Annotated in this window: 49 protein-coding genes, 1 tRNA gene and 1 pseudogene (2 of these 51 cut by a window edge); 38 read left to right on the forward strand and 13 right to left on the reverse strand. The window is 41.7% G+C overall.

What is annotated here, in order from left to right; translation table 11 throughout:
* Positions 1–884, reverse strand: partial view of a DMT family transporter gene (locus NRI_RS00285; RefSeq protein WP_041351343.1) — the 5' portion only. It extends 10 nt beyond the left edge of the window; the window shows 884 of its 894 coding nt (coding positions 1–884); the start codon lies at positions 882–884; its stop codon lies off the left edge, out of view.
* Positions 885–1194: 310 nt separating this feature from the next.
* On the opposite strand from NRI_RS00285, the gene NRI_RS00290 reads away from it, so the two are divergent.
* Complete coding sequence (locus tag NRI_RS00290; RefSeq protein ID WP_012779466.1) at positions 1195–1863, forward strand: SURF1 family cytochrome oxidase biogenesis protein; 669 nt, start codon at positions 1195–1197, stop codon at positions 1861–1863.
* A gap of 102 nt (positions 1864–1965) precedes the next feature.
* Here NRI_RS00290 and rho read toward each other — a convergent pair whose 3' ends face one another.
* The gene (rho, locus tag NRI_RS00295) at positions 1966–3477 is read right to left on the reverse strand and encodes a transcription termination factor Rho (protein ID WP_407635190.1); all 1512 of its coding nucleotides are present in this window, start codon (positions 3475–3477) and stop codon (positions 1966–1968) included.
* 361 nt (positions 3478–3838) lie between these two features.
* On the opposite strand from rho, the gene NRI_RS00300 reads away from it, so the two are divergent.
* From NRI_RS00300 to NRI_RS00330, 7 genes are all read left to right on the forward strand, one after another.
* Positions 3839–5344 carry a YifB family Mg chelatase-like AAA ATPase gene (locus NRI_RS00300; protein ID WP_012779467.1) on the forward strand — a complete coding sequence of 502 codons (1506 nt, stop codon included), beginning with the start codon at positions 3839–3841 and terminating at the stop codon, positions 5342–5344.
* A gap of 194 nt (positions 5345–5538) precedes the next feature.
* Positions 5539–6150 (forward strand): hypothetical protein, encoded by a 612-nt coding sequence (locus NRI_RS00305; RefSeq protein WP_012779468.1) that lies wholly within the window; start codon positions 5539–5541, stop codon positions 6148–6150.
* A 670-nt stretch (positions 6151–6820) separates the two neighbouring features.
* Positions 6821–7480 carry a hypothetical protein gene (locus NRI_RS00310; protein ID WP_012779454.1) on the forward strand — a complete coding sequence of 220 codons (660 nt, stop codon included), beginning with the start codon at positions 6821–6823 and terminating at the stop codon, positions 7478–7480.
* 146 nt (positions 7481–7626) lie between these two features.
* Positions 7627–7716 (forward strand): hypothetical protein, encoded by a 90-nt coding sequence (locus NRI_RS04275; RefSeq protein WP_407635193.1) that lies wholly within the window; start codon positions 7627–7629, stop codon positions 7714–7716.
* 170 nt (positions 7717–7886) lie between these two features.
* Positions 7887–8546: a hypothetical protein gene (locus tag NRI_RS00315; RefSeq protein WP_041351345.1), complete on the forward strand. Its 660-nt coding sequence runs from the start codon at positions 7887–7889 to the stop codon at positions 8544–8546.
* A 324-nt stretch (positions 8547–8870) separates the two neighbouring features.
* Complete coding sequence (locus NRI_RS00320; protein WP_012779455.1) at positions 8871–9929, forward strand: hypothetical protein; 1059 nt, start codon at positions 8871–8873, stop codon at positions 9927–9929.
* Between the two features lie 705 nt (positions 9930–10634).
* The gene (locus tag NRI_RS00330) at positions 10635–11453 is read left to right on the forward strand and encodes a hypothetical protein (RefSeq protein WP_012779489.1); all 819 of its coding nucleotides are present in this window, start codon (positions 10635–10637) and stop codon (positions 11451–11453) included.
* A gap of 760 nt (positions 11454–12213) precedes the next feature.
* Here NRI_RS00330 and NRI_RS00335 read toward each other — a convergent pair.
* The 4 genes from NRI_RS00335 to NRI_RS00350 form a co-directional block, all read right to left on the reverse strand.
* Entirely contained in the window at positions 12214–12954 is a 741-nt protein-coding gene (locus NRI_RS00335) for a hypothetical protein (RefSeq protein ID WP_041351350.1), read from the reverse strand.
* Between the two features lie 217 nt (positions 12955–13171).
* Positions 13172–13843, reverse strand: a complete 672-nt coding sequence (locus NRI_RS00340) for a hypothetical protein (RefSeq protein WP_012779490.1) — start codon at positions 13841–13843, stop codon at positions 13172–13174.
* A gap of 683 nt (positions 13844–14526) precedes the next feature.
* On the reverse strand, positions 14527–15186 hold the full coding sequence (locus NRI_RS00345) for a hypothetical protein (protein ID WP_041351352.1): 660 nt from the start codon (positions 15184–15186) through the stop codon (positions 14527–14529).
* A 1238-nt stretch (positions 15187–16424) separates the two neighbouring features.
* A complete protein-coding gene (locus NRI_RS00350) occupies positions 16425–16967 on the reverse strand; it encodes a hypothetical protein (protein ID WP_238523009.1) in 543 nt (180 codons plus the stop codon).
* 124 nt (positions 16968–17091) lie between these two features.
* On the opposite strand from NRI_RS00350, the gene NRI_RS04250 reads away from it, so the two are divergent.
* The 7 genes from NRI_RS04250 (at position 17092) to NRI_RS00380 (ending at position 23958) form a co-directional block, all read left to right on the forward strand.
* Positions 17092–17217 (forward strand): hypothetical protein, encoded by a 126-nt coding sequence (locus tag NRI_RS04250; protein ID WP_274377735.1) that lies wholly within the window; start codon positions 17092–17094, stop codon positions 17215–17217.
* 932 nt (positions 17218–18149) lie between these two features.
* Positions 18150–19616, forward strand: a complete 1467-nt coding sequence (gene gatB, locus NRI_RS00355) for an Asp-tRNA(Asn)/Glu-tRNA(Gln) amidotransferase subunit GatB (RefSeq protein ID WP_012779492.1) — start codon at positions 18150–18152, stop codon at positions 19614–19616.
* Positions 19609–20043 carry a nucleoside deaminase gene (locus tag NRI_RS00360; RefSeq protein ID WP_041351354.1) on the forward strand — a complete coding sequence of 145 codons (435 nt, stop codon included), beginning with the start codon at positions 19609–19611 and terminating at the stop codon, positions 20041–20043. Before gatB ends, NRI_RS00360 begins: the two co-directional genes overlap by 8 nt.
* A 551-nt stretch (positions 20044–20594) precedes the next feature.
* Positions 20595–21182 (forward strand): hypothetical protein, encoded by a 588-nt coding sequence (locus NRI_RS00365; RefSeq protein WP_148205697.1) that lies wholly within the window; start codon positions 20595–20597, stop codon positions 21180–21182.
* Between the two features lie 334 nt (positions 21183–21516).
* Complete coding sequence (locus NRI_RS00370) at positions 21517–22143, forward strand: hypothetical protein (RefSeq protein WP_012779494.1); 627 nt, start codon at positions 21517–21519, stop codon at positions 22141–22143.
* Positions 22144–22750: 607 nt separating this feature from the next.
* Entirely contained in the window at positions 22751–23293 is a 543-nt protein-coding gene (locus NRI_RS00375; RefSeq protein ID WP_148205698.1) for a hypothetical protein, read from the forward strand.
* Between the two features lie 125 nt (positions 23294–23418).
* Complete coding sequence (locus tag NRI_RS00380) at positions 23419–23958, forward strand: hypothetical protein (RefSeq protein WP_041351356.1); 540 nt, start codon at positions 23419–23421, stop codon at positions 23956–23958.
* A gap of 403 nt (positions 23959–24361) precedes the next feature.
* On the opposite strand, the gene fmt is transcribed toward NRI_RS00380, so the two are convergent.
* From fmt to nadE, 3 genes are all read right to left on the reverse strand, one after another.
* A complete protein-coding gene (fmt, locus tag NRI_RS00385) occupies positions 24362–25270 on the reverse strand; it encodes a methionyl-tRNA formyltransferase (protein ID WP_012779496.1) in 909 nt (302 codons plus the stop codon).
* 44 nt (positions 25271–25314) lie between these two features.
* Positions 25315–25388: transfer RNA gene (locus NRI_RS00390), tRNA-Ile, on the reverse strand.
* A gap of 243 nt (positions 25389–25631) precedes the next feature.
* Positions 25632–26516, reverse strand: coding sequence for an NAD(+) synthase (gene nadE, locus NRI_RS00400; protein ID WP_238523010.1), 885 nt, complete (start codon positions 26514–26516; stop codon positions 25632–25634).
* Between the two features lie 459 nt (positions 26517–26975).
* Between nadE and lipB the strand changes: the two genes are divergently transcribed.
* Genes lipB through truB form a run of 3 tightly spaced genes read left to right on the forward strand, consistent with a single transcriptional unit; the run spans position 26976 to position 28325 of the window.
* On the forward strand, positions 26976–27419 hold the full coding sequence (lipB, locus tag NRI_RS00405) for a lipoyl(octanoyl) transferase LipB (protein ID WP_012779498.1): 444 nt from the start codon (positions 26976–26978) through the stop codon (positions 27417–27419).
* Complete coding sequence (locus NRI_RS04225) at positions 27361–27606, forward strand: lipoyl protein ligase domain-containing protein (protein WP_407635191.1); 246 nt, start codon at positions 27361–27363, stop codon at positions 27604–27606. The genes lipB and NRI_RS04225 overlap by 59 nt, the downstream gene beginning before the upstream one ends.
* Before the next feature lie 23 nt (positions 27607–27629).
* The gene (gene truB / locus NRI_RS00410) at positions 27630–28325 is read left to right on the forward strand and encodes a tRNA pseudouridine(55) synthase TruB (RefSeq protein ID WP_238523012.1); all 696 of its coding nucleotides are present in this window, start codon (positions 27630–27632) and stop codon (positions 28323–28325) included.
* Here truB and NRI_RS04195 read toward each other — a convergent pair.
* A complete protein-coding gene (locus NRI_RS04195) occupies positions 28322–28483 on the reverse strand; it encodes a hypothetical protein (protein WP_012779499.1) in 162 nt (53 codons plus the stop codon). The two genes, truB and NRI_RS04195, sit on opposite strands and share 4 nt — an antisense overlap.
* A 476-nt stretch (positions 28484–28959) precedes the next feature.
* Here NRI_RS04195 and NRI_RS00420 point away from each other — a divergent pair, with 476 nt between their 5' ends.
* The 15 genes from NRI_RS00420 (at position 28960) to NRI_RS00495 (ending at position 47793) form a co-directional block, all read left to right on the forward strand.
* On the forward strand, positions 28960–30036 hold the full coding sequence (locus NRI_RS00420) for a hypothetical protein (RefSeq protein WP_012779483.1): 1077 nt from the start codon (positions 28960–28962) through the stop codon (positions 30034–30036).
* An 856-nt stretch (positions 30037–30892) separates the two neighbouring features.
* On the forward strand, positions 30893–31852 hold the full coding sequence (locus tag NRI_RS00425) for a hypothetical protein (protein ID WP_012779502.1): 960 nt from the start codon (positions 30893–30895) through the stop codon (positions 31850–31852).
* A gap of 428 nt (positions 31853–32280) precedes the next feature.
* On the forward strand, positions 32281–33189 hold the full coding sequence (locus NRI_RS00430; RefSeq protein WP_012779485.1) for a hypothetical protein: 909 nt from the start codon (positions 32281–32283) through the stop codon (positions 33187–33189).
* A 149-nt stretch (positions 33190–33338) separates the two neighbouring features.
* Positions 33339–34271: a hypothetical protein gene (locus NRI_RS00435; protein WP_012779503.1), complete on the forward strand. Its 933-nt coding sequence runs from the start codon at positions 33339–33341 to the stop codon at positions 34269–34271.
* A gap of 455 nt (positions 34272–34726) precedes the next feature.
* On the forward strand, positions 34727–35062 hold the full coding sequence (locus NRI_RS00440) for a hypothetical protein (protein ID WP_012779486.1): 336 nt from the start codon (positions 34727–34729) through the stop codon (positions 35060–35062).
* 360 nt (positions 35063–35422) lie between these two features.
* A complete protein-coding gene (locus NRI_RS04055; protein ID WP_049751164.1) occupies positions 35423–36466 on the forward strand; it encodes a hypothetical protein in 1044 nt (347 codons plus the stop codon).
* 430 nt (positions 36467–36896) lie between these two features.
* Positions 36897–38345, forward strand: coding sequence for a hypothetical protein (locus NRI_RS00455; protein WP_012779505.1), 1449 nt, complete (start codon positions 36897–36899; stop codon positions 38343–38345).
* A gap of 427 nt (positions 38346–38772) precedes the next feature.
* Positions 38773–39018 (forward strand): hypothetical protein, encoded by a 246-nt coding sequence (locus NRI_RS00460; RefSeq protein WP_041351371.1) that lies wholly within the window; start codon positions 38773–38775, stop codon positions 39016–39018.
* Positions 39019–39421: 403 nt separating this feature from the next.
* Positions 39422–40222 (forward strand): hypothetical protein, encoded by an 801-nt coding sequence (locus tag NRI_RS00465; protein WP_015816000.1) that lies wholly within the window; start codon positions 39422–39424, stop codon positions 40220–40222.
* A 375-nt stretch (positions 40223–40597) separates the two neighbouring features.
* Positions 40598–41425 carry a hypothetical protein gene (locus tag NRI_RS00470; RefSeq protein ID WP_015816001.1) on the forward strand — a complete coding sequence of 276 codons (828 nt, stop codon included), beginning with the start codon at positions 40598–40600 and terminating at the stop codon, positions 41423–41425.
* A 352-nt stretch (positions 41426–41777) separates the two neighbouring features.
* Complete coding sequence (locus NRI_RS00475; RefSeq protein WP_015816002.1) at positions 41778–42605, forward strand: hypothetical protein; 828 nt, start codon at positions 41778–41780, stop codon at positions 42603–42605.
* A gap of 277 nt (positions 42606–42882) precedes the next feature.
* On the forward strand, positions 42883–43788 hold the full coding sequence (locus NRI_RS00480; RefSeq protein WP_015816003.1) for a hypothetical protein: 906 nt from the start codon (positions 42883–42885) through the stop codon (positions 43786–43788).
* Between the two features lie 1450 nt (positions 43789–45238).
* Entirely contained in the window at positions 45239–45487 is a 249-nt protein-coding gene (locus tag NRI_RS00485; RefSeq protein WP_041351375.1) for a hypothetical protein, read from the forward strand.
* Between the two features lie 317 nt (positions 45488–45804).
* Complete coding sequence (locus NRI_RS00490) at positions 45805–46545, forward strand: hypothetical protein (RefSeq protein WP_015816007.1); 741 nt, start codon at positions 45805–45807, stop codon at positions 46543–46545.
* A 339-nt stretch (positions 46546–46884) separates the two neighbouring features.
* Positions 46885–47793 carry a hypothetical protein gene (locus NRI_RS00495; RefSeq protein WP_015816008.1) on the forward strand — a complete coding sequence of 303 codons (909 nt, stop codon included), beginning with the start codon at positions 46885–46887 and terminating at the stop codon, positions 47791–47793.
* A gap of 441 nt (positions 47794–48234) precedes the next feature.
* On the opposite strand, the gene clpB is transcribed toward NRI_RS00495, so the two are convergent.
* Positions 48235–50799 (reverse strand): ATP-dependent chaperone ClpB, encoded by a 2565-nt coding sequence (gene clpB, locus NRI_RS00500; protein ID WP_041351563.1) that lies wholly within the window; start codon positions 50797–50799, stop codon positions 48235–48237.
* Between the two features lie 325 nt (positions 50800–51124).
* On the opposite strand from clpB, the gene NRI_RS00505 reads away from it, so the two are divergent.
* Complete coding sequence (locus NRI_RS00505; RefSeq protein WP_015816011.1) at positions 51125–52774, forward strand: Rne/Rng family ribonuclease; 1650 nt, start codon at positions 51125–51127, stop codon at positions 52772–52774.
* Here NRI_RS00505 and NRI_RS00510 read toward each other — a convergent pair.
* A complete protein-coding gene (locus NRI_RS00510; RefSeq protein WP_041351377.1) occupies positions 52769–53998 on the reverse strand; it encodes a heme-copper oxidase family protein in 1230 nt (409 codons plus the stop codon). The genes NRI_RS00505 and NRI_RS00510 overlap by 6 nt on opposite strands.
* A 247-nt stretch (positions 53999–54245) precedes the next feature.
* On the opposite strand from NRI_RS00510, the gene nadC reads away from it, so the two are divergent.
* The 4 genes and pseudogenes from nadC (at position 54246) to NRI_RS00530 (ending at position 57203) form a co-directional block, all read left to right on the forward strand.
* Entirely contained in the window at positions 54246–55088 is an 843-nt protein-coding gene (gene nadC / locus NRI_RS00515; protein WP_015816012.1) for a carboxylating nicotinate-nucleotide diphosphorylase, read from the forward strand.
* 155 nt (positions 55089–55243) lie between these two features.
* Positions 55244–55471 (forward strand): annotated as a pseudogene (rpsP, locus tag NRI_RS00520) (30S ribosomal protein S16); the annotation flags it as partial.
* A 17-nt stretch (positions 55472–55488) separates the two neighbouring features.
* The gene (gene rimM, locus NRI_RS00525; RefSeq protein ID WP_015816014.1) at positions 55489–55971 is read left to right on the forward strand and encodes a ribosome maturation factor RimM; all 483 of its coding nucleotides are present in this window, start codon (positions 55489–55491) and stop codon (positions 55969–55971) included.
* A 5-nt stretch (positions 55972–55976) separates the two neighbouring features.
* Positions 55977–57203 (forward strand): DNA recombination protein RmuC, encoded by a 1227-nt coding sequence (locus NRI_RS00530; RefSeq protein WP_015816016.1) that lies wholly within the window; start codon positions 55977–55979, stop codon positions 57201–57203.
* A 21-nt stretch (positions 57204–57224) separates the two neighbouring features.
* Here the strand turns inward: NRI_RS00530 and NRI_RS00535 are convergent, their stop codons facing one another.
* Positions 57225–57671 carry the 3' portion of a PAS domain-containing protein gene (locus NRI_RS00535; protein ID WP_015816017.1) on the reverse strand. It continues 381 nt past the right edge of the window, so 447 of the gene's 828 nt are visible here — the last part of the coding sequence; its start codon lies off the right edge, out of view — the gene reads right to left on this strand; its stop codon occupies positions 57225–57227.

The following is a 57671-nucleotide window of genomic DNA, read 5'->3' on the forward strand; positions in this document are numbered from 1 at the left end:
TTTCTCTGCTTTCTTTTATGTTTCTTGTTTTTGTACTCGCAGTATGCAATGTAACTGGTGCCACACAAGATTATTGTTGCTCCAAAAGATGTTCTAAATGATATGCTTTCTGAGAAGCCGTAGTATCCTATTGCTGTGGAAACAATTAGTACAAGAAAATAAAAAGGCATGACTAGACTAAGTTCGTCTGTATACATAATTGCTCCAATCCCGCTGACAAAGTAAACGAAAGCAATCAATCCAAAGTAGTGAATATTTTCCCAGAATGGCTCTGGGATGTCTGTAAAATTTCCATAAGCTGCTAAGAGTCCGGAAAATAATGTAATAAAAAACATAATGAAAAACGATTGAGTCACTATGGACTCCCTTTTTCCGTACCTTGCGGTAGCCAAATCATAAAGCACCCATAAAAAAGTCGCGAGAATTACATAAAGAGAGTAGTAGTTAAAGGTGTAATAGTTGGGATTTATTATGATGATTGCCCCTATGAAGCCTGTAATTAGGGCAGTAGCTTTACTCGCTCCGATTTTCTCACGTAGGATAACACATGACGCAAAACTGCAAAGAAGAGGATACAAAAGCGTTATTGCTGAAACCTGTGCGAATTCCATATTGTTGTACGCATAGACGAGCAACAGCTGTGCGGAGACAGTAAGAGATGCTCGCAGCATATATGATCTCCATAAAGTGCTTTGCCTGATTTCCCTGTTTTTATAGACTGCAAAGGGAAGGATAAAAATAAAGCCGCTTGCGTTGAGGAAAAAAGCAAGTACAAGTCTATCCATTTGTGTTCCCAAAATTCTGTACGAGGCGCACATTAATGCAGCAGTAAACATGTGCACAAGCATCCATAATATTGCCTTCAAGTTGTTATTAGGGATCATAGGCAGTTAGATTTGATGTATACGACTCAATGTAGAAAAATTTTCATCCGGGCTTTTGCAGAATACAGTCATTAGTTTTTCGCACTTATTGAAACACTTCCGTTTTCATATCAAACAAAAGATCTGTGATCGTGGCACTTTGCGTAAAAAGTAAGAAATTCATATTGCGAGTTTTTGTAAAGTATCATTCAGACTATGTAAAGAGGGCATTTAACATTAGAGTATTAACTATCTACGGCATTATCATCTGTGTTGTAGCTCATAATTATTACTTAAGAATTTTTGTTTACAGCTTCTCAATCGTTAATATATGGAAAAAGTCTTTATTCTCTGCATTTTAATCTCTTTCTTTTTGGGTTGTTGGCAAGTAAAGAGGTTTCTTTTTAAACGTGAGGCATATGAAAACATCACAAAATGCCATGTTACCACTCTAAGTGATCCACGCAAATACTGTAATTTCGTTGGTAGGCTTAGTTTTTACGAATGTGATGATATCTATCTCCTCTACAAGGATTCCAGGCATTTCAATATACTCGTTCCATTTGCTGCTGAAGGGAAAGTTGTTCTAGTGAATGTCGGTTATGTTAGGAAAGAAGAAAAAGATAGGGCAAGAGAGATGATCCTCCAGATCTTAAAATCTCAAAAAGAGTTTGCCTTCAAAGGTTACTTACTTCCAGTAAGAGGATCTAAAATTCCTCTTGTCAGAAACGACGTTGCTAATTTAGAGCTTTATTCTCTCAATATGAAAGAAATTGGGTCGAATTTTAGGTTGCCAGTTCTGGAATATATTCTGTATTCAACTTCAAATGATTTTATCACGATCTATCCTGAGATGATTTTATCACTGCAGAGGCCACAGCTGAAAATAATGATGCACTTCTGGTATGGGTTCATGTGGTATGCAGTCGCGTTTATCGGACTGATTTACTATTTCTTTAGCTCGAGAAAGATAGTACAGACCTCGCCTTCCAGTGAATAAGGACATCTATTCCCCATTTCTCTGGTAGATATCAGTAAAAACGCACGAAGTTCCCCTTAGAGGTTTCTTTGTTGAAGATGTTGCCTAACAGCGCGAGCCTCCTTAATTGTTAACTTTTTTATCCATAAAGAGGAAAAACTCTTCGTTATTTTTCGTTCTTTGCAGCTTGTCTATTATGAACTCGATCGCATCGGCGTCCGTCATCTGGTTAAGAATCCGTCTCAAAACCCAAACTTTGTTCAGGATGGAGCGCTCTAGAAGGAGTTCTTCCTTTCTTGTTCCTGACTTAGTTATATCAATCGCTGGAAACAGACGCTTCTCTGCAAGCTTTCTGTCAAGAATTATCTCGGAGTTACCAGTACCTTTAAACTCTTCGTAAATAAGTTCGTCCATTCTTGAACCAGTATCTACAAGTGCAGTTCCAATAATAGTCAAAGAACCACCTCCTTCAATATTCCGTGCTGCCCCAAAGAGACGCTTTGCTTTCTGAAGGGCATTGGAATCCACACCGCCACTCAAAAGTTTACCAGAAGACGGGACAACCGAATTGTATGCCCTCGCCAAACGAGTAATCGAATCAAGTAAAATAACAACGTGTTTCCCCTGTTCGACCAGTCTTTTTGCTTTTTCAATTGCAAATTCAGCAACGTACACGTGTTTATCAGCCGGTTCGTCGAATGTCGAGCTCACTACCTCTGCATTCACTGACCTACGCATATCAGTTACCTCTTCCGGTCGCTCGTCAATGAGGAGGATTATCAAGTGTATATCTGGATAGTTTGCGGAAATAGAATGTGCAATGTTTTGCAGGAGGATGGTCTTACCAGTTTTTGGTTGTGCAACTATCAACGCCCTTTGTCCTCTTCCGAGCGGAGCAACGATATCGATAATCCTACCGCTTAAGTCACAGTTTTTTGACTCTAAAGGCCGTGCGGACTTTTCACACTCAAGCTTTATTGGAGTGTCTGGATAAAGAGGAACCAAGCTCTCGAAGGCAACATACCTTCTGGCAGCAGACGCAGGACTGTTATTGATTTCCAATGCCTTAGAAAGTGCAAAATACCTTTCACCTTTTTTTGGAGCTCTTACTTCACCATAGATTAGGTCGCCCGTCCTAATACCGAGTCTTCGTACCTGTCCCGGTGAGATATAAATGTCATCTTGGTTCGCAAGATAGTTGTATACCGAAGATCTCATGAACGCAAAACCCTCGTTCAGGACCTCAGCTACGCCCGAACTCATTATGACCTTTTCAGTTTGACTGTCTGCGACTTCGTTCTGTGCTATGAGGATTATCAGATCCTGCTTTGACATCCCAGCTAGGTTCTGCAAATTTAATGACTCTGCCATTGTTAAAAGCTCTCTTGCACTTTTTGAACGCAAGTCAGACAAATTAATAACCTTTTCAGGATCACTGGCTGTGACATGCTCACGTCGTGTTTCTGCTATTACAGGACTCTTTGTTTCTTCAACTTTGCAAGGCTCAGCTCTTTTTCCAAGCTTCAAAGTACTTCTTTTCGTTGGTGTATTACTTTTGTGTTTTTCTACCGGCGATGCTTCTCCTGCTAATGGTTCGCTTACGGCAGAGTGGTGTAAATCTTTCAATAGTGTCATGGGTCGACCTAATAGTGTAAGTGCTGCAAAAAAAACAAGTCGAATTGCAATTCAAAGAAAAAATAGAGAAAGGAAAGAACACGGCCAAACCTACGCAGTTACGAAGCGACACAAGGCCGGCCTAACTAAAGGCACTGACTAACATGTTTTTCACCTGCAGTCAATAAGAACGCTGGGCGGTACTGATTTCAAACATGCAACCGGATACAGATGCTGTTCAATAAAGGCCAATTCAGATGCTAAGTCTACGCTTTTCTACTTTCTATTTCAAGAACCTATAAGCCTAAACAAGAGAATCGGATTATGATAAAGGGAACTCTAACACAAATAAGTTAATATTCCTTTCTAGTAGGTACGATTTTTGTTTACAGAGATTCATACAGTTTCAATTCAAGGAATTAATCTAGTCAAGATAGGAGTTCAAGTTGCTATATCACCTGGACTGCCATGTTTTAACATTGTTGGTTTGCCCGATAAAGCAATCAGCGAGTCTAAGGAAAGAATAAGGGCAGCACTCCTCCATATAGGTTTGTCCTTACCTAAAAAGAGAATAACAGTTAATCTTTCCCCAGCAGGTTTGACAAAGATAGGTACGCATTATGATCTTCCAATAGCGCTTGGTGTAATTCAGTTGTTGGATAGTAATTTTGTTAATAGAAATTTTTCAGAGTTTGTCGTACTTGGTGAATTGTCCCTAGACGCTTCGATAAAGGGTGTTGCAGGAGTCCTTCCAGCGGCCGTTTACGCTAAAGAACGCAATCTATGGCTAGTTTGTCCATGGGAGAATAGGATAGAAGCACGTATTTCCAAGAATAAGAAGCTTTTGCCGATTGCATCACTAAATGAGTTGACATCGTTTTTAATGGGAAAATCTACACCCAGAAAGATTTGCGATCCTTTTGTGCTGGAGGAAGATTCCTATCCGGATATGAAGGATGTTAAAGGACAAAAAATTGCAAAGCGTGCAATCGAAATAGCTGCCGCAGGTGGACATCACCTGCTTATGCGTGGACCTCCTGGTACCGGTAAATCGATGCTTGCTAAGAGAATCATCGGCATCATGCCACCCCTTTTGCCCCAGGAGATCATGGAAGTGAATACGATTATCAGTGTCTCTGGAGAGTTTACAAATAAGATTTATAGAAAACGTCCCTTCCGAGAGCCACATCAATCAGCTTCAGTTGCGGCGATGATCGGTGGTGGTGCAATACCAAAACCAGGTGAGGTGACACTTGCACACAATGGAGTACTTTTTCTGGATGAAATGGCTGAGTTTTCTAGTCATTTGTTAGATACGCTCAGACAGGTACTAGAAACAGGTGAGGTAACAATATCCCGTGCAAATACGAAATTGACTTACCCTGCATCTTTTCAGTTGATAGGCGCTATGAATCCCTGTAGATGTGGCTATTTGGGTTATCTTCCGGAAAAGGAGTGTAAGAATTCCAAGAGATGCGGACTGGACTACATGAAAACGATTTCAGGTCCTGTTCTTGATAGGATAGACATCTTTGTGAATATGGAACCGATAAATAAGAATCAGTTTTTTGAGTCACAGGATGGAGAATCGTCTGCTTTAATTAGAAAAAGAGTTATTGCTGCACGAAACAAGCAATATGAAAGGTACACTAAAGAGAAGTTCAGTTTGAACTGTCACATGGATAATCGTGCGCTTAACGAACATGTTTCACTTGATAATGAAACAAAGGAGTTCCTAAAGGCTACTTTTGAGAAAGGTTATGTTTCTCTACGTGGTCATGACCGTACGCTGAAAGTGGCACGCACTATTGCAGATCTTGATGGTTCAGATGAGGTGAAAAAAGTTCATCTGACTGAGGCGCTTTACTACAGGGTGAGCCGGAATTAGGCGAATAGTTGCATTTATATGTAGACTTATATTAGTATGTATGCATAACCCCATAGCGCAATGTTTAAAGCATATCCTGTCTTTTTGCTCGCGGAGTCTCTAGTGCTGCGTGTGGCGAGATTCCGTAGGGTTGTGGAATATATGGTGTGCTGTGCAATGTTTAAGTTTAGTTATTAAGGAGAATATAAAAATGTTTGGTAGGTTTGGTATGCAAGAAAATAGGTTGTCCAGGAGCGAAAAATCCCGTAGGTTGGTTTTACATACTGCCTTTGTTTTTCTTTTTTTTGAGCTGTGCAGCTATTCTTGCTGTTCAGATAGCAAAAAGGATACCTTGGAAGGATGATGGGGTCATGACAAAGAGCTGGTGGTGCTTTCTGTATCTCATTATCCCAGCTGTGGTATGTTTTGGTTCCGCGAAAATTGCCCTTAGAGCCACCTTTTCCCGGTCGGCGCTTAGTGATGTTCAAACTCCTGAGTCAGATCGGGCTCATCTTCAAACTCTGAGATCTTCCGCTGGCAAGTCCTTCGTATCTCTTGCTTCGTTGCCTATACTTTCTATAGTGCTTATTGTTATTGGGACGATCCTAGACCACAAAGAAAGCTTGACTTTAACGGAAAAGCGAATTTTGGGTGCTACCGAGTGTCTGCTTGTGGCCTCCTTCCTGTCAATCTTCTTCGCATTTGTTGTTTGCATGGTGCGGTTACGGGAAGCTGAAAATGTGGCTACTGTGGGGTTGACTTCCTCTGTGCCATCTTCTCCAGAGCCTGTAAATCAGCCCAACAGTCCAGGACCTAGTTTAGTATAGTGACGTGTTTAAGTTGGTGGAGCTCTGGATCTAGCTCAATGTGGTCTGACGCTCCGTCGTCTTAGATATCAAGAGCCTCTGTGATTACAGGGGCTCGGACGTGGGAGCAAATTAAGAGGTGGCTTTCTCCAGGCCGTTGTGCCTCTGCATGTTGGAACCGGTAACGCGAATAGTTGGGGATCCTGGTGATCGAAGTGAGGTGAAAAGCCTTGCTTTGTTGAGTAATTTCTCGCACGTTCATACCGAAAGTGGCACGTGCTATAGCTGGCAGACCTTGATGCTTCAGATGAAACGAGAAGAGTTTATCCGACAGAAGCGATTTTTTATAGAAAACTGTCACTAGTGTGCTAGACAGCTCCGGTATGTAGAGGTGCTTTTATATAGCAGTCGTGCCATAAGGGTTGAAACTAGGCTTATAATAAGTAAAATTATTTACTAACACGTGTTCTAAGTGTGTAGTGGAATGACGTAGATCTTGAGTTCTGCTGCATTATAAACCATGGTTTGGGTATTGTGGATGTCTGAGCCAGCATCTTGTAGGGTAGTTTGAGGAATTAAAAGAGATGGGTCCTAGGGGAATGTAGCGTTGTCATGAAATTAGTCGAGTAATTGAAGAGGATGAAGTGTCTAGGGATGTCGAGATTAGAAGATTACGCAAGGCTAGAAGATTGTGGGTCCTGTCACTTTGTTTCGCCTTTTTCTCTCCGCAATTGTTCTTGCTGTTCAGATAGTAAAAAGGATACCTTGGAAGAATGATGGGATCATAACAAAGAGCTGGTGGTGTTTTGTATATCTTCAGTGGGTTGGCTTCCTTCTGGCTATTACTTTAATGCTCGGACTATCTAAGTCTAATCGTGTTGGTGTTCGTGCAAACGAAGCAGATCGTAATGGGCAAGGTATCGCTAAAAGGACACTTTTCGAAGTTTGCTCTTTCTGTGTGTGCTTTGTGCTTTCTTTAGCACTTATTTGCATTACCGCAGTCTTGGACCACAAATCGGACTTGCCCTTAAGAACAAAGCGGGTACTTGCTATTGTGGAATGTACGCTTTTATTCCTTCTTTTAGTGGTCTTAATAGTACAATCTTTGTGTGGTCCTGGTGCAATTCCTCCCACTTATATTCCTGCAATGGAATTCCCTGAACGTACTTTTGATGGTACGAGTCATGTTGGTGGCATTAGGGAGAGTGGCAATGTTGGCGTGTATGATATGGCTCCTTCAGGTGCTCATTATGGGGGTACTGGATTTATGGTATCTAGGCTATCTGCCGTGTTTGGTGAAAGAGGGGAGATCCTATACAGAGTTGCCCATAATGTCGTGAGTGTTACGTAACAATTCACTCAATCAGCCGCAGCAGGTTTCTCCGCTAATCCACAATATGGTATCGAACTTGAACCCGCGGAGGTCGGCACAATCAATGATCCGGAATATTCTAGAGAAAGTGGGAGAGAATCCTAGTAAATGCCGGTACTCGTATACTGAAAGCGGTACGAACAATTGCGGATCTTGATCATTCAAATCAAGTTGGGACACATCACTTAATAGAAACATTTCTTTCAACAGAGTAGGTCGAAACTGGTAAAAGAAGTGTTTTATGCCGTGTTGTGTGGTAATTGTATCATAAGTATTGTAAATTAATTTAATCTTTGTTAGTCTATAGGTGAAGTTATTTATTAGTGCGGTCTCCTACGAATAGGAGAGATGAGTCTACCAAATAGCATAGGTATTTTGGGGCATAGTGCGGGAATTGCTAGTCCTTGGTTTAACAAAAGATAATGTTGGAGGGTATTTGATTAATATGGGTTCTGCTAGTTTAAAAAAACGGGACAGGCTGGCTCTTGTTGTGTACTGTTTTTGCTCTTTCTTGTCCTTGTTACTATGTGCAGCTATACTCTTATCCGATTTGCTGGGGGGTGAGGACTTTAAGGCTTCTGTTATTAGAGCTGCTATGCTGGCAGCTTTGATTGCTCTAACTTTTATTATCTTGGTGTCTCAGTTATGTTACGCTTCTGGTGTACTAAGATCCTCAGGAGCTGAGCCTGGTCTTTCTACTTCCACAGCAGAGCAACTGCTCGTAGATGCTGGAGATCTTCTATCACAAATGAAGTCTCTCCGAGAGCAAGTAGAACAAAATTTGGCAGGAAGTCGGTCACAACCTTATGCTGATGTTGCCGAAAGTACGCCTAGAAGATTCTCTCTGCCTGCTGTTTTGCCTCCTGTGACTCCTGAAGGAGTGCGTGCGCTGCACGCAGGTCTTTTGGAGTTTGCTATTGCTCAGGAAGACAGAAAATCTTCTTCCCGAGGTGGCGGTGAAACACCTGTAGCAGGGCCATCTTCACAACTGCTGTCTTCTGCTGTAGAAGCAGGGGATGTGGGATCTCATGTCACCCGATTCTGATGATCTAAAAATAGCACGGATAGCAATAGATTTTGATGGTTCAGGTGCGGTGGGAAGCCTCACTTGACAGGGGCAATTCTCTTAAGCGCGTGGTGTTTCAATACGGGCGGTTTTTGTCCAACTGTAGTCCAATAGATTGGATGGGACCTAGGATAGATTGATGCCTGCCAGGCTTTTTAGTTATGATATAACTAAGCTATCCGCTAGTGTTGTGTCCTGTTTGATATTCATTAATAAGTTGTAACAATTCTTGCGTTTCATTAGTTCAAAAGGATGCTGTGATTTTGCTTGTATGTAAATGTTGTTAAATATACCAGGGGGCTTATGTTAGTTGAAAAGAAAGAGGAGAAGGGTACGGTATCTAGAGCTCTGAGACGTACCATACTTTTTTTTGTTTCTCTCCTATCTACGATCATTTTTGCCGTTTGTATGTCATATCGGATACCTTGGAGGGATGATTGGGACGTAAAAGAGAGCTGGTGGTGTTTTGTATATCTTCAAGGTGTTCTCTTGCTTTTGGGTATGGTTCTTTTGTTACGTTCTATACTCAACGCGTTGACTATAGACACCCCCACTTCTAAAGAAAAAGCGCCCTCTAATGAGAGCAGTAATAAAGAACCTTTTGATGGGTGTGGTACTGATAAAAAAGGTAAAAAAGCAGTTGTTAAGATTGTGAAAAGTCTTTGCCTAACGCTGCTCTTTGTGGCGTTTGTTGCTCTCGTTGCACTCTCGGACTATGCGAAATTGAGTGGGAGATTTAGCCTGACTATAAGGCGAGTGCTTGGCGGTCTAGAGTGTGCTTTTTTGGCTATACTTCTAGCGTTATTAATAGCATCGTGTTTTCCCACTCGCCAGCAGACAAAGGATTTAGAGACTCCTACTACTCTTGTTCCCGGTGATGATGGAGTTGGGCGTTACCGTGTCACTACCACTACTGATGAGGGCGGAACACTTGATATGATGGCCGCAACTATGACTGCTCCTACGGGAGAGGAGATAGCTATGTTTGCTATGAATGCTATGACGCCGGGTATGAGAGATACAGAGGCATCAGCCGTGGCAGCAAGATTATCTTGTGTAATGAACCCCGAAGTAGTTGCTGTAGATTTTAGAGCAAGAATTGCTGTAGGTACTCAGAATTTGGTTGTACAGTGCATGCAAAGAGGCTTGCGTGCGATAGCGTCTGAATCTTCTGTGCGAGCGTCTGGAGCTTTACCAGCACCAACTTGTGAAGATAGTGCTGCTTTGTCTCTATCTGCGGAAGGTTTAGGTGAAGCACCACCACCTTCCGAGGGAGTTAGCCAACGCCTTTGCGAACTTCATGCAGTTGATATAGAGGATATAGGATCAGAAGAGGAAGTGGATTTTCCAAGTAGGGGTTAGTAAATTTCGTGCTCGTACGTTTGTTTATAGGATGTATCCCCCAGCTGTAGGTAGGGCGGTAGATTTTCTCAGTAGTGGGTGCATTCTCATGCTCGGGTGGTGTATTTGGACAAATTGTGTTCTTGTTCGGGAGGTTTTTTTCGTGTCTTATCTCATGCGCTTTTCATAACTTGATTCAGAAGTGCGTAATGGTGTATAGCTCTGTTGCTTTTCCTGAAGCGTAGGAGCGGATTGTTGAAAATCCACATGTTGTTGAGATTAACGATCTTCAAGTTCTTTTTAGTTTTTCTGACTTGTTTTTCCTTCCCTGTGGTCTTTGAGTATTGAATTTTTATGCACATTCTCAATAGTGTGTAGGGCAAAGCGCTTTGGAATGGATTTTTACATCTGTATTTGCGGTTTTTTGGACATATTTGTTTGTATTTTCACTTAAATTGTGTTTGCAACGGAACCCATGCATTTTAAAGTGAATTTCAAAATTGCTGTCGAGTGGTTTGATTCGTTTTGTTCACTTTACATTTGAAAGAAAGGGTAGCCACGTTTCCTCGGAAATAATGTTAACTCGCTCTCTGAGAAGTGAATTTTCCGGCAATATAATCGAAATAAAGTTCAATACTTTTTAAGAAATATCATTTTTTTAGCATTTAGTATTCTTTTAATTTTGAAATATATACACAGGCACATGCACTGTATGACTGCTAAAATATGAGAAGAAACTCAAGAAATGGTATCCAAGTAAGTTTACCAGATGGGCTTCAAAACTGTGGATATACTAAAGCTAAAAAAATTGGTCCAGAAAGGGCCGCTACCTTTTATATCCTGGATAGTTACAACCAAACGGGAGGTGGATACCATCCAAGCAAGAAACTTATTTGGCAAGAGCTGCCTACTGAGATACGTAAATGTGTATTTAATTGGCAGACTAATCTTCAGTTTTTATTTCTTGGCTTTGTTTGGCTGGGAATAATAGTAGCGCACATTGCCATCGAACGAATCGCTGCCTCAAAAAAGATTTCCTCTCTGAATTTGCGTATATCTTACCTACTGGGTCCCTGCCTTTTTCTTTTCATTCTTTCACTAATGAGGGTGGCCGCCTTTGATCTCAGTCTTTCTTGTAACTCGGTCTGCAGAAAAAAAGTATATGAACTAAAGAGACGTATCAAAGAATTTTTTTATTATAACAGGTTGGAAAGATGTGATTCGGTTGAGGAGATATCGGCAGTTGTACGACCTCATTTCTCTTTTTGTAATGTGATTCTTATTGTTGGGGCAGTTCTTTTTATTGTCTCTATGACTGCATTTATTGTTCTGGAGTGTTTTTCTGTGGGTGGTCTATTTCATAATATGCATGCAGCCTGCTTAATTGCCTTACAAAGTACATTGCTAGCTATTTCATTCAGTTCGATTCTCACGATCACAGCACTGCTTCTATACAAGGATCAAGTAACACATGCCTTTGAGTTAGAGAAAGTTGAGGAGATTGATTCCCGAAGAAGCTCGGTTCCTCAATATGTTGTGAGTTAAAATGACAATCCAAACTAGATTTTAGGTGTCAAGATTCATTTCATGACTCTAAGGAATGGTAAGCTTTCATTGGTAATTTTGAGTAATTACGGTTTTGTCTTGGAAATCGCAGTGTAAGCGAGTTTTACCCTGTTTTGACGGTGATTAAAACGTGTTAAACCATGTTAGATACTTCATATGGAGGAAGCATATGACCTGTCAATTGAACTCCGCCGATTTGGGTATATTATTCGATTTTTCATTGGAACTATGCCATTGGATTGAAATTGTTGTTGTAATGAAAGGTTCAAGATATGCATTTTTGTGTGCTATTTTGCCAGGATTATCAGTTTTGTGGATGTCACGTTATCTAACAGTAGAAAACCCACGTTGGTATTACACAAAGATATGAAATCTGAAACTAAAGGATTCTTCTTTTAGACTTATAGATTATGCTGGAGCGTTACACGCTTTAGACGCCTTAAGGTTCAATAGGAGAGAGTTCTAATCTTTGTGGTCAAAATAGGGCCTGCAGAGTATAGCAACCTTTACCGTTATCTACGAGAAGTTCGTAAAGTTCTATTCTTCAAGAGACGATATTATTTTTAATGAACCGCCCACCTATGAGTGGGCATAAAATGTGCAAAGCTAAACGGACAGTTCATCCTATTTCTATTAAATCTGAGCGTTTCTCTTTCTTTTGAGATCATTCGTATACCATGAAGAAGGGTCCTTCTTACTTGCTATCAGAAGTATTTATCTTGGTATAGCATACTGTGCTTCAGTGAGAATACTTCCTCTGTGTTAGAGGGATACTAGTGGACGCAAACGCGTTTACCTCATCGAGAAGTGGTGGGGCACCAAAGGGTGAAGTATCATTTGTGAGGTAGAGTCCCTCTATCAACTCATAGATTCTTTTCCTTCCTTGAGGATGATCGGATTGTAACGACCTCCCAGCTCCAGCAAAATACAAAGTAACCCATAGAAGAAGTAAGCTAGCAAGAGTGCTAGCAAACAAGACAGATTCGATAATTGCCATGGTTTTCATTTTTGCAGGGTGCGTTGTCTTATCCAAACAGCCTGCGACAGTGATACAGGCAACCGAGAGTACAGCGGAGATAACAAATACCTCTTCTGCTCTTGGTCTAAATGATTTCTCTAAAGAATATGCTGCCTCATTTACTTTTTTTACTATCGTTGCCTTTTGACAACTTATAGGGTCTATTCTCCCGTTCTGTTTTTCGTTATCGAGGATTTCTTGCATTGCTGCGCGAAGCGTCGAGGTTGCTTCCACCGATTTGGAGAGCTTAAACGCACCTATGAAAGCTACTGCAAGTATTGGAGGAAAGAGGTAAAGCCAAATACATTGGCCATGCATTATAGTGTTATTTTTCCAAGGGAATCTTAAAAATATGTGCTCTCCAACCGCGAATGCGGAAAGGCACACCATCACGGAAAACAGAGCAACGGTCCTTTTATCCAGTAATCCCTTTTTGAGCAAATCGACATCGCTTTTTTGCATAAGTCGTAAAACCTTTATTATGGTTTCACTATACCCAAAAAAACATAACAAAAAGATAACAAGGAAAATGATCAACCAACAACTTTTTAGAAGCTAAGCTCCACACAATGAAACCACTACGGAGAGGTAAACATCCGTAGTGGTTAAGAAAGAATGTATAGCTCAGTAAATATTGCCTTTGAGCTAAAAGACATCTTGCCTTACTTCCGTACTGATCTCAAGGGATAAGCAAGCTTTTTTCTGATGTGTGCTGTACGTCACTATGCTGAAGAGCGGGACTCGGACAGTGTCCAAGCTGCTCCATTGCATCTGCTGCAGATGCAGCTCTTTCACTTTTTGCCACAATAAACACCAGAGAAAGCATTGTAACGGCACAAAGAAGAAAAAGTAATGTTTCGCCCAGCTGAGCATAAGGAGTGCCACCCTCCATCGTAATTCCAGCGAATTTAAACAGCACTGGGTACATTGCTAGTGCAGCGGCTGAAAGTAGCATTGCAACACCAAGTGCAAGCTTAACTCCACTGCTTGCTCCAGCCCTGTCTATCTCTTCCTGTACAGTCTCCACATCCACACTGTCTTCACACAGCCTACCTAGTTTCTCCCGGCAAGCACTTGGGCGTATTCTAGTTTCAGATGCGAACAAAAATGTGGCTAAGCACGCAAGCAGAGTAAGCGCAGCAAACGCAGCACGTGCCATATCTGCCTTACCTCCGCATATGGTGCCTAATTGCTCACTGAGAAATTGTAAAGCAGCATATGCTACCACGACTATTGTCCAAAGCACTACAACCCCTGCATATGCAAGATGAAATCGAGCCCCGGTGATGACAGCCTGCGCTTCCTTCCTTACTTTGTTGCTTGCGGAATGAGAATCTGAACTTTTACTCATAAATAGCTGATAAAAATGTGAATAATTATTTAAATACTAACTATTTTTTTCATCTCATGTCAATAAATTAGCATATTTTCAGCATAAATCTCATTTTGATAAGGACAGGTTTTTAAAATAATATATAGATGTAATTTTGAGTGAGATAAAGGCAATTTCCGTATCTAAATTGAGATATAGGACACATTCCTGAGCATTAACGGCGTGCATTGTATCTATGTGATTGTGGGTGTGTTCTGGGGTTTCTCGCTTTTAGATAGTGGTCGTTTATGGTCTGCGTATCAACCGCTGTATGACCGTACTTTGCGATCTTGGTTGAATTGTGTGTTTTGAGGATTTCTTCTTATCGGACGGTTAAAATGAGATAGTGGATCTAAAAAGCTCATGTGTAAGATCCAAGGTGTTTGCTCCTTGTTCTAATTAGAGTTATATGAGTTTGTGGTACAGAGTCTACACAAGAACACTTGTGCGGGTTACAGGAAAGGGACAGCCCATCTATTCTACTGTACTCGCAGTTTGAAATCCCAAAAACCCGGGCGCCTATCCACTGGACGTTGGGGCCTGATAAGACCTACCAACACAGTGCTAGGCAGAGTGTCCTACCAGTAAATACAGGCCAACCGAGACTTCGAAACAGAGAGCAAGCAAATGCGATGCACTACAGCTTATTGGAGCTTATGAAACTACGTCCTATTCTGTGTTCTAGCTTTAGCTATTTGCTCAAGACGAACAGCATCAACGATCCCATCGACTTGCTCTTCTGAAAGGTTAGACAATGCTGTAGCAACCCTGGACTGGTGATGCAGTGCCAAAAATCCAACGAGGCCAGCACAAGCTGCGATCACGAGCGATGCTTCTAGGAAGACAAAAAAACCATATGCATTTGTCCCGGCCGCAGCTCCAAGAGAAACGTCTACTAGTGCGAGCGCAACACTAAAAGAAACTACGCAAGTACCAATGAGGCGCATAGAAGGCTTTTTGATCTCCTTCAGTTCGCTAGCGGCAGAGTGCAATTCTTGGTAGCCACCTTGGATGTGAAGCTCCGATACAGCCTTTGCAATAGCGGTATCCTTTTCACTAATTGAAGGAATGCCTCTTAGTGTAAGAAAGGAAAACACAGTTACCCCGATTACTGGGAGTAAAAGAGCAGAGATGGATTCACTGAACGACCTGATCCGCCCATATCGCGGTATTTGTAGAACACAGTATGCTATAAGGATACAAGCCCACAGAGCAGCTATAGCGATAACAGCCTTTGACGAACTTGGATGAAAAATAGCCCGTCTCAACTTTTGTGCAGAAGGAGAAACCGGCTTGAAGAAAGTAGATAAAAAACGTGCCATAACAACAAACAAAACACCACACGTGGTAGAGAAATTATAGAAGAGGAAGACACATAATAAGTATACGATACTATTATTAAATTTGTCAACTTTTATTTATTACAAGATTGCTCTATCTCAGCTGTTTTGGGTAGTTTTTAGGTTTACGGTGCTTGCTGTAGAGTGGCTTTCATGTTGAAGTGCCTTGAGAATTGATGTTCTAAGATCAAATACCACTTACACTTGGAAACTTTTTAGTTAACTTCATAGAGCAGACAGACGCGAATGCCCCGCAGTAGAATTTAGCTCTCCAGCTTTAGAAGTATGCAGGTCATTAGTGTACGCAGATTTTCTCTGGAGGAACTATCACGTTCGAATGGCTGACCATTCAGCTAATAATGGAGTGGAACACACATTCATTCTGTTGTGGTACTGTTGAGGAACGCTAGAAAACCTAATACTTGTGAGTCTTGGTATACTTTAGTTAATTTCGGTCTTGATAGTTTTTGCTAATTTGTTTTCAGCAGCATTGGTTTACTCCTTTTCAATTCGCAATCACGGAGAAGATACTAGGAACTTTACTAGATGGGGTCGATTCTTTGGTGCTATTCCAGCTGTTGTTGTGCGCTGTGAAAACAAGAAGTGCTGCCCATGTGAAGAATCAAATGTGATGTGGTTAGTTTGGATAGGATAACAGATCACTCATGTCTGTGTAGCCTGAAACTTACACCGCTTATTGACGTCAACAGTACGAACGATCCTTATTACTCGAACTTGCGGATAAGGAGGTGTTTCTAAAAAGTGCTCTACCCATAAATTCAGTTCCTCCTAAAAGGCGAACCATGGCAAAGTGTTACAGTAGTGTTTTTATCTCTTTGAGTACTTTTTGCGATGCGGTTCGCAGAGTATTTCGATTTGTCTGTTCACACGAGAAAACAATAAAACAAAAAACTACGGGATGTGATATGTGCGTGCTGTGTTTGCTTTGTACATACCAAGCCTTAATTCTAGTCCTTGTTTGCAAGGAGGTACACAATCCACTACGCAGACCAGGTAGTCGGTGTGCATTCACAGCTTATTGAAGCCCAGAAACGTAATAAAATGGGTTTAACCGTGTGTCAGGGGTCGCAGCGTCCTAACCCTGACTTGGTTAAACCATTTGTTTATATGTTGGTGCACAGATCAGATGTATCAGACAATACAATCAATTTCGTGCACACGGTCTAGGTAAGTGCGAATCAAGCAATATAGTAAGGCAGCTATAAACCTGGTCCCCGCTCAATGTTTGGCACAGAAGTGGGGTTTTTGGTTGTTCCGCATTGTTCTACGAGAACACTGCTCCACAGTGAATGCTCATCCACTTGTTGAGGCAAATACTCAACCATCGAGGTGTACTTTTTCAGAGCAGGGTTCTCACAGACTGGTTGCTCGTACGTTTCTTGGATCTGAGAGCTAGATTCCGTTGGAGTACATTCTTCCTCAGTAGTGTCACTAAAAAGTGGGGTTTTGCTCAGGATCGATAGTTCTTTCACATCGCAGAGGAAACGCTCCATCATGTAAGTTTTGTAATTGCTTTGAGCAGTTTGGTTTGAGGTCGGAGAGTCATATATTTTTGTGTTTGTAAAGTTACCTCCTCGTATATACGATTCTAAGCTCACATCGTTGATCGGTTGTACATCTGAGTAGTCCCAACTTAACTCACTGACTGATGATTGATCAATGTTGCTGGCTGATGGTATGTCTACTTTTGTGCCTGTTTTATCTGTCAACTGAATGTTTCCTGCTGGATGTTTTTCGACCATCTTGGTAAGGTAATTTCGTTGTATGGTGTATTGTAGGCTGGAAAGCAGTGGGGAAACTATGCAGAGCAATAAAATGAATGAATCCTCAATTACATGAGGATCTTTGTCGCGTAGTAAATTACTTGTGATACATCCAATTGAGATTGCAGAGCACACGCACTGTAAGGCAAGTAAGGAGATAGATACAGGACTTGGATTGGTATTTGGTGAGAAATGTGTAGGCATGTCAATAAAGTTGTTGCTGTTCTAAGAATAAGAGAAAATTACTCAGTTTTGTTGTATTGGCATGATATCGTCATGCTAATACTATAATAAATATACCATAAATCGTGCATGAGTTGAGCAACTTTGCATTTCAAATAAATAGAGTAGAAAAATCAATAAGAAGGTAAAGTAAGGTATGGTTGTGGGCTGCGTGCTAGATAGCCTTGTTAAGGCTAACGACCCTAAATTGAGACTTTAACTTATATATGCTGGTTTTTGGGAGAGCCATACTAAAGACGAAGCCTTTTATTTATTCCTATAAGCCTTTGTTTGACGTACCAGTTCTTATATTTGGCCTAGAGGTGCCCTGAGGAGGAAGTGTGGATCACTTCAATTGTCATTCATTTTATCGCCTTTTGACTTCAGTTATTTGAAATAGGGCGACAGAATATAAGTGGAGCTATTGGCTGTATGAGAGTAATAGTTGAGATAATTGATTAGAATCCTGCATATTAATATTTGTGTGGCCGTTCAAATTGTTGACGGTTTAGAAGCATAAAAGTTGAATGCTTTGTTGATGATTATGTGCAAACTGTGGGTTCTCATCTGATAATACTCAGACAATACGAACAGGTGTCCGTTTGATCATTTTAACCACGTTTCAAAATCGAGTGCATTTTTTGGATTTTTGCATTGTAGCAATGAAAACAATTTTCCCTGTGTTAGTAGATGGACCGTGTTCCTATAAGTGACATATTTGTTTTGTAATCTTCACGTAGAAGTGAAAGCGGTACTCCGTACATCTGTCATTAGAGAGTTCTCCTTTTCCTTTTGTAATGTTCGTAATGTTGAGTTATTCATGAATCGGAGATTTATTACTGGACGTAATATCCGCATTTTGCACATCATAAAGTGAAAGGGGGTGTACCTTTGGTCGTGGTTTGCATAGAATGATCCACTGGGAGGTTATTTGAGGTCATGTATTGTATAGATGGAAAGACGGCTCAATGGGAGGTTGTTATCGGACTGGAGGTACATGCACAGATTCTCTCCAAAAATAAATTGTTCTCCGATGCTCCATGTGATTCCACGAAGGGGCCTAATACGGCAGTGACTCTTTTTGATGCTGCAATGCCAGGAGTCCTGCCAGTTTTGAATTTTAACTGTGTTGAGAAAGCTATTAGAGCTGGTTTAGGTCTTGGTGGGACGATTAATTTATATTCGGTATTCGAGAGAAAACACTACTTTTATCCCGATCTCCCACATGGCTACCAAATTACCCAAAATAGCTATCCGATCATAACTGGCGGATGTGTGCGAATAAGAAATCCCGATAAAGTCATTAGGATAAATCGCATACACATTGAACAGGATGCAGGCAAAAGCATACATAATCTCTCACCTGGTAAAACATATATAGACCTCAATAGGGCTGGAATCCCATTGATGGAGATAGTCTCAGAGCCCGATATATCATCTCCGGCTGAGGCAGTTGCTTATGTGGACAAGTTGAAGCTCATTCTGCAGTATGTTTGTGCTTCGAACGCTAACATGGAAAAAGGTGAGCTCCGCTGTGACGCAAATGTTTCAGTTCGAAGGGTGGGTGAATCGGAACTGGGTGCAAGATGTGAGATAAAAAATCTCAACTCGACTAAAAACCTGGCTCAGGCAATAGAACATGAAGCTAAAAGACAAGTGGAAGTTCTGGAAAGTGGTGGTACGATTGCAGTCGAAACAAAACTTTTTGATGTGGATACTCTAAGTACTATTGCTACAAGGTCCAAGGAATCTGCAACTGAGTACCGTTACTTTGCAGATCCCGACTTACTTCCCCTGGTTTTGGAAGAGGAATATGTAGAAAGCATTAGAGCTTCTATGCCTGAGTTACCTGATGAGAGAGAAAATAGGTATGTGAGAGGGCTTAACTTATCTCCATACGATGCGAACGTGCTTGTCTCAAATGTCGATGCCTCGCGATATTTTGATGCTCTTTTGGAGAGGGGTTATCAACCAAAACTTGCTGCGAGATGGATCACAGTTGAGCTTTTTGGTTTGCTCAATAAGCGTGGCATCAAAATCGCAGCAAGTCCTGTAACTCCGGTTTTGATGGATGAACTTCTGAGACTTGTGGACAGCGGAGAAATATCAGAGCGAACAGCAAAAGAGGTTCTGAGGAAAAGCTTTGAAGGTATGGGCTCGCCAAGGGAAATTGTGGAACGCGAAAACTTGCGACAAGTCACGGACGGTAAGGTTATTCTCGGGTATGTAAGAGAGATATTAGATGAAAATCCCGCAAAGCTTGGAGAGTATTTCATGGGTAAAGAGAAAATACTTGCCTTTTTGGTCGGACAAGTGATTAAGAAAAGCAATGGGAATGCAAGTCCCCATTTGGTCAACAAAGTCTTACTTGAGGAACTCGAAAGGCGTCGCGTGCAGAATGGATAAGAAGTTCATGGAGCTAGCAATTAGTGTTGCTCGTGAGTCTGATTGTGAAGTGCCTGTTGGAGCTGTCCTAGTTAGGCAAGGTGCTGTTATTGCCTCATCTGGTAATCGTGTTTTTCGAGATTCTGATCCTACAGCGCATGCCGAAATGCTCGTCATAAGAGAAGCAATCCAAAGGCTGGGTGTGAAGTTTCTTGTGGATTTCGAACTGTATGTAACGTTGGAGCCATGTCCGATGTGTATGTATGCGATGTCTTTAAGCAGGGTTGGCACACTTTGTTTTGCCGCGTACGACGAAAAACGTGGTGCCATTTCAAATGGCTGTCTTGGCACGGGAACTTATTTTCATGTGCCAATGGTATACGAAGGCCTCATGGAGGATGAAGCTAAGGAGCTTTTATCTAGCTTTTTCCGTATTTTAAGAAATTAAAGATTAAGTAGAAACATTTAGCTTTTTCTGTAATCTCCGGTTAGCGCACAATAGCAGTGGTGAATAAGTTGGAGCAAAGCGTCCAGCTATTCTATGTCGAGCCCAATAATAGTCCGTTTTTGAGGTAAAGTTCTACTCGCCCTTAATCAAGTTCTTGTAAGACGTTTTATGAATTTTACCAAGAAGTGCATAATTTACTTGGATATTTATTATTTTTTCTTATCCTTGTGGAGACGGACGAAAGAAATGAATTGCACGATAGAAGGTGTCCGAGCAATATGCTAATCCAGGGTTAGCTCGGACAAGGCAACTTTGTCGCAGTTGATTAAATAATCTAGCCTTGAATAGTAAGGTCGGCCCTATTTATTTCGCTGTTAGCATATACCCTCAAAAATAAGTATAATTTTTAACAAAATATCAGTTCAAACAATTTATGAAATTACTATATTGAGCTCTTATTAGGCTAAAAATAGAATAAACTGTACGTCTATTTTGTATAACTAACCGTGGTTACTTTAGAGGATTTTCCTATTAAAAGTGTTATTTTTTCTGTGTTTTTGATTGTTGGGTGGTTGGCGGTTTTGACAGCTCATCTTCTCGTTAGAGGGGCTTGGTTAAAGGTGAATATGAAAGGTATGTCAGCTTTGACCTATTTGTTAGCTCCTATAGCTCTTCTAATCTCTGGTACGTATTTATTTACTGTGAATAAATTTTCAGGTTTCTTTTCTAGTCAAAAATCAGAAGCTCTACTACGTTGTCAAGATCAATATGCTGGAAATGTATCAGGTGTGGCTGAGTTTGGTGAAGATCAACTTTATGCAGGTAGGAGAAAATTTTTGTTTGGCGCAGCTTTGTTTTACGCTTCAGGTGCGTTTTTCGTAGCAACCACCGTATTATGCTCTTACTTTGCTAACACTCTTGATAACTCTACAGATCCAGCTCTGCGGATGAAGTACCTGATTGCCGAGACCATCTGTGTAGCGTTCCTGGTGTTATTCACTTTTAGTTCAGGTGTCGGTTCTGCTCTGCGAAATGCTTACCTTCCGGAAGCTTTGGCCCTCCAATTGCGGGAAGCTTGGGACTTAAAAGTTGAGAGTTTACTAAGTATGCGGGCCTCTCAAGCAGAGACGTTACGTTAATGTGCATGCGGGTAGGGGCTGGGCTAGGTTTGCTTGATTACTCACGTTTAGAGGACGGGGGAAGTCATGTTAATCTGAATGTGCGTGCGGGGAGAGGTGTTTTCGTGTCGTGCTGTTTTTAGACAGCAAAACTTATCTGGCGAAAGGGTTTTGTCAGATAACGACTGCTTTGTTTGGCGTGACTGGGATCTACTTACTTCTCGACCGCTGTGTGTTGTCTAGGAGGGGCTCTTTGGCCGCAGCGTATTTCGGCACCTGGTCATCGGTGTGAATTGTTGTTATATTCATGTTATAATGTGCGGCGTATGTACATTTTATCATATTAGTTTTGCCAATGTTAGTGAAAAACATATCCGATAAAACTGTAGTTAAAGCCGCTGTGTGTCTTTTCCTATATGTTATTTTTTGGGCTATTGTTGCCTCTGTTTACGCTGCTATGAGAGGAGGGTTTTTGCCTGGTGGGCGTCCTATGGTACCTGCTCTTGTCGTTGCGCTTGTTCCTGGTGCTTTGCTTTGGGGTACGTTTTTGCTGTTCTCTGTAGCACAAACAGCAGACGCTGTTGTTCGAAGAGAGCGTCAACTTGGGGTAAATGTACAAACAGTGGGTACAAGAGATAGTAATATGGTCTGGAAGGTGACCTGCTTTTCCGGTTTAGCCAGTGCTTGTTGCATCATAGTTTGGTCAGCTATTGCGAGTGAACTTGAGTTGAGGTGTGCACAAGATAATCCTTCGATCCTAGGTCTTTCAATTGCTGAAGGGATATGTGCGTTTTTATTTGTTTTATCGATTTCGTCTATATTTGCTTGTCGATTTTTTTGTAGGGTCTACTCTGAGTTGGAGTCACTTTATGAAGATAAAGACAAACGTAAACGTGTTTCAGAGCATCAAGATCATGAAGTAGGATCCAAAAATGATGAAGTAAGCATTGTCGAAGCTGTACTTAATGCAGTTTTCCTCTAATCGCAGCAGCCTACCATGGTGAACTCATGTGCGGCCTGGGGCATCATGGTGGCTTTTTCGTGCTACTGCACTGCATAGACATCCACCTATACATTCGCTATTGACCTTTTTATAGCATCTTTATCGGTGTGTAGGTGGAGATTATTATTTCCTGTAAAATTTGAGAGGTCAGCCTTTTCCATTCACCAGCCTCTCGTGAGTTATTTACCTGATTGAGGGCGTTCACCGCTGTATTTAACAAGAAAGACGTATTTGTTGATTACTCTACCGGATTGTTCCGACTGTTCCGTTCAGCATAGTTTAACCTTTTAATATCTAATCCGCTGGGTATGTCTTGACCAGCCCTGATATAGTTGTTCTAACTATCCCACTTATAGTGATTGAAATCAGTTTTATCAGTTTTATGTTACCGGATTAGAGAAACTCTCTAATAAAATAGCTTTTACGTAAAGCAAACTACATTCAATATTAGTATAGTATTGCATCTAATTATTTATTTATTTACAATTTAATATTAGTGGGAGTAGCTAAAGGCACAATAGATGTTTATGCTGATGGCTCATACTTCACTCTGTGTTTTCGTTATAAATGTTGGTTTTCTATGGCTATGACTGGTAAAGTTAAGTGCAAAGCTTTATGCGCTTTGGGTGTACTTTTTCTACTATGGGGTGCTGTTTTTGCAGCTTACCTTGCTTTGAGGGTAAAGTTGAAGTGGGAGAGTTCAAAGATTCTTACGTGCCTTTCTATTCCTCTTCTTTTGGTTTTGGTTCCTTTTTCGATGTATCTTGCGGAAAATGCTGTGTCAGGTATAACGAATGGCTGCCTGGAGAAAAAGCCTTTAAGTAAGGAGGAAATATATGCAGGAGAAGAGTTCTTTAACTTTGTACACGGGGTTTGCGTTGTATGTGCACTGTGTTTATGTATTGCGTGCATATTTCTTGCGCATTATACGAATGAGGATCTGAAGGTAGGTGGTATTAAATGTCTAGTTGCCGAAGCAGTGTGCGCGTTTTGTTGCCTTCTTCTATGTTTCGGTGCGCTTGCTTCTATGACGGCATCTAAGGCTTGTGCATCCGCTAAACCTAAAACTCAAGTTGATTACTCCGATACTCTAATGCTCAATACAGAAGGTGGTAGGTCTTGCGCCTAGATCGCAGATATTACACTTAATAGTGTGTTTATTTACCATATTATAATGTTTTGGTTACGGCCAAAGGTGTTGTTTATGCTGGCAGAACACCATACATACTATGTTTGATATAAATATTGGTGCAAATGAAAAAATTTAAACCTGATAAGATTAAAGCTATCTGCTGTTTTACTGCAGTTGCTCTACTATGGACTGCTGTCCTTGCAATTTACCTTGTTTTGAGGCTAAAGCTCAACTTGAGTGGTGAGGAGGTCATTATGTACTTTTCTCTGCCCTTTATTCTGTTAATACCTCTCTCACTTCTTATTATGAAAAAAGGAGCAGGACATGCAGTGGAGGATGGTATTGGGAAAAATGGTCTAGATCGTAAGCGAATGCAGGAAATAGTACAGTGGGGTCCCATTTTGTTCCTTATTCTACCTGGCGCGGCTTTTGTGATTACGTGTGCAATTCTTGTGGGTCACGCTACTGGTTTTATAGTGGACGGCCATGGTTTTGAACCGCAAACTGCTGAAGCGGTGTGCGTGTTTTTTGGCATTCTCACACTTCTTTGTGTACTCTCTGCTCTTGGTTCTAAGCTTGCCTGTGCTGCTACACCTGTAGGTGGCGTGTCTGAAGCCGAAGTTGAAAGTACTACTTGCAAAGGGGAAAAAATTATTTTGTAAATTGCAGAATTGTACTTGCTACGAAAGAAGTTTTGTAAATTTTGAAACTATGCAAACCCTATAGTAGAGGCTGATATCAGTATAGATGCGTGCGCTCCAACTGACCGAGGAATGTAGCAGAAGCTGGTTAGTACTACTGTAAGCTACTGCGTTTTAAGTTTCTGTTTGAATCTAATGTGTGCAATTCTTGAGTTGCTCTGATTATGTGTCGGTAGGATTTAGTAGTATGGGCGCGTGTTTTTCTTTTATCATTTTCTACGACGTTCATCACGACGTGTTGCGATCATTGTTGTAAAAAAGCTGCTTAAGATCGCCGTGCATCATTGCAGTAGGGGAGAAGCTTCTATTTAGTGTGAGGGTTTATCAGAGAAAAAGAGAGTTTTCTGCTAGGTAGTGGACTAAGTTAAAGGTTTTCTCCATGGTCCGTAGAAACGTGCGGGTTAGAATGAGCCTCACATTTGTTCCGTATTCCATTGAGGAAATCTTCCGTGGACATTTCCTTTTTATTCTCTGGTTTCACAGTTGTTACGATTGCACACCCATCTTTAAATTGAAGAAAGATCTTTTTGGAGTTTGTTTTAACACCTACCTTAGTAATCGGTGAATCTGTAGTCCTACAAGCCTCTACTATTTTTACGTGCTTGCCGAATAGCTCAATTGAAACAGCACCAAAAACCCTCAGCTTCCTTAAAAATAGTTCTATCCCTTCAGAGAAATCAATGCTCACTGAATTAGGAAGTTTCTTTGAATAGGTAGCTTTTTCTTCCACCTGTGGTGCAGGTTTGATGATGTCCAAAGTTTTCAATACGCTATGCAGCATTGAGGCACCAAGATTAGCAAGCTGATCATGTAAAGTTGAGTACGTCTCGGTTCCATCAAGAGGGATGGCTTTTTGGGTATATATTGCTCCAGCATCTAGTTCAGGTGTAACGCGTATTATAGACACGCCTGCTTCTTTATCTCCCTCCAAGATTGTATATTGAATTGGTGAGGGACCGCGCCATCTGGGTAAAAGAGACGGATGAATGTTGAGAGGTGCCAACTTTGGATGCGATAGTAATTTATCTGGTATGATAAGACCATAAGAGACGACAACAATTACGTCACAAGGAGGGAGTTCCTCTCCTTTTAGAGAAAAAGGTGTTTTTACAGACAGGCCATACTCCAAAGCTGTCGAATGTGTTGGCGTCATTGAAGTTAAGAGGCCGCGTCCCTTAGGTTTTGGAGGTTTGGTATAGACTTCTAAAACCTCGAATTGCGGGTCCGCTATGAGTTTCAAAAGCGTCGGAACCGCAAACGCGGACGATCCCATAAAAAGTATTTTCACTGAGCCCGAAACAAGCTAGAACCATTTAGTAGGGCTAACTGGACTTGAACCAGCGACCTCTCCGTTATAAGCGGAGTGCTCTAACCGACTGAGCTATAGCCCCGAAGATTGAGATTCTATCAAGAATCCTTAAACATTACAATTTTGCAGATTTTATATGGCTTTTTACTTTCAGGAGAAAGGGTCAGTGGTTGAGAAAATTTTTGCAAGGCAACTTCATGCTTAGGGAGGAAAGAAAAAATGTTGCCTTGCAGCATATAATGCAGCACCAATGCTTAGTTGATATTATAGAGTAAAGATTAAAGAACGATTGAAATATACACTCAATTTAAGCAAGAATTCAATTCTAATTAATCTCAAGTAGGTCAGGTCCAATAGGTAAGTATCTTCTCTTGTATTCAGCTTTTTTAACCCGTTCAACGACCATTGAGACTATTCGTTCATCTATACTTAAAGTTGTTAAATCTTGCTTACATAAGATGGCGGTTAAAATTTGGTCGAGTATTTCATACTCTGGAAGTTCGTCACAATCTTTCTGGTTGTACTTTAATTCAGCGGTTGGAGCTTTTCTTAATACTGGTTCTGGGATAACACCTGTTTTCTGTAGCATACTACTTTCTGGTATATTGCCATTGCGCCATTGTGCAAGTTTGTAAACCTGTGTTTTTAAAAATGCTGAAATAGGTGCATATCCGCCACATGAATCGCCATAGAGGGTAAAGTAACCTGTAAGAATCTCAGACCTGTTGCTGGTTGAAAGTACCATGCTGTTTGTTTTATTTGAAAGTCCCATCAAGATGACAGCACGTATACGTGATTGCAAGTTTTGCTCTGTAATATCCTGTTCTTCCCACGTTACACAGTGTGAAAAAACCTCTTTAAATGACTGAAGCAATCCATCGATGCGGATAACTGTGTGCGCCACGCCCAACCTATGAGCGATCTCTAGTGCGTCATCAATACTATCAGTGCTTGTATAGGGGGAAGGCATCATTACAGTTCGTACGCGACTATTACCAAATGCATCAGTCGCGATTGTTGCAACTAGGGCCGAGTCTATTCCTCCAGAAAGTCCAACGATTACATCTAACGTGTCTGTGTTTTTTAAGTACTTTCTCAGTTCATGGAGCACAAATAAGTAGTATTTTTCCAATTTAGGATGATGTTTTTGCACGTAAGCATTACAGATAACCTTTACTTTGTGCGAGGTAAAGAAGTCATCCGGTTGCATTCACCGGAAAACCTTGGGGTAGATTTTACGGTTTCTACACTTATTTGAGTCTAAGTGGCATTCTCCAATTGGAATTCTGTACCGTATTCCCACTATGTGGACGAAGCATTCGTTAACGACGCATGGCACTTTAAACAGGGTGTTTGTAAACTTGCGGTTTACATTTAGAAATCTCTCTATTTTGGGAGAGAGATATTCCAGCTGTTATACTCAACTTTAAGAGAAAGTTTGTTTTCACGAGAGGTCCCTGTTAGAATTTCCAGCCTGCGTCAATTTGTTGGATTCAAAAAGTTTTATTAAGTTATACTTAAAGTGTATTAACTGCGAAAGTTGTTGCAGTAGGTTCCGAATATCAAACGTATTTTGACTTTCGATCTCGTAAAAACAGCGAGCTTTGTACAATGTTGATATCATGAATTTGTATAATGAGCTCAAGTAGGTCTGTATCAATAGGTTGTGATGGAATGGAAAATTGATAAAGACTGTGTCGATTACCAAATGTCACTCATGTTCATGCAAGAGCGGGTAAAGCAGGTTATTAACGGTTTAGGCGATGAATTGGTGTGGATGTTGCAATATGAGGCGCTCTATACAGGGGGTACGAGCACAGATCCACAGGATCTACTCAATCCAGATCTTTTTCCAGTTTTTAACGTGGGGAGAGGAGGTAAGTACACTTATCATGGTCCTGGGCAGCGCGTTATCTATCCAATACTTAATCTAAGGAGCCGTAATATATGTGATCTCCATAAATATATTTATTTGTTGGAAGAAGTAGTCATTATCACGCTCGATAATTTTGGGATTAATAGCCATAGAAAAGAGGGGCATATTGGAGTCTGGGTTGAAAGGGAATGTCAGCCACCAAAAAAAAATTGCAGCAATTGGTGTAAGAGTAAGTAAGTGGGTGAGTTATCATGGTATTGCTGTTAATTTGTATCCAGATCTGAGCCACTATGATGCGATAGTTCCCTGCGGAATTAAGAATTTTGGTGTAACTTCTGTAAAGGAAATGGGTATAGAAATAAGGAGCTTTGATGCATTTGATAGATACTTCAAAAAATCATTTATAAAAATCTTTGGCGGATGAGTTAGGGTGGTATGACGTTGGATGTGAAATTAGATAGCATAGAAGGTTGGCTTAACTTGGATAAAGAAAGTGGAATCTCCTCGTTTGGTGCATTGAAACTTTTAAAGCGTAAGCTTGGTGTAAAGAAGGCGGGTTATGTAGGAACATTAGACCCTATTGCAACTGGAGTTCTGGTTATTGCCCTTGGCAGGACAACAAAGCTCATCCCGCAGTTTGACGATTCTTTCAAAGAATATGAATTCACAATCGAATGGGGTGTGGAAACAGATACACTAGATTCGGAGGGTGCAGTGCTTCGAAGCGGTGGTCTCATACCAAGTATAAGAGCAGTTCTCGAGGTTTTACCCTCATTTCTTGGTGAGCAGTTGCAAGTTCCACCTAAGTTTTCAGCCATCCACGTAAACGGCCGCAGGGCCTATTCACTTGCCCGAGCTGGTATAGAATTTAATATACAGCCCAGAGTGGTTGTTATACACAGTATTGAATGTATGAATCATTCGGCTGGGCAATCAGTTTTGAAAGTATCATGTAGTAAAGGAACTTACGTCAGAGCAATCGCTCGGGACATCGCGCACAAACTGGATTCACTTGCATTTGTAAGTAGAATACGCAGAACAAGATTAGGCATATTCAACGTCACCAGCGGAAATAGGCTTTCAGAAATTACAAAGAAGCACATAGTCCCGCCAGGTGTGCCACTCGCCACACACAAAGGCTAATCACCCTTGCCTCTGTCCCCGCCCATATTAGATACGGATGAGACCTGCTCCACCGACGTGCCCTGAGTGGTCCCACGCATGGCGAGTGCAATTGCAACTGCCATAAAAACAGCCAAGCAGCAAAAAGCACAAAGAAGCAAGACTTTATCAGGACTCATGCACCCTCCCGCCGTCACATCACCATACCACAAAGTGTATGGCTTTTCTACGGTAGAGTCAAGGAATTGAGCTGTCTGTAGAAGTGGTTCTGCTTCTATAATGTGCGCTTTTTCTCACTAAAACGGTGATATTCCTAATTTGCTAGGGGTGGTGCTTTCCGATTTTTTCTTTATTCCTGCAAATACAGTTTTTCCTTTAATAGAGAGGTCTTTGTCGTTAGAGAGGGCACCACTTAGAGACTAGGATAGTTCGAAGATGTCATAGGATAAAATTGTATATGAATGTAGAAAGGTATTATAGTATTACCATTCAGTGCAGTTTCCTTTCTGGTATATCCCTTGGGTAAGATAGCACTTTGGTCGTCTGCCTCAAGGATCTGGCTTGCTTTTTCTATTCCGGTTATGAACTGCTGTTCAGGAAACATAGGGCTAAATTTGCCGTTGTACTGTCTTCTCATGAGTATTAGGGGTTGAAAATGTCAACTGTAGAGTTATGTAAACCAAAGTATTTGTTTCCCATATTGTTTATCACTGCAATTGGGTTGTTATGTCTAATTGCTGTTCTTGCAACAGAGATTGTTTTTATAAGAAGGGTCAAAATGGGGATAGCAAGACTTAACAAGAAGGTTGATGGTTTATGCCACACGGTTGAGAATTTTTGTTCAGATCGTGCAGTTGAGAGTTTTTACAAAAAATTAGACCTGTATCTTACAGCAAATATAAGTGAGCTTCCGGATGAACTTATTAAGCTTCGGTGTGGGGACGATTTACGCCAAACTTCGTGGATACAGAGTGGTAATGATGGATCTACTGTACTTTATGATGTTGCGGGTGCTGCTGAGAAAGCACCTATTTACGGTGGGTACGTGCTTACGAAACAGTTAAAACCTGAAGTATCAGTGTCACTTAAAATAAAATCACCCAAAAATGTTGGACTGCAGGAGTTTAATCATGTGCTTGATGTTGCTGAATGCGGAGAAACAGAGGGCTGTGATGATGCTAAGCAAATATTGGTGGACAGTGGTATCAGTGCGGCTTATAGTGTACGCCGCCATCCTTCAGGTAGCTCCCAAGATACAGGAGTGGATGTATCTGGGATAACAACTTTTGACGCAAGTCTTATGGAGGACTCTGTTCGCAGTGCCGATGATAACGGTAGTGATTTTGAAGAATGTGAGTCTGATAGTCAATGTTTAAAAAAACATGATACTGTGATTGAGTCGGGCGATTGTAACATGAATGTTAACCGATCCTCCCTTACAGCCAGTGAAGGCTATTCCGCCAAGCCTGGTTGTGAGTTGCCAGATCCATACGCTAAGGGTGATGTTTCTTTTCGGAATTCACTGGAAAAGGCTTCAGAGGATTTAATGTCCTCTTTGGATGCTAGTTTAGTGTATGCGTCAGCTATATTATCTTCCTTTGACACGCCACTTCTTTCTTTGAGTGGTGCTAATGATTCGGTGAAATCAAAGACATCTATTTCTACATCTATTACATCACTTAGCGTTACTGGGTCTGGATCGCTTAGTGCAGGCGAGGTACTTTTACCATAAGGAGTTTACTAACGTACATAGTGCAGTGGTTTGCTTCTTTTTTGCTCTATTTGAATCAGGTGTTCCAGTATCAGGAGGGTTGTGCGACGTGTTTTGGCCACTTGGATTAACCATGCTGCATAGGTAGCCATGCTCTTCATTTTGTGTGCTTGGTGCACGTGGTGATGTTCCTAGTTTTGTATACCCTTGTGCTACCTAATGACTTGCTTTCCGGTGGTGGTTCTTTGACAGTCCATATATCTGTTTCTACGAATTGTTGTAGTGCAATAGTGTTTCGATTGCAGGTTTCTTTGCATTTCTCATGTGTATAAAGAGAGAAATCACTAGTACTAATGGAGATGCGCGAATCTACGAATAAATTGGTACATGTTCGGGCAATTAAAGTTTCTTCGTGGTACAAGCATTTGTTATTAAATGTTTGAGTCCTAAAACGTATAAATCCGATCTGAACAGGCACGAAGTAGGCTGATCTCAACTAAGATTGTTTTTTCTTGTCTTGTCTTTCCTTTCTTCCACTCAGAATATCGCAAAACCGTATTTACTGTCTTGGCAAGTTTTTTGCGTTATGCGACTGCTTTTGCTTAGCCACAATTGTGAGTAGCAATCCGGAAAGAAGGTGTAAAACGGTTGAGCTTCTTAATGTACTGGAATCCGTTTAGGTATTTTCGTCCAAACGTGTTGCAGTTTCTTCTATGAGGTCGTTTTAGGGTCTCGAAATAGCGAGCTGATTAACAAATATAAACAAACTTTCCCATTTTTTCATACCGAAAACATGCGAAAGTTTGTTTTTCACCTATGGTAGAATTATCTTTTATTTTATTCTAAAATTAATATTGATTGATGCTTAATAGAGATAATGAAGATTAATGCTGGAAAAGATTTAATAATGAGTTGCGCAGTGCTATCTGTAGTTGCGCTATTATCAATCGTAGCTTGTGCGGTATTGATAAAACTTGCTAAACAAAGGGCTGCCTTAGAAAAAGGTAAAATTGACAAGAAAATACTACAAGATAGAGGAAGTCACCTTGAAGAACGAAGTCTTTCTGACGAACAAGGGGGTGATCCACATTCGCAGCTTGAAGGGGCAGAACTTTCGCAAGATATTCCAGTTCCTGGTCTGAAAAATTGTTTCTTGAGTTCAGATGGAATTTTGGGTCCCGAAGGGGCCGAAACTAAACCCAACTGGCGTGGTAAAGTGGTAATCGTCGACCAATCTGCGAGTGTGTTTAAGAACTACAGTTATGTTAGAGAAGGTGATTCAGGGAAGTTGTATGATGTTCTGAAAATCCATGAAGGTCCGATTAGCGAGAGTATGCGTGAAAAATGTAACGGAGAGGAATTATTGATTAATCCAGAGACTTTTCGTGCTCAATGCTATGAGGCAGGCGTTATACACGTTGGTAATACTCTTCCATCTCGTTTGGGTGTGAGCAGAGTAGCAGATATGAGCCCCGATGTATTGCGTTTGGCGCTTCAGTTGTTTTTTTATTCTACTTTTTCGCGTATATCCTGGGCTTGTTCGTATGAAATGCGAAGTTTTTGTACTAAAGCAACCCTCCTAATACCGATGGTGGAGCTGGAAGGGTTCAATAAAGGTTTGCCGAAGTCTGAGGAGCTGGAGGTTTTTGCCAAAGCGTTTTTTGATGTTTTCAAGCGTGGTGTAGGCGAAACTTCGACCGGAGCTTTGAATGTAAAGAGTGTCAAAATTTGTTGTGGTGATAGAGAGACACAACTTGCTTTAGCTGAAGCAATGGATAAAGTAAGGCAAAAAATGGACCAAGAAGCTGGTAAAACCCCAGATTCACCAGCTCGATAAGATAGCACCTAAGGTAACTATCCAATATCTTGTGTTTTGTGGGAGATGGCGATCCAACTAGCACGGATATAGACCGTAATAAACGGCTGGGTGTCAGTCTAGCATCTAAGTATATGAAGGCATAGTACTTCTATATTGGGCGTAAGAGTGTGAGTCGCGAGTTCGGAGGTACGAAAATGACCGTACCTCTGGATTTTGTGTCTAAAAATACAATTCAATTTTAACCTCTGTGTCAGAGGTCTTTCTAAATATGGGGGCTGCTAAGTTTCAAGTTCACGGTAGAAAAAGGTTGGTTTTCCTGTCTGTATCTTTGAAATGATGGTTTCATTCCTTAACTAATAGTTTTTAAATTTATTTTTATATTAAGTTATTATAAACTTTAGGTTATGGGTAGTGTTCCCAGTTGCGATTAATTAGAAGAAATCAGTATGGAAACAAATGAAAAAATTTTCATAGCTTTTGGTGTAGTGCTTTTTCTGCTGTTGGTAGCACTGGCAGCTGCGCTTTACAAGTTGTGTAAAATACGTGCTCTCGCGGAGAAAGAGTTACTTGATCAGTCTGTACAGGTGGGGAGAGACCAAGCCGATGAAGCTGTACAGGTCGATCTGTTGCCAAAAGCCCAGTTTCCGCACTTTCAACTTGAAAAGCCGCAACTTGAGTTACGCAATATACCAATTGCTGGTCTAGAAGGTTGTATTTTAGTGCCAGAGGGAATTTTAGGGGTAGAACCTGGAGTAAAAGGACCCAACTGGCAGGGTAATGTGATAGTCGTAGATCCAGGTGGATCTATTTTCCAGACATGTCGCTATACTGGAAGCGGTGCTTCAGGTGCGTTGTACAGTGCTATAGGAGTCTTTGACACCCCGGTTAATCAGAATACAGCAGAGCGTCTTGTTGCTGAGCCCGTAGTTGTTAACCAAAGGATCTTTAGGAATCCGCGTTGGCAGGTACGTGTTGTACACGTTCACTCTCCAGATATGAGCAGGCTTCCTTCTTCCACTGTTTCGCCCGAGCGTGCCCTTAGGGATAGCCTTTACCGACTATTCCTTGAGACGTTTTGCACTCTTCAGCGTGCGGCACTTCCTGGGGACTCTATTATAATGATGCCGCTGGTGGCTTCGGGTATATATTCTGGAAATATCCCGAGCAATATTTATAATCGTGCTTTTGCTAGTGCATTTTGCGCTGCTGCTCGGGCTTTGAGGAGTTCTAATATAGCTGAAGCTTTAGGTGTGCGAGAGGTTAGGATTTGCTGCTACGGTAGGGCTGTACAACTTGCTTTAGCTGAAGAAATGGAGCGACAAGCTTGTACAGGGAAAGAGGGGCCAGCGCGCTAAGATAGTTTCCGATTTATGGTAGTACTGCACCTTTTTCAAGTCTACTTTGTAGATCTTTATAAATTTTTATACACTAGATACTATGAACTTTATCTATAGCAACTAATAGACTGTTTTATTAGTTGCGATTTGTCAGTTGGGCTACTAGTGTGAGAGAGGACATTAAAATAACACTTATAGTTTGTGGAGTTGCGGTACTGCTACTAGGATTAGCAGCCTTACTCTACTGGTTGTGTAAGATGCATGCTGCTCGAAAAGCTGCTTTAGAAGGAGTTCAGGATGAGGAAGAGCTTCCACCGGTAGATGAGTCTCCACTTCCACCACGCGCAGAATCTCCACTTCCACCACGGGCAGAATCTCCACTTTTTCGTCTTGAAGATACAGAACTTGGACCACGAAATATCCCAGTTTCCGGTATGGAAAGCTGTGTCTTGTCTCCAGAGGGGATTTTAAATAGTGAAGGTGAGCCCAACTGGAGTGGTAATGTGATACTTGTTGATTTCACTGAAGGCCCGTTTAGGGAAGGCCGCTACACTGGTGAGGAAGCTTCAAATGCTTTATACAGGGCTCTTGGAATCTTTGGCGACCCGGTCAGTGATGGTGTGAGAGGATATCTTTCCGCGGGGGGTTCGGCTTTTGACAGTGGGATGATTTGTGAAGGCCCTGGTTGGCGAGCGTGTGTTGTGCATCTTGAAAGAGGTGTTTTCTTTGGTAGGATCACTGATGATCCACCTGAGGATGATGTGCAGGAGGCTTGTCTCTGGGCGCTTAGGAGAGTGTGTATGTCTGTTCTGTCTTCTAAGCCAGGAGATTTTGATAGTTTTACTCTTTTAATTCCGTTTCTAGGTCCAGAAATATATCCTGGAAATGTGTCACAATCTGCTGCTATAGGTGCTTTTGCTAATGGGTTTCGGATTGCTTTTTGTGGGCAATTCAGAGCTCTACTATTGAGTAGAGGGATACAAGTAGTGGTTTGTTGTGGTGATAGAGAGACACAACTTGCTTTAGCTGAAGCAATGGATAAAGTAAGGCAAAAAATGGACCAAGAAGCTGGTAAAACCCCAGATTCACCAGCTCGATAAGATAGCACCTAAGGTAACTATCCAATATCTTGTGTTTTGTGGGAAATGGCGATCCAACTAGCACGGATATAGACCGTGGTGTCAGTCCTAGCATCTAAGTATATGAAGGCATAGTGCTTCTATATTGGGTGCAAGAGCGTGAGTCGCGAGTTCGGAGGTATAAGAATGACCGTACCTCTGAACTTTGTCTCTAAAAATACAGTTCAATTTTAACTCCTGTGTCAGAGGTCTTTCTAAATATAGGGGCTGCTAAGTTTCAAGTTCGCAGTAGAAAAAGGTTGGTTTTCCTGTCTGTATCTTTGAAATGATGGTTTCATTCCTTAACTAATAGTTTTTAAATTTATTTTTATATTAAAATCATTATAGATTTTACTTGTTTTTACATATAAATCATGATATATTCTATATTGTTTTGGGAGCTAGGTTCCCGGTTACAATAGAGTAGGGAGGAGTGTATGTTTGGATTTCCAGGTCTTGATCCGGAAAATTCTTTACATGTCGCATATGCGGTATACATGTACATTTTTATGGCGATACTGGGACTAGTGTTTCTCGGTGTAGTTATTTGGATGATTGGAGTTCTGGGACTCGCTATATACACTGCGACTTTACGTACTGGACAGAGGATTGTATCTGCTGTAGAGCAGTCTGTAGATTCATGTATCGCGTGTGTACGGCCCAAAGAAGGAGATGCGCAGGAAGATGTACAGCCCGAAGAAGAAGATTTACCAGAAGGTATGAGTGGTCTTTCTGTATCCCAGGTAGGTTCAAAAGATCTGGCTCTATCATAGTTTCCTACTTTTCTCTAAAGAAATAAGAGTGGAAGATTGAGTACATCATCGAAGCGTGGGCTGGCGATTTTATTCTGGTTCGGATATATTCCCAGATTGCTGATCTGCAGAAGTTTTGCACTTTGGTGCTGAACAAAGTGTATATTTCTGCCCTGACAAAAAGGTAAAGATGCCTTGACAGTGCTGCTCAGGTGAGAGTTGCTTTTCGAGTTTACTAAATAAAGAGAGTTGGGGTTTTAAAATTAGGCTCTTGGATCTTCATAAAATACCTAACAAATTTACTTTTTATATTAAATTATAGTAAACTTGATGTTTCATGGATCATGCTTTCGTTCATTGCCTTAATTAGGAGAAGCTTGTGTGAAGACGAATAAAACAATTTTTGTGGTTTGTGGAGTAGTGATTTTCCTGCTGCTACTAGCATTGGCAGTTACGCTTTACAAGCTATACAAGATGCGTACCGAACGAGATGCAATTCGTGGGCTGTATGAGAGCAGTCAGTTTATGCGTGCGCAAAGAGGAGTTAGTAGATGTGTACAAACCGAACCATTAGCGTCTGGGGAGCCAAAGCGTGTTGGTGTAGATGCACAAATCCAAACCTCAGCACAGTGTGTTGGTGTAGATGTGCAGACCCAAACCTCGGTATGCCGTGTTACTAGAGGTGTGCAAGCTACTGTAGCGGAACCAAGAGTACCTCCATCCTTAGTTCTCGGAGGGGCACAAATTGCTACGCCAGCTGTTCCAATGCCTGGTGTGAGAGGTTGTGTTTTAGCCTCAGAGGGAATTCTATGTGCAGAAGCTGGAGCAGAAGAGCCCGGCTGGCGTGGTAGCATGATAATTCTTCTTCCAGGCAGGAGCATTTTCCGAACGTGTCGCTATGTTGGAGCTGGTTCCTCGGCTCAAGTATACTCGGCTCTCCGTGTATATGGCGCTGTCCTTCCTCCTGGGTTGTCGGCCTGTGTGCGTGCATCGCGTGTGGTAGAGAATCCACGTCGTTTTGCAGGTCCAGGCTGGAGTGCACGTATTGTGCATGCACGTTCTCCAGACATGAAACAACATCGTGATAGCGACACCCCAGCTGAGTCTATTCTGGCTGATTTACTTAGTCAATTATTATATGAGTCGTTCATCAAAGCCAGAAATATGGAAGGTACTGCTGGTGCTACTCTCATACTGCCGGTGGGTTGGGTTGCATGCGCGGACAGTATTGAGGAAGGTGAGTATATACGTGCTTTTGCTTCTGCCATGCTCCGTGCTGCAGAGGCTGTTGGCGGGGATAATTTGGCTGAACTTTTGGGTGTACAGCAGGTTAGAATTTGTTGCAACAATGGTGAGATACAACGTGCTTTAGCTGAAGAAATAGAGCGACAAGCTGCTGCAAGCCTAGGTTCGCCATCTTGCTGAAATAGTTCCCGGACAAGAGTTGTCCGATATCTCATATTTTCATTGAAATAATAAACCAATAGACGGACGTGATATACCAACTTATTGATGTGGCACCTCGGTGGGCGGCATGGTGTTTACGTATTCAGTTAAAAGGCCAGGTGATAAGCATAGACATGTGAATCTCTGTGTCTAGGTTTCGTTCGTTTCAGTGTACGGTTCAGTTACAGTTCTGAATCTTTCTCAATATGAGTGTTATGTTTCAGGTTCGCTGTGTGAGAAAGTAATATGAGTTTTCTTATCTCCCTCTATTCAATGAATGTCTTAGGAAAATTCCTGTAAATCCTTCTGAGTTTATTCGCGTATTGAGCGTTGCAATCGTCATTTATTACATCTTGGAGTTGTGCTTTGATTATTCTATAATCAACATAAATTGGTATAACGCTACAATATGAGATTAAATGTTAAAATAGGTATCATAGCCGGAAGCATAGCACTTTTTACGGTGTTGGTAGTTACACTCTGCATAGTGCTTGGAAAACGTGCTGAGAAAAAAGCTGTTTTGGAAAGAACTCAGGAACAAAAAGGAGAACAGGACAGAAAAACTTACACTCCTATAAACAAGGAGATCAGTGCAAATCAATTCCATATTAATGAGCCAGTAGATAGAGTGAGGCAAGCACAACCACTCCGCTTTCCTATGAACTCTAGGATGAATGCAGGGAGAATTTCAAGCAATTCATCATTGGTTTCATCAGTGCAAACAGACAATGAGAGAGATCGGGGTGTGGATTCTGAACCGGAGCAACCTTTTCCGCCAGCAGTTTCAGTAGCGAACCGATATACACCTTATGCTGCTTATACTGCTAGTGGGGACATTGATGCAAATCGATTCCCTATCAATGAGCCAGTAGATAGAGTGACGCAAGTGCAACCACTTCAGTTCTCTATACGTCCAGAGGTGCATGTGAGGAGAACTCCGACGAATGTGTCATTCGCTACATTAGAGCAAACAGGAAATAGGAGTGATCAGTCGGTAAATGAAGGAGGGCAAAAGCGGGGGAATAAATTTTCTCGTGCCGTAAGAAACGCAGCAAAAAATGCAAGAAAAAGTATATTACATGCTGCGCACGTGGTGGCAAATGTAGAGAGGGGTTTGAGCAATCGGTCAGCACGCGGAAAATTATCCACACTGCCAGGATTACCATCTTCCTCTTTTAGAGGAGAAGAAACTAGTATTAACATTTCAATACCTGGTTTAAAAGGTTGTGTCTTGACTTCAGATGGGCTGTTAGGTGCGGCTAAAGGAACTAAACCAAACTGGAAGGGCGATGTGGTAATCATTGATATGGCTGACGAAATCTTCAAGAAGTACAAGTATGTTGGAAAAGGTGCTTCAAGAGATTTATATATGGCACTTGGAATCTTTAAAACTTCAGTTGATAAGTACGTGAAAGGAGAAATTAATAATGGGCAAGGGATTCTTGATTCGGGGATTTTGAGGTGTGGTGATCACAGTGCACGTGTTGTACATGTTTCTTCTACGGACATAAAAGAGGCCTCTAAAAGGAAAGAGTGCAAACGGGTCTTGACTGGAGCTTTTTTTGAAACCTTTGTTGTGATATTTGATAAATTAAGAGACATGAAAGGTTTGTCTAATGACTCAACCGTTATGATACCGGTGACGCATCTGGAGAAGCGTGCTAAAAGTTTGCTTCAACAGCAGTGTTTTGTTGAAGCATTGTACCTTTCCTCTAAAAGGTTTGGTGATAGCTCTTTGCCTGAAGCTTTAGGCGTTAAAGAGGTTAGGATTTGTTGCGGCGATCTAGAAACACATACTGCTTTAGCTGAGCTGATGAATCAACAAGCTAGTGCGAGTGTAAGGACCACTGGAGCTTAACTAAACAGTGTTAAGTGAGAGTCATCTTATATTTCATGCTTTGGTTAAAACAATGAACCAATGAAATCCATATAGTCCAAGATGCATCAACTCGCTGCTCTAGCACCTTAGTAATAGCAACATAGCTTTTACATACAGGTCGGAAGAGCGCAAAACAAACTTAGACGTGTGAACACTCACACGTCTAATCCATTGTTTGTCATATGTGGCTTAGTTGCGATTTCTACGCTATTGAATCTTTCCGAACAGAAAGTGATTATATTTCAGGTTTACTGTAAGAGAAGGTGGCGTGGGGGTTTTCTACCCTCAAAACAAGTGCCTCAGATTTTTATAAAGCTTTCTAAATTTACTTTTTACATTAAATAGTATAAACTTTATCTAAGGCATTTTGCAGATTGTGCTACTGAGCATCATCAGGTAGGTAGATATGTCCAAAGTGTTTGTTCCGGAAATTGTTGGTATTGTCATTGCTGTTGGAGTATTTCTTGGTTTGCTTATTGGGCTGGGGCAAGCAGCTGATCATGCGTTCTGCGCGGAATTTTTTTCCTCGCTAGAAGAGTCTAGAAAAAAAAGCCGTACTCAGCATGCCGTTCCTTCCTTATCACTGTGGCTTTCGGGTTCCCATCCTGATGTCCAAAGAGCAACCGAGGAGGGTATTTTCTCGCCGGACTAAAAAGCTACATTTGATACCCGTAGAGGGTTTGAACGTCCAGTCTCTGTTATATGGGCAGAGGTTTCTTAATCCAGCTGTAATAATATTCGGGATACATTAGCTCATCAGGATCGTCTAAGTAGTGATCATGTCAGGTACGTTACACGATTGAGGCATGCAAACGTTATTTTCTGTATACGGCTTAGTTAAGAATCTTATATTACCAAATTTTCTTTGGGGCGAGGATCATCTCCTGTACCATGATGGGAATTAGGATGTATTGCCTAATACATTTCTTTAAATAAACATTTAGGAAAACTCCTGTAGAATTCTGAAGTTATTTACTTTATAGCTATAAAAATAATAGTATATGTAGTACTTAACAGACTGTAAGTCTGGTTATCGTTGGTGGTGTGGAATCATTATGGGAACAAATGAGAAAATTTGGATAGCATGTGGCGTAGTAGGTTTCCTGCTGTTGTTAGCATTGGCAGCCGGGCTCTATTGGTTATGTAAGGCACGTGCTAGGCGAGCTGTAGAAAGCACTCTTGAAGATGTAAGAGTCACTGGCTTAGTTCCTGGTATGGAAGGTGTTCTCTTTAGTTCAGATGAACTTTTAGGTCCGGCCGGGGCAACTGAACCAACCTGGGATAGTGACGTAGTAATTCTGGATACAAGTTCAGGTGCACTTGGACGCGAATGTTACTCCGAGGATAACGAATTGTATAGGGTTCTTGGAATTGCTGGTCGTGAGATTGACGAAGATGTGCGGAAAAACGTTGGTAGAAGTTCCTTTGTCTGCGGTCCAAAAGGTTGTACTTCCGCTGGATATAAGTGGTCTCTTGTGCATGTCTGTCCTCCGGGGTTGCATAATCCTAGTGGGTTCACGGACCCACGGGATGAGGTGTATGAAGCTGTAAGTGAAGCAGCGCAGTCCCTCTTTTCTTACAGCCTTCTCAGACATGTTGACGAGATAGTAAATACTAGAGAGGCAGATAGGGGTCTTACCATTTTGATTCAGGTTCCGTTTTCAGAACCGCACGGTGAGGTTGTATCAAAGCATGGGCAAGCCAAGATTTTTGCTGAATGCTTTGCTGTTATTGGTACTCCAGCTGTGCGCGAACGGTTAGGTGCAAGAGTGAAGGTTTGTTGTGGTGATGAAGAAACTCGGGGCATTTGTGCTGAAGCGGTGTTCCGAGTAAATAGAGATGCACAAGCTCGATGAAAGGGTATTGAGGTTAAGAACTACCTAGCGGTTCATGTGTTTTAGCTAAGATAATGAATCTAATAAAATAAATCTGGGCTGTGATGCACTCGCTTGCCAGTGCATCATCGCAGTCCTGAAGGTGTAGGAATTTACACATCGAGTGGGGACCGTAAGTCGCGAATTTAGGTATGGGAGCCTTATCTTCTCAATACGTGATTTAGTTGCGATTTGAGTATTATTAGCCTCTTCTTAACCTAATGCTGTTGGGAGGGTTCACATAGATCTCCCAAATTTATTTACTTTACAGACGCAATAAAATTAACTTAATTATAATAATATATGAGGACCCTCGTGGATTATGGGTTTTATTGCTGTTGATTTGGTAAAACTGTTATGGGAACAAATGAGAAAATTTGGATAGCATGTGGTGTAGTAGCTTTCCTGCTGTTTTTAGGATTGGCAGCCGGGCTCTATTGGTTATGTAAGGTAGCTGCTAGGCAACCTGTAGACGCCGCTCTTGAAGAGGTAAAGATCACTGGCTTAGTTCCTGGTGTGGAAGGTGTTCTCTTTAGTTCAGATGAACTGTTAGGTCCGGCTGGGGCAACTGAACCAACCTGGGATAGTGACGTAGTAATTCTGGATACAAGTTTATCTGTACTCTCTTCAGAAGCCTACCCTTTTGTAGGTGAGCAAGGCCCATTGTATAGGGCTCTTGGAGTTGCTGGCCGTGAGATTAAGCAGAGTGTAAAGCAAAAAATTGCTTCGCAGGGCGTTTCTGTCGGTGCGGAAAGTTTCACTAGCTCTGGAATGAACTGTGTACTTGTGCATGTCTGTCCTAGTGGGTTGCATGATCATGATGTGACCGCTGATCCAGGAACAGCGGTGCGTAACGCTCTCATGGGTGCAGCGCAAGCCTTGTTTTCTGAAGAGATTGTCAGATGCATTGAAGATATGAGAAGGGATTGGACTCCAGCTGGTAGGGAGATCATTGTCTTGGTGCATCTGCCGTTTTCAGGTGTACACAGTGCTGTGATGTCAAGGGAAGAGCAAGCCAGATATTTTGCTAAATGCATGATTGGGATTCCTGTTGTGGATGTGTGCAAACAATTGGGAGTAAAGGTTAAGGTTTGTTGCGGTGGTAAAGAGCTGCAAGCCGTTTGTGCTGAAGCAGCGTACGAAGCAATGGCAGAGTTGCAAGGCGAAGAGGCACAAACTCGGTGAAATGCTTTTTTAATTAATAGCACCCAATGTTTTGGCCAAACAATAAGAGCGAACAAATATGGACGCTGTATTAGCAAGGTACAGCATCCAAGTGGTGGTGGCATAGCATTTACACATTGCCTGAGAAGCGTGAGTCCTAAATTAGGTATGTGAACTTCACCTTTTTGACACATGATTCAGTTGCAATTTGCGTGTTGTTAGAGTCTTCTTGACCTAATACTGTTGGGAAGATTCACATAGATCTCCTAAATTTATTTACTTTTTAAATACAATAAAATTAAATAATTATAATAATACATGAGGACCCTCATGTGGTGATGGGTTTTATTACTGTTGATTTGGTAAAACTGTTATGGGAACAAATGAGAAAATTTGGATAGCATGTGGCGTAGTAGGTTTCCTGCTGTTGTTAGCATTGGCAGCCGGGCTCTATTGGTTATGTAAGGCACGTGCTAGGCGAGCTGTAGACGCCACTCTTGAAGATGTGAAAGTCACCGACTTAGTTCCTGGTGTGGAAGGTGTTCTCTTTAGTTCAGATGAACTTTTAGGTCCGGCTGGGGCAACTGAACCAACCTGGGACAGTGACGTAATAATTCTGGATACAACTTTAGGTGTACCCACTTTTGGAAGATACCCTATTAGAGGTTCTAAAGCCGTGTTTTATAGGGCTCTTGGAATTGCTGGCCGTGTGGTTGGGGAAGATGTAAGGCAAAGAGCTCTTCAATCTGAAGTTGTTGTCAGTTCAGAAGGTTGCACTAGGTCTGGAATGAACTGGGCACTTGCGCATATTTTTTGTAGTCAGTTGTATAGTGCTGCTGTCGACGATAATTCAGAAATAGATCTGCGTAACACTCTCATGAATGTAGCGCAAGCCGTGTTTTCTGAAGGGGTTGCCAAATGTGTTGATGATATGAGAAGGAATAGGAGTCCATCTGGTAGGGGGATCACTGTCTTGGTGCATCTGCCGTTTTCAAGCGCACGCAGTGCTGTGATGTCAAGGGAAGAGCAAGCCGAATATTTTGCTGGATGCTTAGCTGAGGCTGCTATTTCGAATGTGCGCGGACGATTTGGAGCAAAGATTAAGGTTTGTTGTGGTAGTGAAGAGCTGCGCGCCCTTTGTACTGAAACAGTGCGCCGGACAGTGGAAGAGTTGCAAGACCAAAATCTACAAACCTGGTGAAATGCTTTTTTAAGTAATAGCACCCAATGTGTTGGCCAAACAATAAGAGCGAACAAATATGGACGCTGTATTAGCAAGGTAGAGCATCCAAGTGGTGGTGGCATAGCATTTACACATTGCCTGAGAAGCGTGAGTCCTAAACTAGGTGTGTGAACTTCACCTTTTTGACACATGATTCAGTTGCAGTTTGCGTGTTATTAGCCTCTTTTTAATCTGAAAAGTATATGCTGTTCCTGCAATAGAGGACCTGGATGGTTTCTCTGTTTAAGTAGGACTTATGAAGGAGGACAGCATGTTGGGAAGGCGTTTGTGGACCGCTTTGTTACTAGGTACAGCGTTTTCGTTATTCTCCTTACTGCTGTTGTTCGCGTTATGTGTTTGTAATCTTCCATTGTGGCATAGAAAAGAGGCTGTTAAGGTTGCTCTGCCGCGGTCATTTTTTACAGAGGTTAATGCTGGATTATTGAGTGTAAATTATCCCAGAATGGGTGGGTGCTACCTATCTTCGAAGAATCTATTAGGTCGTGACGAGGATGACTTGGGTGCTCCGATATGGGGAGACACAGCAATAGTTGTTGATCCAAATGGAAGAGTTGTTTCACGTAGGATTTATGACGGATCAGGCATTTTCGGGGTAATGTACAAGAGCTTGAAGATCTATGGGCGCAATCCTTTTCGCGGCTATGTAAGTATGAACGCTTTACTACAGAACGGCGCGGCTCTCTCAGCAATTTCATTTTCCAGTTACGCTTCGCAAGTTTTTCTGTTGCATGCCACACCACCACGTATATCTCTCTCCTGTGATCCGAAAGAGTCCTTGCATGCGTGTAAGGCGCTCAAAAAGCAGTTTCTCATGATCCTCAGGTTAGCAGAATTTCATAATAATTCTAGTCCCTTCAAAGCTACGAATATGTACATCCCATTTTTGCACGATGTAGAAAATTTTACTGCTAAGGAGAGAGAACAATATGTAAATTTTTTTGCGAATGCGTTTCATATGGCAGTAATGCAGTTTTTGAATGGAACTGACCGCTCTCTATCCGATGTCCTGAAGATACCTGATATAAGGATTTGTTGCGGAAGTCTCGCTATGCGAGATATGTTGGAATTAGCATTTGACCGTGAATTTAAACGCTATTACTCGTCTGCAGAAGCTGAATTGCAATCTGGTATTGCACGATGATTCGGTGATTAGGAATGTGTTAATAGTGGAGGAATTAGATTTCGGAGATTTGAGCAATGGTTTTATTTTTCGGTTTTGAATTATGGAATGTGTTATATGTCACGACTCCTGCTGGTTATGTTTTTTATAGAATGGGTGACAGCGGGTGCGCATGTGTTTTCCAGGTTGCTCTAAGCAATAGAACAGAAGAAGGTCCTGCACTTAAAAGTGTTTTGGTGGGTATATTTCTAGAGTGGTCGACCATAATGTCATCAGTGTGAGTTAGCTGCATAGTGCTAATTTTTTCTGTTTTGGTGAACCTTTGTAGGTCCAAACCGTTCTCTGCCTGAGCGTAACAGAAGCGCAGTGCTATGAGAATCCCTAGAATAACCATTTATATTAGTCTTAGTCATTTGTTGCTCTTGTGTGAATTTAAAAATGTTATAAAATTTACGTATAGGTGGTAATGTTTCTCTCGTAACCATATTGAAGAATCAGTAAATATAGTCCCAATGTAACCGTTAATTGATTTGAGGGATTAGCGATAGCATTCGTTGCGATAGGGCCTAAACTTTGATTGCTACCGTGGAGCTTTCTTTTCCATTTCGAATGAGCTTGCTGTAGTATAGCCTATGGCAGATATATGCATATTAATTTCCCCGTTGCTCCACAATCAGGTAGGAGTGCTGTTTCCAGTCTTGGGCTTGAGTAGATGTGTATAAAGTTAGCTACGTATACTTTTGCGGATATCTTACTGGAGAGTTCTCTCCTAGCTTATTTCACTGTTTCACGGGACATGTCCTGAGATCTTGATTCTATTTGAGGGTGGGAACGTTAGCACAACGTAGGACATAGCAACCGTTAGGCTATGTAATGATCTTGCGGAAGATAAGATGGATATGTCGAGTTAAAGAAAGATATTTATCTGAGCTAATTGATATGGATTTTGACAAAGTAGGAAAAGCATTTTTACCGTAATGGCTTTTATACTCCTGTTTTTGTTGGCGTGCCTTACTGTACAAGCCCATACGCAGTTGTTGCTCTTGTAAATGCTCCTGCGGGTCATGACGACCACTTGAGGCACCTCATGTGGAAAAAGTGGCTTATCGCACTGTAATACGCACATCTGCCATTGATGAATGTGTTATAAGTCGCAAAGATGTGGAGCATTTTTAGGGAGAAAGTGTTCCAACACCGTATGATGAAGCTCTTGCGCTCTTTGTTATGCCAGATAATGGGTTATTTCAGTGTAACCTGTATAGAAAAAATACACCCAATAGTATCCTATACGAATCTTTAGTGTTATCTGGCCAAGCTGTCTGCAAGGGTGGACCTTCACCTTTTCTTGCCAATATGTTGGCTCATGGTGTTTATTAAGCATTTAAACTCAATGTACATGTCGTACAACTGGTTTTTACCCGGTCGTTGTCACAAAGCTTCTGCTCTGAATCCGGTAAAGATGCAATAGTGTGTGCAATTAAGAAAAGGTTATGTGCTGTTTAAGGAGGTAATGTCTCTTCCTAATAAACCAGAGTCTGCAGGGTTATACCTCGCGCTTATGGGTCCTGGGACACCTCGTCCGAGTTACATAAACTGTTTTGTGGAAGCCTTCTTACAAGTGGTGCAAGAGACTGTACGGAAAAAAGAACAAACCCTCGCTGAAGCTCTAGGTGTGCGTGAAGTGGTCATTTGTCCTGGAAGCCGGGAAAATCGTTTGTAGACAACCAAGGGATTATTAATTCCTGCAAGTAAACAAGTCGAGCACGGTGAATCTGGTAAAAGTATAAATTAATTAATCTATGGTACAAGAGAGAAATGAGATTTTTTATATTACACTACCTTACCTAGTCCATTGGGCTGTCATATGTGATAGAATAAACATGTAAGCGTCCGACCGGGAGGGAAAGTCATACGGTTGCGCGACCTCTTCTCCGATATATTCGTTTTAAACATGTAACGAGGATATTTGAGTAATTTTGGGTTGCGCCGTAAAGGACAACGTTGGATTCTGCTTCTTGATATTCGTTGTTATAGGTTATGTTTCCTCCTGATAAAAATGGCATTCTCGTGCTTGTTTTGGCATCAATGGTTGTTTTGTCCATTGTTGTGTTCTACTTTTCGCACAAGATTGTCTCAAAAGGTCGAAATTTTTGGAAGCGAACTTCCACACCATCAGTGGAAAATCTACCTTCTGTCCCAGGCAATATTGTTGTCCAATCCTTCCAATCAGCTTTTCCTATTTCTCTTCTTGGGAAATTAAGTGGTTGTACGATATCGCAAGAAAAAATTGCAGGTCCTTGCAAGCGAAGTAGAGAACCTTCAAGTGAGAGGAGCATCGTTTTGGAACCACTCTCAAGAGAATGTTCCCAAGAAGAGAAATATGAGTTCGGAGATAATCTTATACGTGTACGGTCGCCTCTTCTTTTTGATGAACAATCTTCCACTATGGTAGATAGTTTTTCGGTGTTTTTCCTGGACGTTTTTACAACTATAGCGGTACAGGGAGCATTCTCTGGTGCAGCGAGTGGAGCAACATTATACATTCCCTTTCCAATGCAACCTCTAGCACCGGGAAGAGTGTCTGATGCCTATGTTGCAGCATTCGTAGAGGGATTTGCTTTGGCTGCTGCGTCATATGCTGGTCCTGCAGGCTTGGTTGATGCTCTTAATTTAAGGGAGATAAAATTTTGCTGCGGAGATAATAATTTGTTTCAGATGCTTGCTCATGCATTTAACAACAGCACAACGATTCAATGTATTGAGGATGTAAAGCGCTGAAATAGCAAATTATTTCATACTTTTTTATAGAATAGTTTACTTTTTTCAGAAAACTGCTAAAATATCACCTGTCGTGTTACATTGTTGTAGCTCTGAGCAATGAAGCCGTGAAAGCAGATGCGTATTCACAATAGTAGTGCTGATGTAGGGGAGCGTTTGTATAGCCCTTTTTGGGAACGTGGCGCCGCTGTGTGCTCTCTCTGCTATATCTCGACGTGTTGGAGAACAGCATAGTGTACTTGAATTCATTTATTAGCATACTGTCTCTCGGTTTTCGGAAATCGTAATTTGCTGGTCGGTTTTCAGAGCTTATTGCATTTAGATTATTTCTTTTGTTTTATGATACCTTACTTTCATGGCTTAGTGCTAGAAGAGGAGTGGGAAAAGACGTTATGTCTGTTTATTTTCATAGGGCTTGTCGTTCTGGCCGCTGCTATCCTGATAACTATTCTTCTGTGTGGATGTTTGAAGGGAGAGAAAAAAGTTGTCTCATCTGAGTCGGATGTACAACTGCAATCGCGGACGGCACCAGGTGATTCTTCGGTTCCGCCTACTGTGGTATATACTCCAGATGTAGCTGTACTTGGTGGTATCAGGTGGAGCACTCTTGCTCAACTGCAGAGGTGCACATTTATTGATCCGGTTGGTAGGGTGTCGTCAGCTGTTGCTAGGCTTGCCGGAGCACCTGTCTCTGTACTAGCAAATCCTGCCCAACTTACTGCTCAGTATCCCTCTACCCTGGAAGGGCTGCTTGGAGAAAATCAATTCAGTCCATGGGATCCGTTTATTCCTCAAGGGGAGAACGTGGCTTTACGGTTATCCCATGCTGTCAGGGAATCTTTGGGACATATTACAACGGAGAGCCAGGGAGAGATTCTAACGTCTGGCGAGAGAGGAACCTTGTGTATAGTGGCTGATCCATCATTCTTCGAGATGGGACCTTCTCGGTTTGGATATTCACCCGTTACTCCTGTTGTGCCATCTGCGTATGTTGCGGCAAATGCGTGGGCCAGAGGGCTCCACGACTGGCTGCATCAACTAAGGCAACCAGGTGCTATTCTAGAGGATGCTAGAGTTCGTGTTTTGGTACCTAGTCCGGGGTTTGAGAGTCATTTTATTGCTATTTGGTGCAACTGTGCTGTTTTCAACAGTCCTGAAATGATGGGTGCGCTGGAGATTCGGTGTGTGCCGGAGCTCTTTGCTGAAGCCGAGCCATCTTATTCTGAAATAGTTCCATTAAGGAATTAGTGCTTATAGGGCACCTATGATGTCTCTGAATTTTCCAGAGGATGAATTAGCTGTTTTTGTGTATGAGAAGTTCCCGTGTGTCTTTTAAATTGCTTGATGTGATTTGTGAGAATGCGTCTTATTCCTATTTTGTGTAGTTTAGGATCTACTTTTTCAGAAGTGTCATAGTTATGGGCGGTGGAGCGCGTGCAAAAAGCTCTACAGTGAGGGAGTTTAATTAGAACGCTGTTCCAATTTAGTGGTTTTGGTTGGATTGTAGCTAGATGATCTAGGGGATCTTTTGGTTTTAGAAGGAAGCTTTCGTATGTAGAAAGTATCCTATATCCGTCCTGGCTGTGTCATTTCGGTTTGTTAAAATGCAGGACAGGATTGTAGCGGGCATACGAGATGCATGCCCAATCCCATCCTTCCCAGTGTACTAAATGGTCATATCCAGTTTTGCTAAGATTGGATCTCTAACTTATCACCAATCTTATCAAATGTGATTCTGCCATCCTCAGGGATGCTACCCGAGAGGATTGCTTGTGCTAGTGGGTTATGGACGTATTGCTGAATCACGCGTTTCAATGGTCGAGCGCCATATACCGGGTGATATCCCTGTTCACACATCCAATTCTTGGCTTCATTGGTGAAGGAAAGGTGGAGATTCTTGGTTTTTATGCGTTCTTGTAGTCTGTGCAATTGAATCTCCAGTATCTGCTCTATGTTTCCCTTACTCAAGCGATTGAAGAAAAGAATCTCATCAAGACGGTTCAAAAACTCAGGACGGAAGAATTGTCTGACTATCTCCATTATTCTTGTTTTCTCAGTCTCGGTGATTTGTGTGACTTCTGATAGAACATCCGATCCCAAGTTTGATGTGAGGATTAATATAGTATTTTTAAAATCAACGACATGACCCTGGGTATCAGTTAGTCTTCCCTCATCTAATACTTGCAGTAATATATTGAACACATCATGATGTGCCTTTTCTACTTCATCGAATAGTATTACTTGATATGGACGCCGCCTTACCGCTTCAGTAAGTATTCCACCTTCCTCATATCCGACATATCCAGGAGGTGCACCTATCAATCGCGCTACGGCATGTTTCTCCATATATTCGGACATATCAATACGAAGCAGTGCTGTTTCATCATCGAACAGGAATTTTGCCAGTGCCTTGCTAAGCTCTGTTTTTCCAACACCCGTAGAACCTAAGAACATGAAAGATCCAAGAGGACGATTCGCGTCTTGGACTCCGGCTCTAGAGCGTTTTACCGCACTGCTGACTGCTTCTACGGCTTCATCTTGTCCTATGACATGTTTTTTCAGTTCATCTTCTATCTTTAAAAGTCTTTGTTGTTCACTTCCCATCATTTTTTCAACAGGAATCCCCGTCCATTTAGCAACGATGTTTGCTATGTCGTCCTCTGTGACCTCGCGTTTTAGGAGCGTACCGCCTACTTGTTTTTCTTCATTGGCCAATCTATTCTCCAAGTCTGGAATGGTGCCATATAGGATCTTTCCTGCAGTTGCAAGGTCGCCGTTCCTCTGTGCAATCTCCAGCGAATACCTTGCTTCGTTGAGTTCCTCTTTTAATTTCTGTATCTCCTTAAGCTTTGACTTTTCAGCTTGCCAGGAGCTTTCGAGATCCGCTTGCTTTTTTTCAAGACCTTCTAGATCCTGCTTTATTTTTTCCAATCTACCGACAGAGTTAGCGTCCTTTTCTTTTTTTAGTGCTTCTGCTTCTATTTTTAGTTGTACGATTTTCCTGTCGAGTTCATCTATTACCTCAGGTTTACTGTCAGATTCGATCCTGATCTTACTTGCAGCCTCGTCCATCAAGTCTATTGCCTTATCTGGGAGGAATCTGTCAGTGATATACCGATTTGAGAGAACTGCAGCGGAGACAACTGCGCTATCAGCAATTCTTATTCCGTGGTGGACTTCATACTTCTCTTTTATGCCGCGTAATATTGAAATAGTATCCTCTTCCGTAGGTTGTCCAACGAAAATCGGCTGGAATCTCCTTGCTAGTGCGGCATCTTTTTCTATGTGTTTCTTATACTCGTCCAGTGTGGTCGCACCTACGCAGTGTATTTCCCCGCGTGCGAGTGCTGGTTTTAGTAAATTTGAGGCGTCCATCGCACCTTCTGTTGCACCTGCACCTACGAGTGTGTGGAGTTCATCTATAAAAAGAATGACGCTGCCCCCAGAATCTGCAAGTTCGTTGATTACTGATTTTAACCTTTCCTCGAATTCACCTCTATATTTCGAACCTGCTATAAGTGCACCTAAGTCAAGTGAAAGTAGAGAAGCGCTTGCCAAATTCTGTGGAACATCCTTTGCGATCATCCTCATTGCAAGACCCTCAACTATTGCTGTTTTGCCCACGCCTGGATTACCAATGAGTACCGGATTATTCTTTGTTCGTCTTGAAAGGACCTGCATTACCCTCCGGATTTCTTCGTCTCTTCCAATAACGGGGTCAAGTTTTCCCGAGCGTGCAATCTCCGTTAGGTCTTTTGTGTAGCGTCTAAGCGCGTTGAAGTTACTCTCTGCATTAGCAGAATCAGCCCTCCTACTTCCCCTATTTGCATCAATGACCTGTTGCAACTTTGCTGGGTCTACACCTTGTTCTTGTAGAATTTTAGATGCTTCAGATTCTGTTGCTGCTACGCCTTGCAAGAGTCTTTCTACAGTGACGAAACTGTCTTGTGACCTTCCAGCTATTTCAATCGATGTCTGTATTGTCTGTGCTGCATCTGGCGTTAGGTGAATATGTCCCGCGCCTTGGCCACTTACGGATGGTAGCTTTCTCAGTGTCAGTTCTACGCTGTTTAGAATCACGTCTAAATTTGCGCCACATTGTTCTAGTAGTTGGGTGATAATACCATTGGTATTCTTCAGCAGTGCTCTAAGTATGTGAAGCGATGTAAGCGTCTGGTGCCCCATGCTTACCGCATCTAGCTGCGCGCTTTGAATGATTGATGCTGAATTATCTGTAAATTTGTCGAACCGCATGCTCATAGTGGATAGCTCACAGTATATGTAAGCATAAATTGGACATTTTCATCAGTGGATGATGAGTGTTGCGTTTAGAGTAAGCAACCGCAGTAATTTAGAAGTTAATGTGTAATGTTTGAAGGGAGCTTCTGTCCGTATGGCGAATAGTTCGACAAAAGTACCTACTTGCTTGTTTAGTTGTACACCTATAATGAAAATACGTTCCTGGGCCTTATTACTTCTCCATTTTAATATTTCAGCATGAGCTTTTCCCTCATTGATTGCTGAAACTACATAGGTTGGGTAGAATGAAGGGGTTGTCTAGCGTTTTAAAGGAAGTTACTTGAAGAAAATACTGATAGACTCAAGAGAAGGTGAAACCAGGCTTGCTATTCTCAGGAGTGGTCTTCTTGTTGGGTATGATTGTGAGCATACTAGCAGTTTGCCGCAAAAGGGAAATATATACCAGGGAATAGTTTTTAAGGTTGACGATTCTCTCCAAGCCGCTTTTGTTGAGTATTTACCTGGTGAATATGGATTCTTGCCATTTTCTGAAATTCCAGTAGTCTACTTTGACCTGCTTGAAGAAGTCAAGGCAAATGCGATAGCTGAGGGCAAGCACATCAATTTATACAAGCATTTCAATGCGACCGAAGTAATCAAAAAGGGACTTGTTCTTTTTGTGCAAGTTACGAAGGAGAAGAGAAGGACCAAGGATGTTACTTTGACTGCATATGTAAAACTGCCAGGTAGATACTGTGTCCTAATGCCATTTCTGAAGGATTTAATCTTGTCTAAGCAAATTGTGGACGAGCAAGCCGTCAGTAGGCTGACGCATTTTGTTGAGGAAGAAATGGCAAATAGGAAGTACGGTGTTGTATTCAAGCCGTATTGTGCAGATGCCGATAAAAAAAATATTTTTGGAGACTACTGTTCATTGCTCTCTGAGTGGGAGAAAGTAGTTTCGCAGAATGATAAAAGCAAGGCGCCAAGACTAGTTTTCCGTGAAGCTAATCTTGTGAAGAAATTCTTGAGAGATTCGTATGATGCGAGTGTGGGGGAGGTCATTGTTAATCACAGTGATGTCTACCAGGAGGCAAAGGACTACATAGAAAATTCTCTTCACTTTGAAAATCCTAACATCACACTCTATTCAGATACTTTTCCTGTGTTTGATAAGTACAAGGTTGAACCCCAAGTTGAGAGTTTATATGAAGAAACAATTTATCTGAGAAACGGTGCTTATATCGTTATCAATACTACCGAAGCTCTCACAGCAGTGGATGTAAATTCTGGGAGGATGAAAAAAGAAAGCAATATCGAGGAGACTGCTTATAAGGTGAATATGGAAGCAGTGGGTGAGATTGTCCGTCATCTCGAACTTAGGGGGATTGCTGGTATTGTCGTGATAGATTTCATTGACATGAATAATTCCAAATACATGTTGAATGTTGAAAGGGCGCTGCTGGATGCTTTCAAAAGATATCGGTCAAGGGTGCAGATTGCCCCGATTAATAAGTTTGGACTCATTGCGCTTTCTAAACAGAGGACTAAACATAACATTCTTGACTCTCATACTGTGAAATGTCCTTGTTGTGAGGGTAAGGGTAAAGTGCTAAAGCTTGAACATCAGGTTCGTAAGGTTTTTTCAGCCATATATACAGCACCTCGCTGTAAAGAGGTTACTGTGACTGCCAATCCTGAATTAGCTGTAGCCATATTTAATGGTTATCGCAAGATGCTAGCTCAGGCAGAAGAAGTCGTTGGAGGAAGCATAGTTTTCAAGATTGATGAAAAACTTGGGCTTGCAAAGGGCTTTGAAATTGCCTTTAACGAAAAGGATGATGTGCAGATATTACGGGATGACCAAGTTGTAACCACTGTAGAGGAGCAGTCAAATGAAAAGACAGTCACAAAAGGGAGTGCTGTGGTAGAAGTGGAGTCTAGAAGATCGTGGCTTGCATCTTGGATAAAAAAGCTTGCAGGACTATAAAGAGTTTCCGTACTTAAGGGCCTCAGTTCCTTTTTTATCCTTTAGAAGAGTCGATGTGAGCAGAACTACAAACAGTCCGCCGGATAAAATACTCAAGCTGCCTCCGAAGAAGAAGATGGTCTTGAACAGCGTAGTACTTTCTCCTACCATTCCAGCGCTTTTTCTGAGTGCACCATATCCACCCATAAGAAGTAGGCCTGTAATGTGTGCAAATTGCCCAATGCTATATGTCGCGAGCTGCAACATTGGAAGTTTTGAAGATAATGTTCTCGTAAGATGGTAGGCAAATGCCATGAAAGCAAGAGTTATTCCAATGATTGAACCATGGTAGTGAGCTGGAATAACGACATTGCTCTCTCTGATAAGAAAGCCTAGAAGTCCACCGTAGATGAAAAGGCATGCTGAGAAAGTAAAAGCAGCGATATTGGACCAATTGATTCTTTTTTTTGGAAGAGAAAGTAAGTAAAAAATAAAAATCATTGGTGCCACACTTCCTAAAATACGCATGTGATAAGTAAAAACCTGCATGAGGATTTCGCTATCAGGGGAGAAAAAGAAATATAAAACTGGAGTTGGCAAAACAGCCAGTAAGTTAAATAGAGATAATCCCCGCAGGGTTCTATCAGATGTACCTATGCCGAGGAGTGTTGCGTACACCAGCATCAGTATTTGACAAAACACAAACTGCAGTATGTGTCCTCCTCCCCAGAAGAGATACTCATAAAAGTCATATAACGTGATGCCACTTGGCATCCTCACGTATGCCAGACAAATACATAGTTGCGAGATTAAAAAAATTAGCGCGGTGATTCGTTTGCATTCCCCTGTTGTTCTAGTGCACAGCGTGTTGACGGCGCTTATAGAAAGTCCAAATGAAAGTAGGGCTATCCCTAAAGCATAAGGTAAATTATTCAAGAAGGGGATGTAGTTGTTTTTTAATGCGTGTGTTCCCGGGATAAAGCCCGCAAGAAAAATAAAAATTACTCCTAGCAGACATAACTTGTAACTGAATTTTTGGAAATACCCGTCTCCTGCTGTAGTGGCAGCTGTGATAGCAAGCATCCACGCGTTGATTCCGAGTGTCACATGTACAACGAGTGAAACATCAAAAATATTTGGTACCAAACCGATAAAGAACGGTAACCTCAGTAGGACTACAAATAGGGAGAAAATCCCCGAGAGTCCCAAAGCAAGGACACCAAGAGAGAGCCATCTCTGCTTCATAACAGATGTAAAAGGACAACTTCTGTGTATAGCACCGAAATCAATGAGACGGAAGGTATCTCCCTTAATAAAAGGTACAGACTCAGTTTGGCCGATTTGCGAACAGGTGTACTGTTCACAATTGGATGTAAGTTTCTGACACAAATAGTTTTTTTAATACTTTCAGTGCTCTAGATGAGTTAGTAAGATAGCATAGCACCCAGAAATTATTGTATACTCTTCGACTCTATGGCTAGCCGTTATTTCTATGGATTACGAAGCTTTGGGGAAAATAATTACACTGGCGCTTAATGAGGATCTAGGTTTTGGTTGTGATATAACAACTGAGAATACACTTCCCTGTGATTTAGTTGCGTCTTTCGATGTGAATGCACGCAAGGAAACGGTAGCATGTGTGGAACCCTTGGCAAAAGTGATTTTTGGTCAATCGGGGATAGAATACTTTCTAAATAAGCAAGATGGCGATCGCGTTCTTCCTGGAGAGTGCATTATCCGCGGATGCGGTAGTGCACATGTCCTACTTAGAATAGAACGTGTGTTTCTAAATTTTATTCAAAGGAGTTGTGCAGTTGCAGCTGCAACAAGGCAGTTTGTCGACGCAGTGTCTCACACGAAAGCAAAAATACGTGATACGCGGAAAACTACACCAGGTATGCGCTGTGTGGAAAGATACGCTGTTAAGGTCGGTGGAGGAGAAAGCTATCGTAACTCCCTAAATGACCGCGTCTTGTTAAAAGATAATCATATAGCAATTTGTGGTGGTATGACTGCTGCTGTACACAAATTGAAAAAGTCTCTTGGGGATATTTATATCACCGTCGAGTGTGACACGTTTGATCAGGTAAAAGAAGCATTATCCGTCGATGTTGACTCAATCCTTCTAGATAACATGTCGGTTGGAGAAATCATTGATTGTGTTACGTATATAAGAACTGCCTCATCGCGTGTGAAAATTGATGCTTCCGGTGGTGTTACGCTTGCTACAGTAAAAGAAATTGCTGAAACAGGCGTAGATTTTATTTCGGTTGGAATGCTGACGCATTCTATTGTCAGCGCGGACATCGGTATCGATGTAAAAACAAGGCTCTGATATCCCCGGAATGTCTCTTAGAGTGTACTAGAGGATTTTTTTTGGTGGGGACCTTGCTTTAAATTTATGAAGTTCTGAAGCTGGGAGCTCCCTCTTTGATAATTGAAATCTTATCCGTAGTTGGTTAGAATCACCTGATGTATTACTTGGTGTTTATGCTCAAAATAAGACTAGCGAGATTCGGGAGGAAAAAGCGTCCGTACTATAAGATTGTGGTTGCGAATAGTTCCTCTCCGAGGGATGGGAAGTTTTTGGAACAAGTTGGCAGTTATGATCCCCTTTTGTCAAGGGATGATCCTCTGCGTGTTTGTCTGGATATAGAACGTGTCCGGTACTGGACTAGTGTTGGTGCAAAGCCTACTGAGAGAGTTGCTAAGTTTGTTGCCTGTCTTTGAATGGCATGGTTTGTGCAGGGCGGGTTACTTCTACGCATGGCGTAAGGGGTTGTGTGCGCTTCCGTTCCTACATGAGTGTTGATTTTAAATTTCCGGGAATCGATGTATCCATTGGCGGTGTTTCTTACACTGTGTGCGGAGCGTTTGGCCGAGGGTTCCCTATGTTTGTCCTTACCCTGTCGCGTGTCGGTAGCGCGTGTGAAGCTGAAAAGCTAGTGGGGCTCGATGTCTTTTTGTCTGAGTCATTGCTTCCTCCATTACAAGTAGGCGAGTATTACTGTAAAGATCTAGTAGGTCTGGCCGTATATGATTCCGAAGGACGTGTCGGTCATGTCTCGATGTTGTACAATTTCGGTGCGGCGGCTGAGGTGCTTGAAATTGTTCTTCTGTCCGGTAAAAAGGTCATGATACCTTTTACTAGTGCATGCGTGACGGACATTGATTTAAATAAAAAGCGTTTAGCGGTTGTGTTCCCTCAAGAGATATAGTTGCTATGTTACTGTTTCTTGGAGTAAGCAACATCTTGTTGGTATTGGCCTCTTTGTACCTGGTTTATGTTAAGGTGCGCACAAGCACCATTCTAGAGAATGAACAGGAAAAACTAGATAAAGCTCTTCGAGAATTATCCGAGTCTGAGAGTATCTGTAAAAAGCTGGAAGAGGAGAACAGTGACCTTATGAGGCGGGTTGTCCAACTTGAGTCGGAGAAAAAAAGTTTTGAATATTCACAAAGGGCCATGTATGCCGAGTTTGAAACTCTGGCTAGCAAGATCCTCGAAGGTAGTGCGGTTCGACTTAAGGAGCAGTCTATTAATGATATAGGTGGTCTTCTAGAACCACTTAAGCTCAAGATAACTGAATTTGAAAAGCGAATAGAGGAATCATTTCATGCTGATATCAAAGAGAGGTATTCTCTGGCAAAAGAAATTGCACGCATGGCCTCGCAGACCGATAGAATGATTGAGGAGGCAAACAAGTTGGGAAGGAGTTTGCGAGGTGATAGCAAGACCCAAGGTTCGTGGGGGGAACTTGTCTTAAGTAAGATACTTGAGTGCTCGGGTCTGCAAAAAGGGCGAGACTATATGCTTCAGCAGAAGCTTGAAAACGATACTATTCCGGACGTGATAATCAATCTTCCCGATGGTAAGCACCTCGTAGTTGATGCAAAAACCCCACTTAAGCATTATGACCTGTACATCAACACTCATGAAAAGGGGCACCTAGAGAATTTCTTAAAATCTGTAAGGAATCACGTAAAAAATCTTTCAGGAAAAGAATACCACTCTGCTCAGGAACTTTTTACTCCGGGCTTTGTATTTATGTTTGTTCCAGTCGAGAGCGCTTACGCGCTTGCTCTTTCAACTGATCTTGAACTAAAAGAATTGGCTCTACGAAGTAGGGTAATGATTGTCTCACCGAACTCACTTGTAGCGATGCTACAAGCTGTGTCTTCCGTATGGAAAATAGTTGATCAAAATAAAAACGCGAATGAAATAGCTAAAAAGGCAGGTGCTATGTACGATAAATTCGTTTTATTCGTGGATGAATTAGCGAAGATTGGGCATTCTATTGCCAATTCCGACAGACTTTATAGAAGCGCTATGAACAAGCTTAGAGATGGAAGGGGTAGCCTACTCAGTAGGGCGGAGGATTTGAAAGGTATGGGAATTCAGGCTAACAAAGAAATTAATGAAGATCGTTTATATCTCAAGTCGGAGTGATGAGTTTAGCTTAGACGGCAACTAGTATTGTGAAGGTTGAACCACTCTAGCGAAGATTCTCTTTTGTTGAAGTAGGTCGGTCTTGAAATCGAAAACTGGATGCTCAAGTAGGTTAAAGTACCTGAGTGTTGCGCTGTTATCGATTCTCTTTATCCTTTCTGCTATCCGAGACATGGGGCGGTCAGCAAGCTCTGGACTGCATCCGACAATGAAAATTACCAAAACTTTTCCAACGATACCGATCTGGTCTCCGTGTCTCATTGTTCCTCTAAGAATGTCTATGACACCACGCATCATTGTCACTGAGGTATTGGAGAGCTGCAAAAGTCCTGCTACACAGTTTTCTTGATATTGCTGGCAAAAATGTGAAAGAAGGACGAACTCCTCTCCAGTTGAACGCGGGTCCATTATCCTGAGAACTTCATCTATCGAGTATTCGTAGTGATGTCTCACTCTTCTGAATTCCGC

It is taken from the genome of Neorickettsia risticii str. Illinois, assembly GCF_000022525.1.
GTDB lineage: Bacteria > Pseudomonadota > Alphaproteobacteria > Rickettsiales > Anaplasmataceae > Neorickettsia > Neorickettsia risticii.

Excerpts from the sequence above, each read along its gene's own strand:
- NRI_RS00290 (WP_012779466.1), top strand. The coding sequence starts at position 1,195 with ATGGAAAAAGTCTTTATTCTCTGCATTTTAATCTCTTTCTTTTTGGGT.
- rho (WP_407635190.1), bottom strand. The coding sequence starts at position 3,477 with ATGACACTATTGAAAGATTTACACCACTCTGCCGTAAGCGAACCATTA.
- NRI_RS00320 (WP_012779455.1), top strand. The coding sequence starts at position 8,871 with ATGTTAGTTGAAAAGAAAGAGGAGAAGGGTACGGTATCTAGAGCTCTG.
- NRI_RS00330 (WP_012779489.1), top strand. The coding sequence starts at position 10,635 with ATGAGAAGAAACTCAAGAAATGGTATCCAAGTAAGTTTACCAGATGGG.
- NRI_RS00335 (WP_041351350.1), bottom strand. The coding sequence starts at position 12,954 with ATGCAAAAAAGCGATGTCGATTTGCTCAAAAAGGGATTACTGGATAAA.
- NRI_RS00340 (WP_012779490.1), bottom strand. The coding sequence starts at position 13,843 with ATGAGTAAAAGTTCAGATTCTCATTCCGCAAGCAACAAAGTAAGGAAG.
- NRI_RS00345 (WP_041351352.1), bottom strand. The coding sequence starts at position 15,186 with ATGGCACGTTTTTTATCTACTTTCTTCAAGCCGGTTTCTCCTTCTGCA.
- NRI_RS00350 (WP_238523009.1), bottom strand. The coding sequence starts at position 16,967 with ATGGTCGAAAAACATCCAGCAGGAAACATTCAGTTGACAGATAAAACA.
- gatB (WP_012779492.1), top strand. The coding sequence starts at position 18,150 with ATGTATTGTATAGATGGAAAGACGGCTCAATGGGAGGTTGTTATCGGA.
- NRI_RS00360 (WP_041351354.1), top strand. The coding sequence starts at position 19,609 with ATGGATAAGAAGTTCATGGAGCTAGCAATTAGTGTTGCTCGTGAGTCT.
- NRI_RS00370 (WP_012779494.1), top strand. The coding sequence starts at position 21,517 with ATGTTAGTGAAAAACATATCCGATAAAACTGTAGTTAAAGCCGCTGTG.
- NRI_RS00375 (WP_148205698.1), top strand. The coding sequence starts at position 22,751 with ATGACTGGTAAAGTTAAGTGCAAAGCTTTATGCGCTTTGGGTGTACTT.
- NRI_RS00380 (WP_041351356.1), top strand. The coding sequence starts at position 23,419 with ATGAAAAAATTTAAACCTGATAAGATTAAAGCTATCTGCTGTTTTACT.
- fmt (WP_012779496.1), bottom strand. The coding sequence starts at position 25,270 with ATGGGATCGTCCGCGTTTGCGGTTCCGACGCTTTTGAAACTCATAGCG.
- nadE (WP_238523010.1), bottom strand. The coding sequence starts at position 26,516 with ATGCAACCGGATGACTTCTTTACCTCGCACAAAGTAAAGGTTATCTGT.
- lipB (WP_012779498.1), top strand. The coding sequence starts at position 26,976 with ATGGAATGGAAAATTGATAAAGACTGTGTCGATTACCAAATGTCACTC.
- NRI_RS04195 (WP_012779499.1), bottom strand. The coding sequence starts at position 28,483 with ATGAGTCCTGATAAAGTCTTGCTTCTTTGTGCTTTTTGCTGCTTGGCT.
- NRI_RS00420 (WP_012779483.1), top strand. The coding sequence starts at position 28,960 with ATGTCAACTGTAGAGTTATGTAAACCAAAGTATTTGTTTCCCATATTG.
- NRI_RS00425 (WP_012779502.1), top strand. The coding sequence starts at position 30,893 with ATGAAGATTAATGCTGGAAAAGATTTAATAATGAGTTGCGCAGTGCTA.
- NRI_RS00430 (WP_012779485.1), top strand. The coding sequence starts at position 32,281 with ATGGAAACAAATGAAAAAATTTTCATAGCTTTTGGTGTAGTGCTTTTT.
- NRI_RS00440 (WP_012779486.1), top strand. The coding sequence starts at position 34,727 with ATGTTTGGATTTCCAGGTCTTGATCCGGAAAATTCTTTACATGTCGCA.
- NRI_RS00455 (WP_012779505.1), top strand. The coding sequence starts at position 36,897 with ATGAGATTAAATGTTAAAATAGGTATCATAGCCGGAAGCATAGCACTT.
- NRI_RS00460 (WP_041351371.1), top strand. The coding sequence starts at position 38,773 with ATGTCCAAAGTGTTTGTTCCGGAAATTGTTGGTATTGTCATTGCTGTT.
- NRI_RS00465 (WP_015816000.1), top strand. The coding sequence starts at position 39,422 with ATGGGAACAAATGAGAAAATTTGGATAGCATGTGGCGTAGTAGGTTTC.
- NRI_RS00470 (WP_015816001.1), top strand. The coding sequence starts at position 40,598 with ATGGGAACAAATGAGAAAATTTGGATAGCATGTGGTGTAGTAGCTTTC.
- NRI_RS00475 (WP_015816002.1), top strand. The coding sequence starts at position 41,778 with ATGGGAACAAATGAGAAAATTTGGATAGCATGTGGCGTAGTAGGTTTC.
- NRI_RS00480 (WP_015816003.1), top strand. The coding sequence starts at position 42,883 with ATGAAGGAGGACAGCATGTTGGGAAGGCGTTTGTGGACCGCTTTGTTA.
- NRI_RS00490 (WP_015816007.1), top strand. The coding sequence starts at position 45,805 with ATGTTTCCTCCTGATAAAAATGGCATTCTCGTGCTTGTTTTGGCATCA.
- NRI_RS00495 (WP_015816008.1), top strand. The coding sequence starts at position 46,885 with ATGATACCTTACTTTCATGGCTTAGTGCTAGAAGAGGAGTGGGAAAAG.
- clpB (WP_041351563.1), bottom strand. The coding sequence starts at position 50,799 with ATGCGGTTCGACAAATTTACAGATAATTCAGCATCAATCATTCAAAGC.
- NRI_RS00510 (WP_041351377.1), bottom strand. The coding sequence starts at position 53,998 with ATGAAGCAGAGATGGCTCTCTCTTGGTGTCCTTGCTTTGGGACTCTCG.
- nadC (WP_015816012.1), top strand. The coding sequence starts at position 54,246 with ATGGATTACGAAGCTTTGGGGAAAATAATTACACTGGCGCTTAATGAG.
- rimM (WP_015816014.1), top strand. The coding sequence starts at position 55,489 with ATGGTTTGTGCAGGGCGGGTTACTTCTACGCATGGCGTAAGGGGTTGT.
- NRI_RS00530 (WP_015816016.1), top strand. The coding sequence starts at position 55,977 with ATGTTACTGTTTCTTGGAGTAAGCAACATCTTGTTGGTATTGGCCTCT.